Consider the following 45,819-nt stretch of genomic DNA (forward strand, 5'->3'; position numbering starts at 1 on the left):
GGTCGGGGGTGGGGATCGCGTCCGGGGTCGGCGCGGGCTGCGGCGTCGGGCTCGGGTCCGGGGTGCGCTGCCCGGTCGCGCCGTCCTCGGTGGTCCCCGCCTGCTCGGCGGGTTCCTCGATCCGCGGGACCGCGATCGGCTCCGGCGGGGTCAGGCCCATCCTCAGCAGCCCGGCGCGGTCGGTGTGCACGTAGACCCGGTCGCGGGCGTGCCGCGGCTCGCCCCAGCCCTCGGGCGCGCCCGCCCGGTACCGCGGCGTGAGGGTCCAATTCGCCATCGCGTTGACCAGGAAGGTCTCGCCCGCCGAGCGCTGCTCGGACTGGGCGTCCTTGAACTTGCCGTCGGCGGCCGAGGTGCGCTGCCACGAGTAGCTCGGGCCGGGCAGCGAGACCTGCGGCGACTGCCGGTAGTTCGCCCCGGACGCGTCCACGGCCTGCCGCGGGTCGGCCAGCGAGTCCAGCCCGACGCGGCCGGTGAAGCCGACGCCCGGGCCCTCCTTGTGCTGCTCCTTGATCGCGGTGGTCTGCGAGTCCTTCGTGGTGAGCCCGGCGTCGTCCCCGGTCGGCACCACGTGCGCGTCGTCCAGCTCCGCGGTGAGCAGCACCGATTCCAGCGGGTGCGGGGTGTTCTCGGCGGCGTGGCCGTCGTGGTCGAGACCGCCGATGCGGTAGCCGTCCGCGCGCATCGCCGCGGGCAGGTGCGCCGACAGCGCGCTGGTGGTGGTCCCGGTGAGCAGGCCGTGCCGGGTCCAGGTGGCGCGTTCCGGCACCGGCGGCGCCGCGTCCGGATCGGCGCCCGGGGTTCCGTCCAGCACGTCCCGCACGACCCGGTGCACGTCGTCGGAGTTCGCGACGACGTGGCTGACCTCGGGGAGCTCGTCGATCCGCCCCGGCTGGTGCTCGCCGAACCCGAGCTCGCCGACCGGGACGCGAGTGCGGACCGCGTCGCGCAGCGTCGGCAGCACCAGGGTCTCGCCGGTGCTCGCCGGGGCGCCCCGGTCCGCGAGGCCGCCGGTGAGGGTGTTCGGGGTGCGGTTGGCGTGCGCGGTCTTGCGCACCTCCAGCCGCAGGTCCAGGTCGTGCCCGAACGTCGCGAAGTCGCTCTTGGCCGAGTAGGTGCGGGTGTTGTCGCTGCTGTGCGTCTCGACGTGCTTGTCGCTGGACTTCGAGGTCAGCCCGACCTGGCCGAGCAGCGCGCCGCGGCGGTGCTGCTCCTCGCCGCCGCCGCGCAGCAGCACCATCGGCTGGGCCTTGCGCTGGTGCCCGGTCTTGCCGGTCTCGGTGGTCGAGGAGGTCGTCTTCGTCTCGTGCTTCTCGCTCCACCCGGATTCGACGCCGTCGAACCTCCCGAGGCCCTGCTCGCCCTTCAGCGTCAACGAGACGTCGACGGTGCCGAGCGGGCCGGGGACGGAGGCGGTCCAGTGCTTGCCGGGTCCGCGCAGGTCGGACAGCAGCGCCTGCAGGCCGCTCGGGGCGACGTCGCGGGCGCTCTGCCGGTACACGTCCTGCCCGGCGAGGCGTTCGGCGTCACCGAGGGCCAGCGAGGTGAGGTAGTCGCCGAACTGCCGCAGCGCGCTGCGCGGCACGTCCTGCTGCGGCACCGCGGCGAGCACGTCCTTGATCCCGCTGAGCAGGTGCGCGGTGACCTCGGGGCGGACCGTGGCGGTGGTGTGGCCGTCGGCGTCGATGCCGGGCGGGGCGTTTACGGCGCCGCCTGCCGGTTCCGGCTCGGGGCCGAGGCCGTACCTGGCGAGGTCCGCGACGGGCACCCAGAGCTGCGCCGAGCCCGTGCGGTGCGCTTCGAGGTGCACGGCCGCGTCCGGCCGGTCCGGATCGCCGCCGCTGAGCAGTGCGGTGGTGTCGTACTCGACCAGCTGGGCCGGGCCCTTGTAGGTGGTCGTGGTGGTGCGCTCGAACTCCTGGGCCTCGGACCGCCCGTGCGAACCGGATTCCGCCTCGCCCGCGCTGAGCACCGGCGTCGCGGACGAGGAGGCGCCGGAGCCGGGGTTGCCGATGCGGGCGCGGCCGGTCCAGCCGCCGCCGGTGAAGGTCTCGGTGCCGTGCCCGGTGCTACCGGTGACCTTGCGGGTGAAGGTCAGCTCGACCTGCTGCACCGGGCCGTTCGGCCGCGCGTTGCTGAGCGCGAGGTGCAGCTTGAGGTCGCCGATGCGCTGCTCGGTGGGCCGCAGCGCGCCCTGCTCGTAGCGGTGCACCGAACCCTCGTAGGCGCCGGTGACCACGGCGTCGAAGTTGACCGCGACCTCCTCCGGCGAGACGAAGGAGTGCGCCTGGTGCGCGGCGATGACCTTGTTGTCGCCGAAGCCGCCGAACACGTCCTCGGTGATCCGGTACCCGTCGATCTCGGGCAGCTGGAGGCCGTGCAGCACGAAGTTCTCGGGCAGCTCGGCGGGCTCCCAGCCCTCCGGCCTGCGCGGCGCGTCGTGCTCGACCCGCTGGTACCGGGCGGCGGGCTCGGGCTCGCCGGTGCGCGCGGCCGGGTCGAGCAGCCCGCCCGCGTAGGTGGTGGCCCGGCCGCCCTCGACGATCCGCTCGGCGAGCACGCCTTCCGCGCCGTGCACGGTGATCCGGTAGTCGATGAGCTCGGGGTGCGCGACGACGTCGCCGGACTTCCAGCCCCGCCCGCGACCCAGCCCGCTCGCGGTGGTGAGGGTGGCCCGCTCGGTGTCCGACTTGTCGTTGCGCTGCAGGTTGAGGTCGAGCCCGCCGAACCGGCCGAGCGACGGCGCCCGCCCGCGCAGGCCACCGCCGGCGCCGAGGGTGCGGCCGGACTTGGCGGCGGTCTCGTGCTGCACACCGGTGCTGCCGGTGAGCTCGCCACCGAGGCCGGCGCCGGGCACGGTCGTCGGCGAGCCCGGGGCGTCCGGCGTCGTCGGCGAGCTCAGCGACGACCGCTGGAAGGTGCCGTAGCCGGTGTCGGCGCGCGGCACCGTCTCCACCAGCACGCCCACCAGGTCGTCCGGGGCGCCGGAGACCGCGTGCCGGGCGCGGGTGAGCACGAAGGACGTGCCGGACCCGTTGAGCGCGGCGGACCGGCTGCTGAACCCGCTCTCCGACACGGCGTCGGCGAGCACGGCGGCGTTCTCGGTGGCGTGCGCTTCGGCGGTGCCCGCCGAGTCCTCGGGCGGCAGCACGCCCTCGGGCAGCATCTCGCGCAGCGCGGCGGCGACGCCTTCGACGTTCGGGTAGCGGGTCTCGGCGGCGCCGAGGACGTGCTGCGGCGGGAACGGGTCGCCGCCGATGAACTCGGGCGCGGTGCCGTCCGGGCTCTCCCCGCGCCAGGCGGTGGCACCGGCGGGCACGTCCACCGAACCGTCCTCGACGACGCCGTCGTCGAAGCGGATCCGCAGGTCGTAGGTGAGGTCGGCGGTCCCGACGTGCAGCGCGCCCTTGCGCTCCCAGGCCAGCTCGGTGCGCAGGTCGTCGTTGCGGGTGACGCCGTGCTCCTCGTGCGAGGTGAGCTTGCCCTGCACCGCGCCGCGCACGTCGATGCTGTTGCCCGCGTCGTCGCCCCAGACGTTCTGGGTGAGCCGGACGCGGCCGCCGAGGTCCACCGGCTGCTCGACGGTGCGCTCGGCGGCGTGGCCGTCCTTGCGCCCGGACTTGGTGGCGATCTTGCCGTCGAGGTCGCCGTCGGTGACGTGCTCGCGGTTCGCCCCGCGGCGGGCCTTGAGCTCCACGGTGGCGGTGCGGTCGCGGCCGGCGGCGCCGACGGTCCGCAGCTGCTCGACGAGGGTGCCGCCGGAGAGCAGGTCCACGCCGCGACGGCTCAGCGAGGTGCTGCTGACCAGCCCGCGCAGGGTGCCGCGCAGCGCGGAACCGATCTCGTCGGCCTTGCCCGCCCAGTCCGGGTGCCGGTGCACCAGCTCGCGGGCCTGCTCGAACAGCGCGCGGTCGCCGCGCAGGCGGGTGGAGTCGCCGGGGCGCGGGGCGCCGAAGTCGGCGGTGCCGTCGGCGTCCTCGGTGGGCCGCAGGCCGTGCAGCGAGTTCGGGGTGCTGACCGTGACCGCGCCCGGCGTCGAGCCGCTGACCCGCACCGCGGCGTGGCCGTTGCGCAGCACGGTGGCGGTGTGCGCCATGTCGTGCAGGCTGCGGATCCGCTTGCCGCCCGGTTCCACGTTGGAGCCGTGCTGGAACTCGGAGCTGTCAGTGCTGCTCCAGCTGCGCTGCGGGGTGAGGCCCTTCAGGCTCAGCGCCGTCTGCATCGACGTCCCGGGCAGCCACGGCAGCGGGATGCTGCCGCGGTGGGCGTAGCCGTCGTCGCGGATCGACGGCGAGTCCGAGGAGTTCTTGACCTTGCCGAAGCCGCCGGAGGCGTTGTCGAGCTTGTTCTCCTTGCCCTTCTTCGCGGGGGCGGTGGTCGGCGGGGCCGGCTCTCCCCCGGTGCTGTCGTCGTCGAGCCGGGCGCGCACGAGGACTTCGACGGCGTCCTCGCCGATGCCGGAGGAGACCACGAGGCCTTCGCCGTGCAGCGCGGTGAAGCCGTTCTTCAGCTCGGTGTCGGACAGGCCGTGCAGCACCTGGTCGGCGCGTTCCGGCGGCACCGCGGCCTGCAGCATGGCCGAGCGCACGTCGGCGCGGATCGCGGTGCCGTCGAGCTGCTCGGCGCGGACCGCGTTGCGCGGCAGCAGTTCCTGGACCTGGTGGGTCCGCTCCAGCAGCGGCTCGGTCTCCGGCGCGGCGGTCGCGTCGGGCAGCGGGTAGCCCGGCTCGTCGACGGGGCGCGGCCGGTCCGGGATGGGGATGGTGAGGTCGCCGGTGGCGCCGGACGGGCGGCTGCCGTTCCCCGACTCGTCCCCGGATTCGGGCTCGGTGTTGGGCTCGGTGAGCGAACCGGCGTCGGACATCGCGGTGTCGCCGGGGCCGTCGACGAGGGCCTGCACCTGGTCCAGCGCGCCCTGGCCGAGTTCGCGGCGGATCACCTGGTCCAGGTCCTCGCCGGTGGCGCGGTGGAACTCGGCGCGGACCGCGTCCAGCCCGTCCTGGTTGCGGGAGAGCTCGGCGAACTCCTCCAGCAGCGACATCTGCCTGGTCGGCCGGTAGCGCGGGGCGGGGGCCTCGTCGAGGCCCTTCGGCAGCGGCCGCGGGCGCTGGTGCTCGGCCTCGGTCCGCGACAGCAGCCGCTCGGCCTGCTGCGCCAGCCGCACCGGGCCGGGCTGCAGCATGTCGGGCCGCACGCCCAGGTCGAAGCCGACCTGCTCGACGCGCCAGGCGTTGCGCGGCAGGAACAGCCGCTGCCTGCCGGTCATCAGCCCGTCGTCGTCGACGTACGAGTTGAACCGCCGGTGCGGTTCGCCGGTCATCGGGTCGATCGGCAGCTTCTGGTCGTCGAGGCTGAAGATCCGCCGCTCGTCCTTCGGCAGCGCGCGCAGATCGCCGGTCTTGCCGTTCTTCAGCGCGTGCATGTAGTTCAGCGGGAGGCCCAAGTGCGCGCCGATCCGCGTGTTGATCAGGGACGGCCCGTCGGTGACCTCCCACAGCTCCGCGGTCGGCTCGGCGTCGCGCTCCGGGTGCAGTTCCCGGCTCAGGTGCGCCGATCGCCGATCGTCGACGAACTGCAGGTCCACGAAGTACCGGGCCTCGCGGTTCATCCGGCTCGGGTGGAACCCGTTCTCGACGCCCTTGACCGCCTTCTCCCGGAACTCGTCGAGCTCGGCGCGGACCTCGTCCAGCTTCTCCTGCGCCTCCTCGGCCTCCCGGCGGCGCACCTCGGCGATGTCGCGGGACTTCTCTGCCTGCTCGCGGGCCTCCACCACCTCCGGCGGCGGGGTGTCGGAGTCGTCGTCCATCAGGTGCGCTTCGAGCTCGTCGGCGTCGGCCCGGTCGAGCTCGGCGATGTCCCTGGCCTCGTCGGCCTCGCGGCGGAAGCTGTCCGCGCGGTCCTGGTGCTGCTCCAGCAGCGGGTCGGTGTCCAGGTGGACCTTGACGGTGTAGACCGGCAGCTCCTTGCCGCGGAAGTCGCGGGTGCCGCTCATCTCGAACTTCGGCCGCGCCCGGTACTCGTCGGGAAGTCCCCAGAAGTGCCCGACCTCGTGCGCGACGCCGCTGCCGTCGTCCTTGACGTCCCAGTTGAGCTGGTCCATCGCGGCCTTGTCGGACAGCACCACGGTGCGGTGGGCCTGCGCCGGGTCGTCGACGAACTCGAGCCTGCCGTGGAACTGGTCGCCGCCGGGTAGCCGGAAGCCGGTGTTGTGGATCTCGTCGACGGAGCGCAGCGCGCGCTCCTTGAGGTCCTCGATGCGCTGCTGCTGGGTGGCGAGCTCCCGGGCGGCGGCGTCGGCCTTGGCGCGCTGCCGCTCCGCCCGCTTCTGCGCGGCGTCGGCCTGCGCCCGCGCCGAGCGGACCTCGGGGTCGTGCGGGGAGCCGCTGAGCTCCAGCAGGGTGGCGGCGTTGTCCAGCGTGCTCGCGCGCTGCTCGGCGCGGTCGGCGAGCCGCGAGCGCCGTCCGGCGGCCTCCCGGTGCGGGGCGAGCAGGGCGTCCGCGTTCAGGTACGCCTTGAAGGTGCGGTGCTGCAGGGTCCGGCCGGGGCTGACCTCGATGCGCTGCACGTCGTAGACGATGTCGCCGGTCAGGTACTCGGCGTCGAGCGCCAGCGTCGGGCGGGCGTCGCTCGGCAGCGCCGTGCTCGCGGTGCTCGGGTCGGGCTTGGTGACCGTGCTGCTCAGCTGCAGGTCGAGCGACTCGGAGTCCACCGTCGCGTCCGGGATCGGCCGGAGCAGGTGCTGCCACTCGGCCGGTTCCAGCTTGTTCCACAGCGGGTCGAACCAGGAGGCGTGCTGCACCTCGGTGTGCCGCCACTCGGACGAGGTGGCGGGCGGTTCGACGCCGTCCTGCCAATGCTTCCCGTACAGCTCGGTCTCGATGCTGGTGACCAGCACCGTGTTCTCGTCGCGCAGCGCGCTCTTGGCACCGATCCGCACGCCCAGGCTGCTGAGGGTGTGCCGCTGGGCGCCGCGGACCTCGGCGTCGAGCACGTTCGCGGCGCGCCACAGCGCGGTGCGGAGGCGGTCCCGCGCTCCGTCGGCCTGCTGCGTGGTGTCGCGGACGGCGGCGCCGAGGGCGTCCAGCGCGGCGCGGGTCTCGCCCTGCGGCAGCTGGTCGCGCAGCGGGCCGACGGCGTCCGCGAGCTCGTGCAGCGGCAGCGACGATTCGCGGGCGACGCGGACCGCTTCCAGGGCAGCGGTCAGCTCCGCGACGGGCCGTTCCGGTTGCAGCGCTTCCAGCTGCGCTTCCAGCGACCGGTGCAGGCCGTCGAGCACCTCCTGGGTGCGCTGCGCGCTCACCTCGGGGCCGTGCGCCTCGGTGTGCCAGCCGTGCACCCGGATCTCGAAGGGCGCGCGCTCGCCGCGCGCGACCTCCAGCAGTTCGGTGGCCAGCGAGCGCGCGGTCTCGTCCCGCAGCTCCAGCGCGGCGTCCTGCGGCAGCCGGGCCGGGTCGGCGTCGTCGAAGTGGCCGACCCACTCGACCATCTCCTCCGGCGGCTCGGACTCGACGGAGGCCATCGGCTGGTCCGGGTCGAGGTCCATCGCCGCGGCCGGGGTCGGCGCGTCGCCGTAGCCGGGAGTGGGCGCGTAGCCCGGAGTCGGCGCGTGCTGCGGCGTGCCGCCCCACGGCTCGGTGTCCGGCACGGACGCGGTGTCCGGGAGCGAATCGGCGTCGTTCCAGCCCGGGGTGGGGGCGTCGCCGCTCCAGCCCGGAGTGGGCGCGTTCCCGGTCCAGCCCGGGGTGGGCGCCGACTCGTAGACCGGGGAGTCGACGTCCATGTCGTCGGGGCTCGCGGCCGGGCGCGTGCGCCGGGTGGTCTCCGCCAGCGGTTCGGTGATCCGCCCCGGCTCGGGGCGCGCCGGCAGGTCGCCGTCGTGGCCGAACCGGGCGAGCGCCTCCCCCAGATCGGCGAGTCCGCTGGGGTGCGCGCCCTCGTGATCGTGCTTGGTCCAGCCTGCCGGGTCGGGCTGGATGCGCACGGTTCCGTCGTCGCCGACCACCGGGTGTCCGGCGATGAGCCGACCGTCCGGCAGATGCAGTACCTGCGCGTCGGTCGTGATGATGCCGAAGTCGGTCGCTTCCACCAAGTCCGGCAACCAACCGAGCCTGCCGCCACCCGACACGGCCAGGACCCCGGGCACGTCCTGCCCGTAGTTGCGGTTGGTGGCCGATTCGATGAACGCCGCGGGCTCCAGCACCCCGCCGTCCCAGAGCGCGATCCGGTGGTCGTCCGGGCGCACCGAGGCGATCAGCACGTCCACGTCCCGGTACTCCGGCGAGAGGTTGCGGGCCTGGGCGACCGCGGAGCGCACCGAGCTGCCGGGAGCCGGGTAGAGCAACCCGCCCTGCGGGATTCCGACCGTCTGGAGCCGGTGCTCGGTGTCGTTGCTGCCGGTGTTCACCCATTCCCGGGTAGCGGCGAACAGCTGCACCACCTGCTCGCGGGCGTCCGGGCTCAGCGGCAGCACCGCCAGCAAGTCCGCGAGCTCGGGCAGCCCGGCAGGGGCGCGGCCCAGCAGGTTCGGCTCGGTCATGAGCGCGTCCAGCACCCGGTCGATGCTCGAGTCCTTAGCGGCCAGCAGCATGGCCGCGCTGAGCTCGGCGTGCACCTGGGTCTCCCCGGTGTCGAGGGTTCCCGCCCAGAACCGGAACTCGTGCCGGTCCGAGTCCGCACCGGTGATGTGCCGGAAGCTCAAGCCCTCGGCCTTGTCCCGGTTGAGCCCGCCTGCCTCGCTCGCGGTGGTGACCTGGGACGGGTCGGCGGGCAGCGGGCCGGGGCCGACCATGGTCAGCAGCCGCTGCTTGGCGCTGCCCGGGTGGTTGCCCAGGCGGTAGAGCACCGACTCGAAGCCCTTCTGGATCCGTGCCAGCCGGACGTGCTCGGACGGGGTCAACTGCTGCGGGAAGCTGACGTTGACGTGCCCGCCGGTGTTCGCGGCGGACGCCTCGTGCCGCTGCAGCAGTCCCGTCAGCTCGGCGATGTCTCGCCAGGTGTCCCGTTCGACGCCGGGGCGCAGGATCGGCGAGACCAGCTCGAAGCCCTGCACGTGCGCGGTCTCCTCGACCAGCGCCCACTTGCCGGCATCGCGCGCCTGCCCGACCCGCTCGTCCTCCGGATCGAGCAACGGGCGTTCGGTCTGCTCCGGAGGCAGGAAACCGGTTTGCCGGAGTTCGCTGGCGAGACCGGTCAGCTGGGCTTGGAATCCCGGGTCGGCGTTGCTCGCGCGCTTGCTGGACCACTGCGACAGGTAGGCGGACTCGCTGCCCGCCTCCTGCAGGCCCTCCACCGTGTTCTGGTACTGCATCTCCAGCTCGAAGCCGAACCGGACGTCGGGCCGGGAGCTGGCCCCGCCGGGAACGCCATCCACGTGGAAGGTGATCGGGTTGAGGCCGTTGGCGGCGTCGAGGCGCGCCCGCTCGTAGCCGCCGCGCAGCTCGTCGGCGACGACCCGGCGGATCTGCTGCACGGCCTGCTCGGCCCGGTCGGCGGCGGCGCGCAGCCCGTGCAGCGGGACCCCGCTCAGCGACGGCGCATCGGCGGCGCGCACGACCTGGGCGAACCGCTCCAGCTGGTCGCCGGTGAAGCGGTGCGCGCTGGTGCTCAGGTGCCTGCGCATCAGGTGGGCGGCGGCGCGCAGCCGCGCGGCCGGGCCCTGGCTCTCGGCGAGGCGCGGTTCCTGGAACTCCGGCGAGTGCGCGGGGACCTCGCCGATGTGCTGGCCGAGCACCTCGGCGTGCCGGGTGCGCAGGCCCGCGTTGCCGGCCTCGTCCGGGACGCCCATCAGGCTGCCCGCGGTGTCCGGTTCGACGGGCAGGCCCAGCATGGAGCCGATGGCGCGCAGCCGGTTCGGGTCGCCGAACGTCCACGAGGTCTGGTCGCCGCGGCCGGCGGCGTCCAGCGTCACCGAGTGGTGTGGTTCCTCGCCGGGGCCCGCTCGCAGCACCCGCACCCGGAGCACGTCGCCGTTGGGCAGCACCAGGTTCGGCCGGTTGAACCGCCGGTCCACGTCGTGCACCATCCGCGCCCAGTCCGCGTCGGCCGCGGTGCGCGGCAGCGAGCTCTGCTGCCGGATGCGCACGGTGGCCTCGCTGACCAGCACGCCGTCGGAGGACACCGCGCGGCGCACCTCGAACGCGGAGCGCTGCACCACGTCGGTGTCGGGCTGCTCGCGGATGCGGCCGCGCTGCTGCACCGGCGCGGAGTCGAGCCGGGCGCGCAGGTCCGGCGAGATGCCGGAGCGCTCGGTGCCGGATTCGAGCAGGCGCGGGTCGAACCGCGGGTCCGGCGGCGGGGCCGTGGCCGGGGCGGACGGCTGCCGGTCCTGCCCGGTGCCCTCGGCGGGCTCGCGCTGCGGCGCGTCGGTCCGGGCGTCGGCCATCTCCACGTCGCCGTGGTCGCCGAGCATCCGCAGCAGCTCGGGGTCCGCAGGCGGCAGGTCGCCGAGCGCGGCGAACGGGTCGCCCGCGGCGAAGGTGCCGTGCGAGGCGGCGGTGAAGTCCGGGCCCGGCATCTGGTCGCCCTGCGGCGGGTTCCCGGCGCCGTCGGTGGCCGGGTTCGCGAGTCCGATGCCGTCCAGGTTCCCGAGGTCGCCCCAGGTCGCGGGATCGCCCAGGGCGCCCCAGTCGACCGGGTTAGCCGGGTCGACCGGATTCGCCGGGTCACCCGGGTTAGCCGAGTCGACCGGGTTCGCCAGGTCGACCAGCGCGTTCACGTCGAAGTCGCCGAGGTTCCCGAAGTCGATCGCGTTCACGTCGAGCGCGGCGAACAGGTCCGGGTTCGCAGTGGTCCCGTCGCCGATGTTCCCGGTGGTGAACGGGTCGGTGCCCAGCGGGTCGGTGGTGAACGGGTCGAACACCCCGCCCGTGCCGGTGCCGGTCCCGTCCAGGTTCCCGAACAGGTCGAGATCGCCGAGCCCGTCGAGGTCCAGTTCCGGCAGCGGTTCCGCGGCGAGGAAGTCCTCGAAGTCGAGGACCTCCTGCGAGTAGCCGCTCAGGTAGCGCTCGGCGCGGTTCGCGTCGGCCTCGGGCAGCGCCGACTTGATCCGCTCGTCCAACGAGGTCTCGCCGTCCCGGCCGAACCGCTCCCGCACCGCGTCGATGCCCGCCTGGTTGCCGACCAGGTCGCGCAGCTCGCCCAGCACCAGGTCCGGCTGCACCTCGGGCCCGCCGAGCAGGAATTCGAGGCGCCGCGCGACGCGCTCCGGGCCGGGCTGCACCACGTCGGGGCGCATGCCGGACGCCCGCGCGATCTGCTCGATGCGCCACAGGTGGCGGGGCAGCAGCTCGCCGACCTGCTGGCCCATCAGGCCGCCGTCGTCGATGTAGGCGTTGCGGCGCGGGTGCCGTACCCCGGTGGCGGTGTCGATGGGCAGCGGCGGGTCGGCGCGGTTGACGACGCGCCGCTCGTCGCGCGGGAGCTGTCGCAGCTCGGCGGCGTCGCCGGAGCGCAGCGCGGACACGAAGTCCGGGGTGAGCCCGAGGTGCGCGGCGACGTGCTCGGCGGCGGCCGCGGCGTCGTCGGAGCTGCCCCAGTGCTCGGTGTCCGTGGTGGCGACGTCGGCGGCGTCGCTGACCTTCAGCTTCTTGTGCGCGTAGAACGGCTCGTCGACGAAGGAGACCTCGACGCCGTACCGCGCCTTCGGGTGCATCCGGCTCGGGTCGAACAGCTCGCGGACGCCCCGGGTGGCGCGTTCCTTGAGCTCGGCGAGATCCTGGGCGACCTCGTCCACCCGCTGCCGCGCGCGGTCGGCTTCGGCGCGCAGCCGCCGCGCGTTCTCCCGGGAGCTCTCGGCCTGGCGCTGCAGCGCGGCGGCGTCGTACATCGGAGCACCGTGCTCGTCGCGCGCCGCGGGCATCGTTCGCGCGTTGAACTCGTCGGCGGCGGCGGTGAACTCCGCGCCGTCGGCCTTCTTCTCCGCCTCTTCCGCGATCTTGGTGCGGTGTTCGGCGAGGTGCGCCTCGTCCAGGTGCAGCCGGATCTGGTAGTCCCGGATCTGCTCGCCGCCGAAGTCCCTGGTCCCCCGGTCGTAGCCGTTCAGGTCGGCGTACTCGTCGGGCAGGCCGTAGGAGTGGAACCACTCGTGCTCGCCGATCTTGCCCGTCATGTCGATGTCCCAGAGCAACTGGTTCGCCCGGACCTTCTCGCCGACCCGCACCACCTGGTGCGCGGCGGACGGATCGGTGGCGAACTCGATGCGAGCGTGGAACTGGTCGCCGGACACGGCCATCCGGCGGCCCTGCAACGGGTTCTCGGCGACCTGGGCGCGGACCCGGTCCTTCAGCGCTTCGACGCGCGCTTCCTGGCGGGCGAGCTCGGCGGTGGACGCGTCCGCCTTCCGCTGCAGCCCGTCGACCTCCAGCTGGGTGAAGTCCGCGGTGGCCCGGGCGGACACGGCCTCCTCCGGCTGGTTCGCCGCCTCGTGGATCTCGACCATCAGCCGGTCGCTCTTGAGGACCTCCTGCTTCGCCTCCAGCAGCTCCCGGTCGCGGTTCGCGGCTTCGCGGGCCGGAGCGAGGAACGAGTCGGTGTCCAGGTACGGGCGGTAGGTGAGCTCCTGCACGAACCGGCCGGGCCGGACCTCGATGCGCTGGAAGTCGTAGGTGATCTGCGTGGTCACCGTTTTCGGGCCGAACGCGAACGCGGCGCCGTCCAGGGACGCGGCCCGCGGCGCGACCGTCGCCGCCATGGTGCCGATGGCGTCCTCGGTGCGCACCGTGCCGTCCGGGATGGGCCGCCGCAGGTGCTCCCAGTCGGAGGGTTCGAACCTGCCCCAGTGCGGGTCGAACCAGCTGGCGCGGGTGACTTCGGCGCGCCGCCAGGCCGGGTCCTCGACGGACGGTTCGGAGTCGGCCTTCCACGGCTTCGCGTAGTCGGTGACCGGCGCGGTCGTCACCCCCGCCGAGTCCAGCAGCGAGTACTCGCGCTCGACCACGAGCGGGACGTTCAGGTCGTGCAGCGCGCGCCGCTGCTCGGCGGGCACGTCCGGCTGGGCGGCCGCCAGCTCCGCTTCCAGGGCGGCGGTGAGCCGGGAGACGACCTCGTCGCTGCGCCGCGCGTTGGTGGCCGGGTTCTCGTCGACGCTGTGCGAGACGACGTGGATCTCGAACGGTTCGCGCTTCCCGGCGGCCACTTCCAGGAGTTCGGCGGCCAGGGTGCGGGCGGTGTCGCCGTGCAGTTCGCGGACGGCCTCCGGCGGGAGCGCGCCGTCGCCGGAGGACTCCAGCAGCGTCGACCAGCGGCTGACGGGCTCGACGCGCGCGTCGTCGACCAGGGCGTCGAGGCCCGGAAGCCAGGCGTTGACGTCGTCCGTCGGCGGCAGCGTCCCGAAGTCGCCGAACTCGCCCCAGTTCGTCCCGAACGGGTCGTCCTGCGCGAACTGCTCCCAGAACTGCTCGCCGAACGAGTCGGGGAAACCACCGTCGAACAGGTCGCCCTGCGGGGCCGGGGCGGGACGCGCCGTGCTCTGGACCGGGTTGCCGGACGCGTGCTGCCGGTAGTAGTCCCAGTCGATCTCGCCTTCGGCGTCCTCGTCGGAGCGGGAACCGTCCGAGGCGTCGTCCATGTCGACGTCGGAGTCGGCGTTCCGGTCGGAAACGAAGTCGGGGTCGGTCTCGCCGTCGGCGTCCTCGTCGCCGCGCGAGCCCTCGGACGCGTCGTCGGACATGTCGATGTCGGAGTCCTCGTCGCGGTTCGAGGCGAACTCCGGGTCGAGCTCGCCCTCGGCGTCCCGCGCGGTCTCCAGCGCCGTCGCCAGGTCGGACTCGCCGGTGGCGTAGGAGTGGCCTTCCTCCAGCACGACCCAGCCGCGCGGATCCGGCTCGAACCGGATGGTGCCGTCCCGGTCGCGGACGACCTCGCGGACCGCGAGCAGCCTGCCGTCGGGGGTCAGCGCCACCTTCGAGGCCGCGTAGACGGTGTTGTCCACGACGAGGTCGCTGACCCAGTCGGATTCCACGTCCTCCGCGAACGGGTCCGGACCCTCGTGCGTCACGTCCGGGTCCGGCTGCAGCACCCCGGAGACGGCCAGCGCGATCGGGTTCTCGCCGCCGATGCCACGTTCCTTCAGCGAGGAGACGAACCCGGTGCCGTCCACCGGTTCGCCGTCCCACAGCTGCACCAGGTCCGGGTTGTCCGGGGCGAGGGTCGCCAGCACCAGGTCGGTGTCCGGCAGGTTCGGCAGCCGCCGCGCCACCTGCACGGCGGAAGCCACGGAGTTGCGCGGGTTCGGGAAGTACAGCCCGCCGCCGGGCAGCGTGATGCTCTGCGCGCGGTCGTAGCTGTCGTTCGTCCCGTCCAGGGTCCACGGTTCGGTGTGCGCGAACAGCTGGACGGCCTGCGCCTCGGATTCGGGGCTCAGCGGCAGCAGTTCCAGCAGTTCCTGCAGCTGCGCCAGGTCCGCCTTGCCGTGGTTGAGCAGCGCGGGCCTGGACATCAGCTCGTCGAGGCGCGCGTGGATCGTCGGGTCCTGCGCGGCGGCGACCATCGCGGCGGTGAGTTCCGCGCGCACCTGCCACTCGGCTTCGTCGAGGCTGCCCGCCCAGAACCGCATCTCCACGCGGTCGCTCGCCGAGCCCTCGATGTTGCGGAAGTTGACCGCGTCGTACTTCGCCTGCCGCTGCGCGCCCTGGTTGAGCACGTGCAGGTCGCCGACCGCGGAGACCGAGGCCGGGTCCACCGGCAGCGGGTTCGGGCCCACGTAGTCCAGGCTGCGGTCGCCGCTGCCGTCGGTGTGGTTGCCGAGGCGGAACAGCACCGATTCGAAGCCCTTGGTCAGCTGCGCCAGCCGCACGTACTGCTGCGGGGTGAGGTGCTCGGCGAAGCTCAGGTTGACGTGGCCGCCGGTGCCCCCGGCGTTGCCGCCGTGGTCCCTGACCAGCCCGAGCACGTCGGCGAGCCCGGGCCAGACGGCCGCGTCGTCGCCGGGCCGCAGGATCGGCGAGATCAGCTCGACGCCGGCGGGGAAGGACGCCTCGTCGGCCATCGCCCAGCCGTGGGCGTCGTTGGCCCGCTTGACGATGTCGCCGCCCTGCTTGGGCAGCGGGAACCCGGTGCCGTCCTGCTGGGTGTGGCCGCCGTCCTTGAGGTCGGTGAACAGCTCGCGCACGCCGTTCTCGAAACCGGCTTCGGGGAGGCTGAACTCGACCTCGAAGCCGAGCTTCACGCCGGGTCGCGAGGTCACGCCGCCGGGCACACCGCCCTCGTGGAAGACGATCGGCGATCCGCCCTCCTCGGCGCGGGCCTTCGCCTCCTCGTGCAGCCGTTCCAGGCGCGCGGCGCGGTCGGCGCGGACCTCGCCGAGCAGGACGCGGGCGTTCACGTCGAAGGCCCGCAGTTCGTCCGGGGTGGCGCGCGGCAGGTCGTCGCCGCGCAGCGCCTCCCGCCAGCTCGCGAGTCGTTCCCTGGCCTGGTCGAACCGCGGTTCGCCGACCGGGGCGGCGTCGAGGTTGCGCTGCAGCGAGCCGAGGGTGCGCTGCGCCTGGTCCACCAGCGGGGCGATCTCCGGCGGCAGGGCCGGTGCCGGGTCGTCGCCCATGACGAGGCCGCGGTCACCGCCGGCGTGCTGGTCGGCCGCGTGGCCCGGCCCGTCCTGCGGCTGGTCGAGCCCCAGCTTGCGCTGCATCACCTGGATGGCTTCGCCGAGGTCCGCGCGGCCCGTCTGGTCCGGCGGGGTCATCGAGTCGCCGATGTAGTCGCCGTGCATGACCCAGCCCCGGGGGTCCGGCGCCACCAGCACCCGGCCGTCCGGGCCCTGCGTGAACACGCCCGCGACGAGCCTGCCGTCGGGCAGCCACAGCACGTTCGAAGCGGTCAGCACGGCCTCGTTCTGGAAGTTCTCCGGCTCGAAGAGGTCCCGGAACCACGGCGCCTGGTCCACGCCCGAGATGGCCAGCACGATGCCGTGCCGGGCACCGAAGTGCCGCGAGGCGATCGTCTCGATCAGCTGCGGCCCGGAGAGGAACCGGCCGTTCCACAGCATCAGCCCCCGGCCGTGCGGATCGAGTTCGCCCAGCACGAGGTCGACGTCGGGGTAGGGCTGCTGGTCACGGGCCGCCCGGACCGCGGCCTCGATGGAGTGCCGCGGGGTCGGGAACATCAGCCCGCCGTCGGGCGTGCTGACGGTGACGATCCGCTGGTGGGAGTCGTTCTCGCCGGTGTGCCGCCAGGGGTCGTTGAGCGCGAACAGCTCGACGGCCTGCCGCTGCGACTCCGGGCTCATCGGCAGCAGTTCCAGGAACTCCACCAGGTCCGGCAGCGCGGCACCGGTGTTCCGGCCGACGAGCTTGGGCGCGTTCTGGAGCGCGTCGAGCCGCGGCTGGATCGACGGGTCCTTCGCCGCCGCCAGCATCGCGGCGCTGAGCTCCACGTGCGCCTGCCACACGCTCGCCTTCGTGCTGCCCGACCAGAACCGGAACTCCACCCGGTCCGCCGGACCGCCCTCGACGTGCTTGAAGTTGATCGCGTCGTAGCGGTCCCGGCTGAGCGACCTGACCTGCTCCGGCGTGGTGATCTTCGCCGGGTCGGCGGGAATCGGGTTCGGGCCGACCATGTGCAGCGCGCGCTGCCCACCGCCCGGGTAGTTGCCCAGCCGGTAGAGGACCGCCTCGAAGGCCTTGGTCAGCTGCGCCAGCCGCACGTGCTCGCGGGGGGTGAGCGGCTCGTCGAAGCTCAGGTTGACGTGGCCGCCGGTGCTGTCGGCGTTGCCGTCGACCGCTTCGACGTCGCGCAGGATCGAGTCGAGCTGGGCCCACATCTCCGGCTGCCGGTCCTGCCGCAGGATCGGCGAGACGAGCTCGGCGCCGTAGTCGTGGGCGGTCTCCTGCACCAGCGCCCACCTGCCCCGGTCGTGCAGCTCGCGGACGATCTTCGCGTTCGGGTCGGGCAGCACCTCCAGCACGTTCGACTCCAGCTCCTCGCTCTCGCTGGAGGACCAGCGCGACGAGTCGCTGTCGGAGTCCGGGCTCATCGGTTCCGGCCGCGCTTCGCTGACGGGCTCCGCGACGACCGGATGCCACTCGGAGTGCCCCGCCTCCTGCAACCGGGCGCCGAGTCCGGTGACCTTCGCGGTGGCGCCGTCGTTGTCGGTGCCGAGGAACTTGAACTCGACTTCCAGCCCGACCTTGACCCCGGGCCGGGAGCTCACGCCGCCCGGCACGCCGTCGCGGTGGAAGACCGGTTCGCGGGCGCCGTCGGCGCGGGCCTGCTCGGCGCCGCGGAAGATCTCGCCGATGTCCCGGACGCGCGCGTCGCGGACCTGCGCGGCCAGTTCGCGCGCGGAGCTCTCGAAAGCGCGCAGCGCGGTGTCGGACAGGGCGTTGAGCGATTCCAGCGAGTTCGTCCACCCGGTGACCTGCTGCCGCGCCTCGAGCATCGCCTCCGGCGACAGCGCGTTCAGGTTCCGCCGGACGTCGGCGACCAGACCCACCAGCGGGTCGAGCCTGCCTCGGGCGTCGTCGAGCATCCGGACGCTGCGCTCGCCGTCCGGGGCGGCGGTGCCGGTGGCGTCCTGGTCGCCGGAGGTGTGGACGCTCTCCGGGTCGCCGAGGCGGGAGACGTCCTGCGAGCCGAGCAGCCGCGTGCGGCCGCCCTCGAAGATCTCCGGCCTGCCGTGCGGGACGTACTGCTCGCCGACCTGGTCGGACAGCAGCGAGTGCAGCCCGGCGCCGACGGAGGGCTCGGCCTCGCCGAGGCGGCAGCTCAGCCACAGCAGGTTCGTGCCCTGCGTCCACTCCGGGCCGGGACGGCCCGCGCTGAGCAGCAGCCTGCTCATCTGGTCCTGGTCCAGGCGGTGCAGCTCGCCGCTCTTGTCCCGGACGGTGAAGCGGCCGTCGCTGAAGTGCGGGGCCACCACGTAGTTGTCGCCGTCGACGGGCGCGCCGTAGAGCCGTGCCGCGTTCTCCCCCGCGCCGGACTCGAAGGCGTGCCGCATGATCTCGGCTTCCGCGTCGCTGCGCGGGAACCCGACACCGATCGCCTCGCCGTCCTTGCCCGCGGGCAGCGGCACGAAGTCCACGTCGGCGAAGGTGAGGTCCTTGCCGCGACCGCCCGCGGGGCCCTCGGCGCGGTCGCCGCCGCCCATCTCCATGCCGGATCCGGCGTCGGAGTCCGCGTTCGGGTCGTAGCGGCCGTCGTTGTAGAGCACGTCGACGGCCGAGGTCATCTCGGACGCACCGGTGGACCAGGTCTCCCGGCCGCGGTGGTGCACCGTCCACCCGGCGGGGTCGGGCTGGAAGGTCAGCGTGCCGTCCGGGCCGGGCACCATCCGGCCGGCGTGCAGGCCGCCGTCCGGGGTGCGGACCACGCCGCTGTCGGTGGCCAGCACCGGGTGCGTGGACTCCTCGACCAGCGCGGCCAGCACCGGGGAGTGCCCGGCACCGGACGCGGCGAACACGACGGGCTGCTCCATGCCGATGCCGCGGCGGGTGGCGATGCCCTCGACGAAGGCTTCGGGGGTGGCGGTGCCGCCGCCCCACAGCGCGACGTGCGAGCCGTCCGGCGTCAGGTCGGCCACGACCAGGCCCGCCCCGTCCGGCAGCACGACGTCGCGGGCGGCGGAGACGGCGTCCGGCGTCGCGGTGCGCGGGCCGGGGAAGTACATCCCGCCGCCGCCGAGGCTGATCGACTCCGAGCGCAGGACCGGGTCGTTGGTGCCGGTGTTGCGCCACGGCTCGGTCGCGGCGAACAGCTGCACCGCCTGCCGCTGCGATTCCTCGCTCATCGGCAGCATTTCCAGCAGGTTCAGCAGGTCCGGCAGCTCCGCGGACCCGCGGCCCAGCAGCTGCGGGTCGGCCATCAGCCGGTCCAGCCGCGGCTGGATCGACGGGTCCTGGGCGGCGGCCAGCATCGCGGCGCTCAGCTCGGTGCGGACCTGCCAGTACGCCGGATCGGTGCTGCCGGACCAGAGGCGGAACTCGACGCGGTCCTGCGGCGTGTCCTCCACGTGCAGGAAGTTGATCGCATCCTCGCGGCCCCAGTTGAGCTCCTGGACGTCGGCGAAGGTGAGCTCCGCACTCGGGCGCGCCGGCAGCGGGTTCGGGCCGACCTCGTGGGTCTCGCGGTGCGCGCCGCCGCCCGGGTAGTTGCCGAGCCGGTACAGCACCGCCTCGTGCGCCTTCATCAGCTGTGCGAGCCGGTGGTACTCGGCGGGCGTCATCGGCCGGTCGAAGCTCAGGTTCACGTGCCCGCCGGTGCGGCCGGCGTCGCCCTGCGCCTGGTTGACGGTGTCGAGCAGCGCACCGAGCTCGGTCCAGGCGGTGCCGCCCGGTTCGCCGGTTCGCAGGATCGGCGACACCAGTTCGACGGCCTGCTCGTCCGACGGTTCTTCGGCCAGCGCCCACTTGCCCGCGTCGTTCGAGATTCCGGTTTCGCCCTTGTCCACCATGGACGGCGTGGCGAGCATTCCCTGCCGGTGCAGGGCGTCACCGAGGGCACCGACGCGGGCGTCGAAGTTCTCGCCGTGGAGCTGGAACTCGACCTCCAGCCCGACGCGCAGGTCCGGCCGCGCGGAGGCGCCGCCGCTGATGCCCTCCGGGTGGAACTGGACCGGCGAGGCCCCGGACTGCGCGATCGCCTGCGCCTGCTGGAGCTGCTGGGCGAGGCCGCGGGCCCGCACGCCGCGGATGTTCTGCAGCAGCTGCTCGGCCTGACCGACCCGCTCGCGCAACCGGTCCAGGTCGACCTGGGAGAACGTCTGGGCGTCCAGACCCTGCGCCCAGGCAGCGGCCCGCTGGCGCAGCTGCGGGAGCACCCCGTTCGGCAGCGCTTCCGGTGGCAGCACGGCGAGGTGGCGCTGCAGCTGCGGAACGGCGCCTTGCAGCCGGTCGACCAGCTGGGCGCGCTCGTCGACGTGCGGCGCGCCGAGGTCCGGCATCGCCACGTCCTCGTCACCCATGACGAGGGCGCGCTCCCCGTCGTGCGCGGGGGCACCGTCCTCCCGCGCGGTCGCACCGTCCGCCGAACCGTTCGGCCGCCGGGATCCCTCCGCGGAGACCGAAGCGACGGCGGCGTCGAGGTCGGCGTGCCCGGTGGGCCGGGTGGTCCCGCCCTTCTCGTGCAGCACCCAGCCGTCCGCGGCCGGGCGGTGGCGCACCACGCCGTCCTGGTCCACGACCTGGTCCACGGCCCGCAGCCCGCCGTCCGGCCCCTGCACCACGGTCGCGTCGGTGGTGAGCACCGGGACGTCGATCCGGTTCACCAGCTGCGGCAGCCAGCCGCCCTTGCCGCCGCCCGCGCCGAGCGCGAACACCGAGGGGCCGCCACCACCGAGCCGCCGGAGCCTGCTCTCGACGAGGTCGCCGAACTCCTTCGGCGGCAGGGCTCCGCCGTCCCACAGCTTCACCCCGGCGCCGCCCGGCGCCTGCTCGGCGACGACCAGGTCCGCGCCGTCGGGGACGGTGGTCCGCCGCGCGGTGGAGACGGCGTCGGCGATCGAGGTGCCGGGCGTCGGGAACCGGAGCCCGCCGTGGGGAGTGCCGATGGTCTGGGCACGCACCCGGACGTCGTTGGTGCCCGTGTCGTGCCACGGTTCGGTCGCGGCGAACAGCTGCACCGCCTGCTGCTGCGCGGCCTCGCTCATCGGCAGCAGTTCCAGCAGGTTCAGCAGGTCCGGCAGTTCCGCCGAGCCGCGGCCGAGCAGCTGCGGCTCCGCCATCAGCTCGTCCAGCCGGGCGTGGATCGAGGGGTCCTTCGCCGCGGCCAGCATCGACAGGCTCAGCTCGGTGCGCACCTGCCAGAGCGCCGGATCGGTGCTGCCCGCCCAGAACCGGAACTCGACCCGGTCGCCGGGGCCGCCGTCGACGTTGCGGTAGCTGACCGCTTCCTCGCGCTCCTGGTTGAGGCGGCGGACGTCGGCGTAGCCGAGGTCGGCGCGCGGATCGATCGGCAGCGGGTTCGGCCCGACCTGGAAGGTGTTGCGGTGCCCCACGTCGCCGGGGTGGTTCCCGAGCCGGTACAGCGTGGACTCGAAGGCCTTGGTGAGCTGCGCCAGCCGCACGTACTCGGACGGGGTGAGCACCTGGTCGCGGAAGCTGACGTTGATGTGCCCGCCGGTGCCCGCGCCCGCTTCGCCGTCGTGGTCCCGGACGGTCTCCAGCATGTCCTGCAGGTCCGCCCACGGCATGCCGTCCTCGCCGGTGCGGATGATCGGCGACACCAGTTCGACGCCGTGGTCCAGGTCGGGCTCCTCGACCATCGCCCACTTGTCCGCGGCGTGCGCTTCGAAGGTGTCGGTCTTGCCGCCCACGCGGGGGTCGTGCAGCACGCCCTGCTCGAGCAGCGAGGCGCCGAGCTCACCGGCCCTGCGGTCGGGGTCGGCGCCGGGCAACCGCACCTCGACCTCGAAACCGACCTGCGCGTCGGGCCGGGCGGACTGGCCGCCCTCGACGCCGAACAGGTGGAACTCGACGGGGGATCCGCCGTCGCGGGCGGTCTCGCGGGCCTGCTCGAACTGCTGGGTCAGGTGGGTGACGCGCTGGGTGCGGGCGTTGTGCAGCAGCGCGGACGCCTCGTTCAGCCGGGACCGCAGCTGGGCCGCGTCGGCGGCGGCGAAGGTGCCCCCGCGCGCGGCGTCGATCCACAGCTCGGCGCGCTCGCGCAGCCGCGGCGCCGCGTCGGCGGGCAGCGCGTCGACGTGCCGCCGGACCTGTTCGACGGTGTCGTTCAGCGCGGAGGCCAGCTCGGCGCGCTCGCGGCTCGGTGCGGCGACGTCGTCGCCGCCCATGATGACGCTGCGCTCCGGGCGTCGCTGGAACAGGCCGTCATCGGACTCGGAGTCGGAGTCGTCGTCCCGGCGGGACGGGCCATCCGCGCCCTCCCGGCGCGGCGGCCTCGCGAACAGACCGTCATCGGACTCGGAATCGGAATCCTCGTCCCGGCGGGACGGACCACCGGTATCCTCACCCGCCCGCGGACGCACCGCGAACATCCCGTCATCCGAGTCCGAATCCGAATCGCGACGATCTCGGCTCGGCTCGCCCCACTGTGGTTCGGCGAAGGACGGAGCCTGGTCGCGCGGAGCGTTCAGGAAATCCTGGCGGGTCAGCAGCGCGTCGGAGTTGCGCCGGGCGAAGTCGAGCAGTGACGCCAGCCGATCCGTGCGGGGGCCGGTGGGGATGTCCACCTCGTCCGCGAGCTGCAACAGCGCTTCCGCACCGGGCCGGGGCTGGAAGGGTTCGGGTTCGGCGAGCCGGTCCAGCTCCGTGACGAGGCGCAGGTCGCCCTGGTCCGGCCGGCTCAGTCCGTAGAGGTCGCTCGCCCGCGATGCCAGTTCGGCATCGGTGGCGTGCCAGCCCAGCTCAGCCCGGGCGACCAGGTCGGCAGGCGAACCGTCGCGGACCACTGCCGGGGTGAGGAACTCGGCGAGCCACTGCTGGTGCCCGGTCTCGGACAGCACGAACAGGTCGCGAGCCGCCTGCGGGATCGGCACTTCGGTGAACCCGTTTCGGTCCCAGCTGGTCGTGGTGATGGAGCGGACCTGCTCGGCCAGCTCTGGCCGCTCGGCGATGAACCGCAGCGCGCTGGTCAGCACCAGCTCCGGGTCCGCGTGCTTGGTCAGTGCGGATGCGAGGCGGGTGAGCCGCAGGTCCCCTTCCCGGTTGTTCAAGTCCCGCACCAGGGTCTGGACGACCTTGCGGGTCAAGTCGGCGGTGGCATCCGGACCGTCCAGCAGGACGGCGGGGCGCTCCGGACCGCGGAGCCAGCTCTCCGTGAGCATGACCTGGACCGCGCGAATCCGGGGCAGGCCGAGCCCGCTCTGGTAGCCGAGCCGGTGGCTGAACTCAGCCAGTACGTCGGGGCCGGTGCGCATCATCAGCGAATTCCGGCGCGGCCGCATTCGGTCGGTGTCGAAGAACTCCTTGGGAGTGTGGGTGTTGCGCTGACCGTAGAGCTCCTCCTGCGTACGGCCGAGCAGCTCACCGATGTGGTCGAGCAGCACAGCCGCGGCGGGGTGCCTTCGCGGCATCCCGTAGGCCGCGTTGTCCATCATGTTCGACGAGGCGGACAACCATGCCCATCCCTCGGAGGTGTTGATCAGCTCCTCCGCCTCGGCAAGATCCCGGACCTGGTTGTCGCCGTCGGTGTAGAAGCCGCCGAGCTCGTGCAGCAACGCGATCCGGGCGATGTCGCTCTTCGCTGCCCAGCCCGGTCCGGACATCCGGAGACCTTCGCCGTTGAAGTAGCTGTGCAGCGGCAGCGGATTGCCTTCGTGGAAGAACTCATCGAAGTTGATCAGCCGGATGTCGTTGTCCCGCGCCCATTCGAGCATCTCGCGAGTACCGGCGTGCGGATCCGGGGAGCCGTCGGTGGGCGGCTCCGCGTTGCGGGCCGCGTCGAATTGGGCTCGCGGAATGTCGGTCCACAGCACCGAAGTCCCGTCATAGCGGGATGCGGCCGAACCGAAGTTCTCGTGCACCTCAGCCGACCGGGTACCGGCCTGAACCGGGCTGCCCATCCAGATCGTGTGCAGGATCTTCGGCAGTTCCAGGGTCTCCGGCAGCAGTGGCAGGTCGGAACCGGGTGCCCAGTCTCCGCGCTGCTGCGCGGTGCGGTGGTCCACGAGCACCTGATCCGCTCGGCCGGTCAGGCCGTCGGCCGTGATCCGGGACGGAGCATCGTGGGCGAGGTCCATCGCGTCCAGCAGCGACGGGAGCTTCGCCGAGTCCAGTGCCGGGATGTCCAGGCCCAGCAGGAAATCAGGTGTTGCGGCCGGGCTCAACAGCCCGAACAGGTCCGCACCGAGCAGCGGTGCCGGCTCGGCAGGGGCGTCGACCACCGAGTCGTTCAGGTCGGCCACGATTCGCGCTACCGCGGCCGGATCGTCCGCGGCGCTCCGCCGCCCGGAGCCCGGCGTCGCGCCCGCGTCGTGTGGTGCGCCCGCGCCGTCCTGGTCCGGCACGGCGAAGTGGTCGTCGACGCCGGTGTGCGGCGAGCCCTCCTCGCCCATGATGAGGCCCGTGCGCGCGTGCTCGGGCTGCGCGGGCCGGGTGACCTGGGCGATCGCGTGCCCGAGGTCGAACTGCCCGGTAGGCCGGGAGCCCTGCGGCCGGTGCTCCACCCAGCCGACCGGGTCCGGGCCCGGCCGCATCCTGCCGTCCGCGCCGACCTGCATGGACGCCGCGACCAGGTGGCCCTCCGGGCCGAGCAGCGGGTTGCCCGCGGTCAGCACCGGCTTGCCGAGCTGACCGAAGTGGTGCACCAGCTCGGGGAACCACGGCGCGTCGGCGACACCGGAGATCGCCATCGCGACCGCGTTCCGGTCCCCCATCCGCCGGTGGCTCATCGTGTCGATGAGGTCCCTGCCGGCGAGGGTCTCCCCGTTCCACAGCTTCAGGTCGCCGGTGTCCGGGTCCAGGGTGCCCATCACCAGGTCGGTGTCCGGGTGCGGCTGCACGGTCCGCGCCACCTTGACGGCGGAGTCGATGGTGTTGCCGTCGTGCGGGAAGAACAGCCCGCCGTCGGGCAGGCCCACCGTCTGCGAGCGCCAGTGGATGTCGTTGCCGCCGGTGTCCTCCCACGCGTCGGTGAGCGCGAACAGGTGCACCGCCTGTTCCTGCGCGGCCGGGCTCAGCGGCAGCACTTCCAGCAGGTTCATCAGGTCCGGCAGCGCGGAACCACCGCCGACGCCGAGCAGCTCCGGTTCCCGCATCATCTCGTCGAGCCGGGTCTGGATCGACGGGTCCTTCGCGGCCGCCAGCATCGCGGCGCTGAGCTCCACGTGCGCCTGCCACACGCTCGCCTTCGTGCTGCCCGACCAGAACCGGAACTCCACCCGGTCCGCCGGACCGCCGGTGACGTGCCGGAAGCTGACCGCGTCGTACTTGTCCCGGCTCAGCGAGCGGACGTCCGACGGGCTGGTGACCTTGGAGGCGTCCGGCGGGATCGGGTTCGGGCCGACCATGTGCAGCGCGCGCTGGTTCGGGCCCATCGGGTAGTTGCCGAGCCGGTACATCACGGACTCGAACGACTTGGTCAGCTGCGCCAGCCGGTGGTACTCGCGGGCGGTGAGCGGCTGGTCGAAGCTGATGTTGACGTGGCCGCCGGTGCTGTCGGCGGTGCCGCCGTGCTCCCGCACCGAGTCGAGCACCGCGTCGACGTCCCACCACATGTCCGGCTGCTGGTCCAGCCGCAGGATCGGCGAGATGACCTCGACGCCGTTCTCGTGGGCGACCTCGTCGACCATCGCCCACTTGCCACGGGAGTGCAGCTCCGCCGACGGCACCCGGTCGGGGGTGAGCAGCGGGGTATCCGGGCTCCACTCCAAGAAGCCGCCCGCGTTGAGGTCCATGCCGAGGTCGGTGACCTTGGCGCCGAACAGCGCGCGGTCCGCCTCGGGGATCTGGAACTCCAGCTCCAGCCCCACCTTCACGCCGGGACGCGAGCTGATGCCGCCGGGCACGCCGTTCTCGTGGAACGGGGGTTCCTCGACACCGTCGGCGATCCGGTCCGAGGCGATGTCGTGCTGCTCCAGCAGCTGCTGGTAGCGGGTCTCGCGGATCTCGCCCGCGAGGTCCCGCGCGGTCTCGTCGAAGGAGCGCAGCGCGTCCGGGCCCAGCGAGGTGACCTGGCCGTCCGACCACGCCTGGCGCCAGGCGGCGACCTGGGCGCGGGCCTCCGGCAGCGCGTCCGGCGGCAGCGCCGCCAGGTGGCGCTGCGCGGCGGCCACCGAGTCCCGCGCGGAGCCGAGCAGCCTGCGCTGCTCCAGGTCGGCGGGCGGCACGTTGTCGCCCATCTCCAGGCCGCGGCCCGGGGTGGTGCCCGCGTCGTCGTAGTTCGGCAGGTGCGCCTCGTCCGCGTCCCCGAGACGGGTGATCTCCGCGGTGCCGCGCAGGTTGATGCCGCCGGTCTCCAGCAGCTCCGGTTTGCCGCTGGGCGCGTACTGCTCCCCGACCTGGCCGGACAGCAGCGAGTGCAGCCCCTGGCCGACGCCGGAGTGCTCCGGCGAACCGAGGTTGCAGCTCAGCCACAGCAGGTTCGTACTCTGCGTCCATTGTGGACCGGGCCGACCGGCGCTGAGCAGCAGCTTGCTCATCTGCTCGTGGTCGAGGCGGTGCAGCACGCCGTCGCGGTCCCGGACGGTGAAGCGGCCGTCCTTGAAGTGCGGCGCCACGAAGTAGTTCTTGCCGTCGGCGGGCGCGCCGTACAGCTGCGCGGCCCGGGGCCCGGCACCCCCTTCGAAGGCACCGCGCATGGTCTCGGCTTCGACGTCGGAGCGGGGGAAGCCGACGCCGATCGCTTCGCCGTCCTTGCCCGCGGGTAGCGGCACGAAGTCCACGTCGGCGAAGGTGAGGTCCTTGCCGGTCCCCCGCGGCAGCGCCTCGTCCAGCGGGTGCCCGCCCATCTCCACCGCGTCCGGGCTCGGGTGGCCCGGGTTCTCGATGCGGGTGGGCAGCCCGACTTCGCCGTAGCGGACGTACGGGTCGTCGTGGTCGACGTTGAGCAGCTCGTGGACGTGGTCGGGCAGCTCGTGGTTGTTGGGCCGCCCGTAGTCGTGGCGGGCGAAGGTGACGCCCTCGATCATCGGCCCGAAGGTCGGGTGCTCGGCCAGGAAGGTGATCGCCGAGTTCCAGATCAGGTCCGGGTCGGGGTGGGTCTCGACCACGTCGCCGACCTCGGTGATCAGCAGCTCGCCGGGCCGGTTGTGCAGGCCGCGCACCAGGGTCTGGACGACGTTCTCGGTGAACCGCTGGGTCGACGCCGCGTCCCACACCCGCGGGAGCGGCGGGGGCGCCGGGTACATCCAGGTGCCGGTGCTCTGCACCATGACGTTCTTGAGCCCGGGCAGGTCCAGCACGTCCTGATGCCCGAGGGACGCGGCGAATTCCTCCAGGTTGCCGGGGCCGGTGCGCTCCCAGATCGAGTTGCGCCGCATCGCGACCCGCGAGTCGTCGAAGGCCTCCGGGGCGGCGTTGCGCAGCCTGCCGTCCACCACGTCGGCGTACGGCTTCTCGTACTTGCCGATCATGGTGTCGAGGTAGGCGCGCATCGCCGGGTGGTGGCGCGCGGCCGCGACCGCCGAGTTGCTGAAGATCTCGCGCTCGGTGTCGACGTGGAGCGCGTAGCCTTCCCGGCCGTCGAGGACCACGTCGAACAGGCTGCTCACGTCGGCCAGCGCGTTGTCGCCGTCCAGATAGGCGCCGCCGAACTCGTGCACCAGCGCCGGGCGCAGGATGTCGCTCGCGCCCGCGCTGCCTGCCGGGGTCATCTTGGCCCGCTCGTTCGCGGTGAACTCGTGGCCGAGCAACGGGTTCTCCGCGTTGGACACCTCGTCCAGGTTGAGCAACCGGACGTTGTGCTGCCGCGCCCAGCCGAGCATGTCGCGGACCGGCGCCAGCGGATGGTCCCGGCGCATCGGGCCGGTGTGCGCGGCGGCCTGCTCGAACTGGGAGCGCGGCACGTCCGTCCACAGCACCGTCTCCAGCTGACCGGTGTGCTCCCGGGCGAAGTTCCCGATGTTCTCCCGGTGGAAGCCGTGCCGCCCCTCACCGGAGAGCGGGCCGCCCAGCCAGACGTGGTGCATCAGCCGCGGCATCTCCAGCGTCTCCGGCAGCGGCACCGGAGGTCGCGGCGCCCACCGGGCCCGCTGCACCGGCGACCGGTGCGAGCTGACCACCGAGCGCGGGTCGGCGACCAGCGCGTCGGGCGCCATCTCGGCGTGCGTCGGCCTGCCCTGCGGGCGCGCCATGTCGAGCGACCGGAACATGCTGATGAGGCGGTCCGCGGGCAGGTTGGAGTAGTCGTGCCCGGCGAGGAAGTCGGGGGCCGGTTCGGGGGCGCGCCGCCCGAACACGTCCGGACCGAGCAGTTCGGTGCGCGGTTCCGGCTCGCGGCCGCTGCGGGAGTGCTCGGCGGCGGCGTCGTTGAGCGCGTCGACCATCGCGCGGTGCGGGGCGACCGGCTCGCCGCCCATCTGCACCGAGCGCTCGGGGGCCGGGCGCGACGAGCCGTCCTGGTCGGTGGGGGGCGCCCCGTCCGAGTCGGTGGAGCGGCTGGGCAGCGAGTCCAGTTCGACCTCGCCGAGCGGGCCGACCTCGTCCAGGGTGCCGAGGTTGTGCGCGGCGTCCTGCTGCGCGATGTCCCGCTCGGAGAAGCCCAGCATCCGGCGCCACTGCTGGGCTTCCGGGTCGTGGGCGAAGTCGAAGCTGTCCTGGGTGCCGCTGCGGTCGCGACCGCGGCGGGGCGGGGCCTCGCCGTCGCGGGTCGTGCCGTCGGTGCGGCGGTTCGAGTCCTCGGTGCGGTTCGAGTCCTCGCCGCGGTTCGACTCCTCGCCCGGGTTCGCATCGTCCCCGCGGTTCGCGCCGTCCCCGCGCCGGCCGGAGTTCTCCCCCGGCGGCGTCGTGGTGTCCGCGGGCGGTCCGGACAGGTCGTCACCGCCGCGCGTGCGGTTCGGCGCCAGGTCGCTGAGCTCGATCTCCTCCGGGATGCGCGGCAGCGCGGGCCCGTGCGGGCGCGAGGAGCTCGGCAGCCCGTAGTTGATGACCTCTTCCCAGCCGCTGAGCAGGTCGTCCGCGACCGAGGCGCGGCGGATCGGGGGCAGCCGGTACTTCGCCGCGGAGTCGGCGGCCAGCTCGGCGCGGTCCTGCACGGCCTGCCGCGCGCTGCGGCGGGCGTCCTCGCGGGTGCGCGCGTCGCGCTCGTGCTCGGCCTGGGTCAGCTGGTCCCAGGTGCGCTTGGCCTTCGAGTACTCGGACCGGGCGTGGGACTCGGCCTCCTGCGCCTTGGCCAGCTCGTCGGACCCCTCGGACCGGCTCGGGCCCGCGACGCCGTCGGCTTCTTCCCGCGCGCCCTTGAGCGCCTTGTCCGCCTTCGACCACTCCTCGCCCTTGGTGGCGAGGTCCTTGGTGGCCTGGATCAGGTCCGGGGAGATCGCGTGCCCGGTGCGCGCGGTCGCGTCGTCGTCCCACAGCCGGGAGACGAAGGCGTCGCGGAAGCCGACGGTGCGGCCGCCGACCTTCGGTTCGCCGAACGTGAGCGGCCCGGGGTTCTCGCGGGCGACGACGTGGAACTCCAGGCCGCTCAGCAGCGCCCTGGTGACGGTCTCCTCGTTGTGGATGATCTTGTCGGAGGTCGGCATCCGCGCCGCGTCCTCCGAGTGCAGCTCCCCGCTCTGCAGCAGCTTGGCGGGGTCGCGGGAGGACAGCGCCACCAGGTCGCGCGCCGCGTAGCCGGAGTTCTGGCCGAACGCGTAGGGGCTCTTGTCCGCGGGCTGCGTGTTGCCGCCCCAGCCCCACGGCTCGGTGGTGCGCAGTTCCGTGGTGTGCCCGGACTCGACCTCGGAGGTCCGCTCGTCCTTGGGCTTGGTCTTGCCCTCGAACTTCACCGAGCCGCTGGTGCTGGCGAACTTCGGGGTCTCCGGGACGCGGGCGTGGAACTCCAGCGTCCGGTTCAGGTCCGGCATGGGCACCGTGAAGGTGCCGTCGAGCTGGTCGGGCAGCCTCGACCGCAGCTGCGCCACGGTGATCGCGGTGGCCAGCGCGGTGTCGACGTCGCGCGGCACCTCGGCCTTCGAGTCCAGCAGCGCGCCGCGACCGGCCTCGACGAGCTCGTCGATGTCGCCGAAGAAGTGCTCTCCCCAGTGCGCGTCGGCGCTGGGGAGGGTGAACTTGCCCTCGCCGCGCCAGGAGTTCAACGCGTCCGGGGTCATCTGGTCGGCGGTGAGCTTGCCGCGATGGGTGGTCTGCCCGTAGCGGCTGCCGTCCGGCGGCGGCAGCGCCTCCTCGGCCAGCTTGGTCACCGTCACCGGGCGGTCCACGGTGATCGCGTGCGTGGCCGGGCCGTCGCCGTGCGCGACCTGGAGGTTCAGCCGCAGCCGGCCGCCGTGCTCGGCGACGGGGCCGCTGGTCTCCGCCGACCGCTCGTGCCCGACCTCGTCCTTGTTCGTCAGCTGCTGGGTCCGGTTGCCCCAGCGCGCCTGCGGGGTGACGCCGACGCCCGCCGCGCCGAGCCCGGTGTGCTCGGTCTGCCTGGCCTGCTGGTCGGTCGGCGGGATCTCGGTGCCGCGCACGCCGAGCCGGCCGGCGAACATCGTGGTCAGCAGCGTCCGGCCGCTGGTGCGGACCTTCTCCAGCGCGGTGCTGGCGAGGTTGGTGACCTTGAGCTTCTCGACGTGCCGGATCGAACCGGGGCCGTGGTCGGGCTGGAAGTCCGCTTCCAGGTTGAACCGGTAGGTGTTGCCCTTGAAGCGGCGCTCGTAGCGCAGCGCGGTCCGCTCCCCACCGTTGAGCGCCTGCTCCACCGAGTTGTTGATGTCGGTGAGCATCGCCTGCAGCGAAGCGTGGTTGTTGCGCGGGTTGCCCGCGGAGGTGCTCGGCAGCAGTGCCTCGGCGACGTCCTCGCCGAGCTTGCTGCTCAAGCTCTCCCGGATCTCGCCGATCTGGTTCGCCAGGTCGACCGGGTCGATGATGCCGCCGAGGCCGAAGGACGGCCGCACGGTGCGGGTCGGGTCCAGGGTCGGCGGCAGCGGCAGCGAGGCGTCCGGGCGGGACGCGGTGCTGCGATCACCGGTCGAGGTCGTGGTCGCCTCGGAGGTCGTGGCGTCGATGGGCGGCTCGCCGGTCGCCGGGTCGGAGTCCGGCGTCGTCGACGACGACTGCTCGGTGCCGCCGCGTTCCCCGCCGAGACCGGGGCTGAGCTCGTCCAGCTGTTCCTTCGTCAGCCACACCAGCTGCGACTCCGGCAGTTCCACGTACTGCCCGCGGCGCCGCGGATCCGGCCGGGAGAACAGCTCCAGCTGGTCGAAGTTCCCCTTGTAGGTGGCTTCGGCGACCATCCCGGCGTGCACCTTGACCCGCGCCAGGTACACCTTCTCCGGCGCGGTCTCGACGGTGAGCGTCTGCCCGCTCTCCAGCGAGCGCGAGTTCTCCGCCCCGCGCAAGTGGCTGTAGGGCTGCAGGTTGATGACGCCGACGCCGAGCCCGTCCACGTCGTGCGTGCCCGTCTTGACGCCCTGCCCGAACGGCCCGGTGAACACCGCGCCCACGTAGCCGCCGTGGTTGACGTTCCACCCCGTGGTGCGCCCGGCGCCCGCCTTGCCGGTGAGCTCCCGGGTGGCCTGCTCGTACTCGCTGCGGGTGACCGGGCTGCTGCTGTCGAGCACCGGCTTGAACGAGGTGCCCATCTCGATGGACAGGTCGCGGCGCGCCCGCGAATACGAGATCGACGTGGTGCGCGGCCTGCTGAACAGCCGCGGGTCGCCCTCGATGCGGTCCGCCCCGAGCATGTGCGAGATCGGGCTGGTGATCTCCGGGACCGGGAACCGGACGATCGGGTCGTTGCGGGTGACCTGGTTGAGCAGGTCGGCCGCCATCTGGCGCAGGATCTTCCCGCCGGTGAACCCGACCAGCTGGGCGCCGTCGAGCTTGCGGCTGCCGCCCGGGGGCAGCTGGTGCGGCGCGGGCGGGTCGGCGATCTGCTCGACGCGGGCGTCCGGGGTGCCCTCCTCGAAGTGCGTCATCGCCAGCGGGTCCTCTTCGCTGACGAGGCTCTCCGGCACCACGAAGCGGGCGTCGACGCGCTTCGTGATCGGCTCGGCGACGTGCGGGTTGGGCTTCTGCCGCGAGCGCTCCTGCGAGGTCAGGTCGACCGGGAAGTCGCTGGTGAGCTCCTGGAACACCGGTACGTGCCTGCCGGGGCGCTGCGGGCGGATGCGGCGCATCCCCTCGCTGGGGCGCTTGTAGGAGATGACCTCGGCCTTGAAGTCGAGGTCCGCGCGGAACGAGCGCAGCGCGTGGTCGGTGAGCTTGCCGTCCGGGGCGATGCTGCCGCCGCGCTTGCGCTCGACCGCGGTCTCGCGGGTGAACTCGAAGCCCCGCTTGCGGGTGCGGTTGCCCTCGGCGCGGTAGCCGCCGTTGAGGACGTAGGAACCGATGCCCAAAGAGGAGTACAACCGGGCCTGGACGCCGCCGATGAGGCCGCGCTTGCGGAACCGGCTGCTCTTCACCGTGGTCTCGTCGGCGACCTTCCGGCTGGTGTTGAGCGCGCCGTCGCTCTTGGACTCCCCGTCCTTGGCCCCGTCCTTCGCACCGTCCTTCGCACCGCTGCCGGACTCCTCGCCGGACCGGCCGCCGCTGCCCTCCGGGGTGGCGTCACCGTCCAGCCGCGCTGAACCGTCCCCGAAGGACTCGCCCCCGGAGCGGACCGGTTCGCCGTCGCGGATGTTGCTGGTCTCCATCGACAGCCGCACGACGGACACGTAGTCGGTCAGCAGCGATTCCCGCTTCAGCGGCAGGTGCAGCGCCCCGTCGACCATGTGCGGGACGAGCTGCTTGACGACCTCCTCGTCGGCGAGGAGGTCGGCGAGGCTGCGCCCCCGCTTGAGCACGTCGGCGATCTTCGCGGACAGGCCCTTCGCGAACGCCTGGTCGTCGAACTGCCGGATGAACATGTTCCGGTCCAGCCGGACCTTCCCGCGCAGCGGGATGTCCCGCAGCAGGTCCGCCAGCCCGTTGTACAGGTCCCGCCCGACGGGCAGGTCGGTGAGCCTGCCGATGAAGGCGTGGCCGTTCTCGACCGACTCCGGCAGGAAGTGGGTGCGCTCGGTGCCGGAGCGGAAGTTCTCCGGGCGGTGCGCGTCGGCCAGCGGGGTGCCCTCGAACAGCCCGGCCTCCGCCGCCTTGCCGCGGTCCCCGAGCATGTCGGCGGCGACGATGCCGTCCAGCGTGACCGGGTCCCCGCCGAGCTTGCGGACCTGGATCTTGTAGCCGAGCTGGTACCGCGCGGTCTCACCGGTCGTGTCGACGGTGTGGGTGACCTCGGTGGAGCGTTCGATGCTCTGCTCGTTGGCCCGGCCGATGTTGAACCCGACGTTCGGGCCCGCCACGACCCGGAACGGGCCGACGACGACACCGGGGCCACCGATGGCGTTCAGCCCGCCGGAGCGATCCGTCTTGCGGACGTCCTTGCTGCCGAACTTGGCGGTCTGCGAGTCGGAGTGCTTCACGTCCGCGTGCTCGTGGCCGACCTTGATCCAGGTCGCCACCGCCCGCATCTCGATCTTCGTGCCGGGGTGCGAGCGGAACAGCGAGAGCTTCCGGCCCTTGTAGATCTCACCGGACTGCACCCAGCCCGCCTCGGGGTGCGCGCCCTCGAAGACCGTCATCTCCGGCAGCCGCTCGGCGATGCTGTCCTTGTGCAAGAACTCCTGCAGGGCGGGACGGCCGTGCGCGTCGACGGCGCTCTCCTGCCGGAACCGCTTGCCGAGGAGGTGCTGCACCTGGTTGAAGAACGAGCCGCCGAGCGACCCGGTGTGCAGGGTGACACCGATCGGCGCCGAGTCCCGGACGGCGCGGCTGCCCGCCTCGCCGAGCGGCCCGATCTCGTGCACGCCCTGCTCCGCGAGCTTCAGCTGGCGGCGCTGGTTCAACGGCTGGTGGTAGCTGTCCAGGTGCGCGTGGGCGTCGGCGAGCACGTTGCCGATGGACCGGCCGTTGGAGAGCCCGATCGGCACCCGCAGTGCCACGTCCGCCGTCTCCGAGACGGTGTGCTGCTCGAGCTTGCGGTTCGCGACAGGACCGGTGACGTCGCGCCCCATGCCGGACGGGGTGACGACGCGGTCCTTGCTGTCGCGCAGCGAGAACTCGAACTTCATCGGCACGTCGACGTCGTGCAGTTCCTTGATCGCGTACTTGTGGCCGCTGCCGTGCTTCTGGCTCTGCTCCGACAGGTGCGTCTCGGAGAAGCCGCCGGGCAGCGTCGGGTTCACGTACACGTAGAGGCCGGGCACCGAGGTCGTCGCCAGCTGCGGGGAGAACGACTTGTCCCGCGCCTCGGCGCTGGTGTGCGAGGTCGACTTCTCGGTCTTGGTGCTCGCCTTGATGGACTCCTCGGAGGGCTTCACCGACTTCATCTCGTCGAACTGCGGGACGGCCCGGACCAGCAGCTCGTAGAACTTGCCGCCCTTGCGGACGGTGAAGGTGTCGCCGGTGCCGACCAGGCTGTGCACCGCGTTGTCGATGCGGCGCTGGACGACGCCGGTGTCCTCCCACTTGCCCTTCCCGCCGGGGACCAGGCTGTTGAGGTGGGCGACGACGTCCGGGCCGGTGAATTCCAGCGTGCGGGTGTCCTCCGGCAGGTTCGCGCGGCGGGTGGCGCCGATCTGCTCGATCGGGCCGAGCGACTGGCCGCTGCGCACGTAGTCCGGCAGGGCCTCCCGGATCTCCCGGACCGGCTTCGGGGTCTTCTTCGCCTCGTCCTCGGCGTCCTTCGCCGCCTCGTCGGAGTCCTTCTTCTTCCCGCCGTCCTCGGAATTCTCGGCACCGTCCTCGCCGCGGTCGGACTCGCGGGCGTCGTCGGGGTCCTCCGAGCGCTTGCCGTCGGAGTTCGCGTCGTCGGTGCCGCGCGCGCCGTCCTCGGCGTCCTTCGCGACCTCCGGGGTGGAGGTGCCGGTGCCCTCGGCCCCGTCACCGCGCCGAGGACCGTCCACAGGGGACACCGGCGGGGTGTCGGATTCGGGGCGGCCGACCCGCGTGGCCAGCTCGGACCCCGCCAGCGAGTCCTTGTCGTGCACGTAGCGCTGGACGAACTCCTCCGCGCGGCCGTGCTCCCCCTTCGCGATGCGCGCCGCGATCGCTTCCCACAGGACCGTCGGCACCTTGCCGGGGATCTCGCCGGCGCGGCTGAGCAGCACGGCCGCGGTGTCCAGCAGTTCGCGGGTCCGGCCCGCGGCGAGCTTGCTGTAGGAGCGGGCGGCGGAATCGAGGTCCTCGGCCAGCGGGACGTCCCGGGCGAACGAGGTGCCCGCCGCGGTGTCCTGCTGGGTCGTCGTGTTGCGCTGCGCGGCGGACTCGCCGCCCATCACCAGCGACCGGCCGCCCTGCGGGCCCAGTCCGGCCACGACCTCGTCCGGGTCCGGGATGCGCAGCGGGGTCTCGCCCTGCTGGGCGGGGCCGTTCAGCCTGCCGCCCTGCGGGGCGCGCGGCGCGTCCGGCGTCGGCGCGGGCGCCAGGTCTGGATCGGTGAGCAGCGCGGCGAACACCGGGGGCAGCGGCGGGTCCTGCCTGCCGCCCTCGCGGGCGGGCGCGGAGGTGGTGGAGCCGCCGCGCGACGTGCTGGGAGCGGTGCGCGGGTCGGGCGCGGTGACGTTGAGGCCGCGTTCCCCGTCCGGGGTCCGGGTGCCGTCCTGGGACCGGTTCGGGCTGCTGCTCTCGGTGGCCGGGCCGCGGGAGTCGGTGCCGCGGTTGCCGGTCTGGTCGCCGCCGCGCGCCTGGCCCGGGTCGGGCTGCGAGGTGACGTTCGGGCGCCCGGCGGGCTGCTGCCCGGGCTGGTTCGGAGTGGTCTGGCCGGGGTTCGCCTGGTTCGGGCTGGTCTGGTTCGGGTTCGCCTGGTTCTGCGTGCCCTGGTTCGGGGTCGACTGGTTGGGCGTCGACTGGTTCGGGCTGGTCTGGGTCGGCGTCGATGGCGTCGTCTGGTGCGGTGCCGTGTACGCGGCCGGGTCGGTGCGCTCCGCGTCGGGCGTGGACTGCTCGTCCTCCGCGCGGCTCGGCTGTTCGTCCGCGTCGCGGGTCGGCTGCTCGTCCGCGTCGCGGCTCGGCTGCTCGGCGTCCTCGGCGCGGGTGGACTGCTCAGTGCGGGCGGACTGCTCGGTGGAGCCGTCGGAGCGGGTGGCGCCGGCTTCCGGCTCGGCGGTGGTGTCCGGGCGGCCCTCGGATTCGGTGCGGGGCGCGGACTCGGACCGCGACTCGGTGGCGGGGTCCGCTTCCGGGGTGGCGGTGGTATCGGGCCGCTGCTCGGCCGCCGGGTTCGCGGTGGCCGAGTCCGGTTCGCCGCTGGTGCGCGCGGGGGGCGCGGCGCCGTCCTGCCTGCCTCCGGTGGACGCGCCGGGCTGCGGAGCCCGCGCCTCGCCGCCCGCCTGCGGGGTGGCGGCCGCACCGCGCCCGGGCTGGTTGCTCGCCTGGTTCCCGGGCTGGGTCGTCTGGTTCCCGGGCTGGCCGCCCGCCTGGTGCTGGCCCTGCACCGGCGCTAGCGCGGCGGAGTCCTCGCTCCGGTCGCGGCCCGATTCCGCTTCGTCCGCGCGGGAATCGGGGGCGCGCTCGGATTCCGCCGGGCGGTCCGATTCGGTGAGCTCGGCCGAGTCGTCGCGGGACTGCCCGGGTTCGGTGGTCGACTCGTCGTCCCGAGAATTCTGCTCCTCCCGGGAGTTCGACTCGTCCCGGGAAGCCTGCGATTCCTCGCCCGAGGACCGGGATTCGTCCCGCGAAAGCTGCGACTCGTCCCGCGAGACCTGGGAATCATCCCGCGAGGCCCGCGACTCGTCCCGTGAACTCTGTGCATCGTCACGCAACGACTGCGACTCGTCGCGCGAGTTCTGCACGTCGTCGCGGAACCCGGCGTCGATCCGGTCCCCGCCCGCAGCGTCCTGCCGGGTGCTGGAACCGTCGATCTCGTTCGACGGGCCGTCGGTGCTGTTCGACGGGGTCGTGCCGTCCGGTCCGGTGCCCGTCGAGCCGCTCTGGTTCGTGGTCGAGGTCTGGTTCGGACCGCCCTGCGTCCCGGTGCGGTCGCCGCCCTGGGTGCTCTGCGCCTGCCCGGGTCCGGTCGCCGCGGTCGACGAGGTCTGCCCGCCCGTGCTGCTCTGCGCGCCCGTGGTGGTGCTCGACCCGCCGGTGCTGGTCGTGCTCGGGCCGGTGGCCGTCGTGCTCGGACCCGTGGATGTCGAGTTCGGTCCGGCCGCCGTCGTGTTCGGTCCGGCCGCCGTCGTGTTCGGGCCGGTCGCGGTCGTACTCGGCCCCGTCGCCGTCGTACTCGGCCCCGTCGCGGCCGTGCCCGGCCCCGTCGTGGTCGTACTCGGCCCCGTCGCGGCCGTGCCCGGCCCCGTCGTGGTCGTACTCGGTCCCGTCGCGGCCGTGCCCGGCCCCGTCGTGGTCGTACTCGGTCCCGTCGCGGCCGTGCCGGGACCGGTGGCGGTGGTTCCCGGACCGGTAGCCGTCGTGTTCGGGCCGCCGGTGGAGACCGTGTTCGGGCCGCTCGTGGCCGCGGACGTCGTGCTGGAGCTCGGCGCGGACGCAGCGGTGGGACCCGAGGTGCTCGTGCCCGCCGTCGAGTTCGCCGCGCCGCCGACCTGACCGCCGGAGGTGCTCTGCGACTGCCCGAACCCGCCGTGCGCGACGGCCTGGCCCTGGTTGGACGACGAGGAGTCGTTGGAGTGCGAGGTCGACTGCGTCCCCGTCGAATCGGAGCCGCCGGTCGAGGAGGACTGGCCGGACCCGCTGCTGTGCGAGGTCGAGGTCCCGGAGCTCTCCGATGTCGTGCCGCCGTCGGCCGAGCCGATCCCGTTCGACTCGGTGGCGACCGGCGCGGAGTTCGAGAACACCGAGCCGAGGTTCGTGCCGCCGTGGCTCACGTCCCGCGAGGAGGAGTCCTGCTGCCCCGCGCCGTCCCGGTTCGAGTCCACCAAGCTGTCGCGCGAGCCCGCGGAATCCGACTGCCCGGCCCCGGCGTGCGTCGAGTTCGACTGCTCACCGGAGTTCGACTGACCGCTCGAATCCGACCGGCCCGCCGAATCCGACTGGCCACTCGAATCCGACCGACCACTGGAGTCGGACCGGCCGCTGGATTCCGTCTGGCCGCTCGAATCCGACCGGCCCGCCGAATCGGACTGGCCACTGGAGTCGGACTGGCCACTGGAGTCCGACCGGCCGCTGGAATCGGACCGGCCACTGGAATCCGACTGCCCGCTCGAACTCGACTGACCACTGGAGTCCGACCGGCCGCTCGAATCCGTCTGGCCGCTCGAATCGTGGCCGCCCTGCCCGGCGCCCGTGGTCCCCCCGCCGTTGGCCTCCGCGTACGACGGCGGGCCCTGGGTGGCCTGCTCGTAGCTCGGCGGCCCGTCGCTGGAGGTGTTCGTCGAGGACTCGCCGTCCCGCGCCCCGCCGGTGCCCTTCTTGTCGCCCGTGGCGTCGCCGCCGCCGGACTTCTCGCCCGGGCTCGGGATCTTCAGGTCGCCGGGGCCCTTGACCTCGCTGATCGTCGGCGTGCCCGCCCCGGCCTTGCCGCCACCGGACTTGCCGCCCAGACCGCCCTTGGCGAAGGCGCCGAACATGCCGTCCGAGGCCACGCCGTGCTTGTCGTCGGTGGCCAGGTAGACCAGCGGGTTGCTCGCCGCGACCGAGACGACCTGCAAACCACCATCGATGGCACGTCCCGCCGCCACCTGGCCCCGGGTGAACTTCTTCTCCGGGATCTGATCATCGGGTGCACGCAGCTTGTTCGCGTTCCCGATGTTCTTGTTGATGTTGACCATCACGTCGTCGAGGCTCTTCGCCACGCCGCGGACCGCACCGGCGGCGAAACCGGAGGCGGCGCCACCGATCGCACCACCGATGACCATGCCCTTGATGGACTCGGTGTTGATGTTGTCGCGGTAACCGGCCGCCTTCTGGATGCCCTGGATGCCCGCGTCCAGACCGCCCATCACCCCGGCGCCGAACGCCGCACCACCGGCCGGGTACTTGCCCAGCTGCCAGGCCTGCGAACCGGCCGCCTTCGCCCCGGCCTTCCAGCCGCCCGCCTTGACGGCCTGCGGGATGCGGCCGAGCTGCTTGACGATGTTCTGCGCGATCTGCTTGATCAGTTCGCGCAGCAGGGCGGTGATGCCCACGCGCGCGGCGGCGAGCACCGCGGGGACCATGAACGCGCCGAACAGCGAGGCGATCAGCGAGATCACCGTCGCCAGCGTCATCGCGGTCATCGCGATGAACATGATCTTGTTCTTCTGGATGTCCGCTGCGGCGTCCTTGGCCTTGCTCGCCAGGTCGCGCGCGACGGCGGACTGCTCCCGCAGGTACCCGGGCAGATCGCCCTTCACGTACCGGACGGTCTCGTCGGAGGTGTCGCCGTTCAGGGACTCGTCGATGTCGCCGCCGGCCGACTCCATCTTGGCGGCCGTCTCGTCGGTGCGGTCGGCGTAGCGCTCCAACGCGTCGTGCAGCGCGTTGAGGCCGCCTTCGCTGCCCTCCGGCCACTCCATGCCGAGAGTGATCTTGAAGAACTTCTGGAGTTTGTCGGGCAGCTCGGTGGTTTCGTACTTGCTCACCGGCTCCCCCTCTCCAGATTCGAGCCCGGGCGCCCTGTCGCGCCCGGGTGCTCAACTCACGTCTTCGCGGCCCTCGTCTCCCAGCAGAGAGGTCGCACGGTTCCCGGCGCCGAGATCAGGACTCGTAACCGGTGTTCTCGACGTTCCGGCGGTTCTGCTCGTCCACCTCGACGAACTCGTCCACCGCTTCGTCCAGCGAGCCGGTCAGCTCGTCGACGCCGTCGAGGATCCCCTTGGAACCTTCCTTGATGTTCTTCTCGGGCTCCTTGTAGTTCTCCTCGAACGCCTTGCCGACGTCGTCGTTGCCCCAGCAGCCGTAGAGCTCCGCCAGCTCGGCGCTGAGCTCCTCGAAGGCGGCTTCCATCTCGCTGTGCGCCGTCTTGATCCGCTGGTTGGCGGCCCGCATCCCGTCCGGGTCGAGGTAGAAGTCGTCAGCCATCCTGGCCACCCTTCTCCGCACGGGAATCCTTGCCGGGGCGGTCGTCGTCATCGACGATGCCGTCGAGCATCGGGGACAGCAGCGCGTCGATCACGCTGCTCGGGTCTACCTTACCCGCGGCGATGCCCGCTAGATCAATTCCCGGCAGCGCATCGGACCCCATGAGGTCCGTCATCTTCGCCATCGCCTGCGCGCGGCCCTGCTGGAGCGTCTCCACGATCACGTGGGCCAGCTGCGCCGGGGCCATGCTCCTGTACTTCGTGCCGTTGAACTTCAGCTCGGACAGCTCACCGCTGCCGTCGAAGGTCATCTCCAGCGAACGGTCCTTGGCCTGGACCGTCGTCGTCTCGTTCTCGCGGACCTCGCTGATCTCGGCGAGCTTGCGCTGTTCCTGCTCCAGTGCGGCCATCGCCGCTTCGAGGTCCTGGAAGGCGCCGCCACCGCGGTTCATCTCGGTCATCGAATCTTCCGCTCCTCCCGGAGACCATTGATGATCTCGTCGATCTGGGCGTTCGCGTCGCCCACCGGCTTCTCCTTCGGCTCCGGACCGTCCTCTTCGGACCGCGACCGGCGACCGACCGCGCCGAGCACGCCGTTGCCGTCGTCCCAGGAATCCCGGTCCGCCGGAACGGGAACGTTCGGCTGCCGCTCCTCGTCGCGCTGGCCACCCGCGCCCGCACCGGCACCCATCATGCCCATCGGGCCGTGCATCGGACCGCCCGGCTGCCCGGTGCCGCCGGGCACACCGCCGCCGGTGCCGGGCATCGCGGCGGAGAACTCCCCGCCGGGGCGCGGCAGCGTCGGCGTACCGCCCGGGGTGCGCACCTGGCCGAGGTCCAGCGCGGAGGTCGGCGCGCTGCGCGGCCCGCCGCTGGTGGTGCTGTGCGCGCCGGCGGAACCGGCGTCCAGCGGCGCTCCGGCGGTCGTCGACTTCGCCACCGGCGCGTGCTGGCCGGGCTGGTTCCCGCCACCGGGCGGATTCCCGCCGCCGGGCGGATTCGCGGAGGGGTCCGGCGCCGGGGTCTGCGCGTGCAGCGGTGCGTGCGAACCGGGCGTGTTCGACGACAGGGTGCCCGCCGCCGTCGCGCCCGCCGCCGCGCCGGCCGTGGCCGTCGCGGTGAGGTGGCCCGGGGAGTGGGACTGCAGGAACGGCGCGTCCGCGGTGGATTCCTTGTGCTCCTCCACCGGCGAGCTCATCGTGCTGATCTCCTCCTGCCCCGAGGAGACGTTCTCCTGGCTGGAGGTCTGCGGCCGCTTCTCCTTCTTCCCGGTGGACGCGTCGGTCCCGCCGGTGGCCGAACTCGCCACCATCCGCTTGCCGAGGACCTGCGGCGAACCCTCCTGCACGCTGCCGGAGCGGGCGGCCGAAGCCGTCCGCCACCCGCCGCCGGCGGTCGTGGAACCACCACCACCGCCGCCGCCGATGCCCGCGGACGACTGCCCGAGCACCGCGGGCGACCCGGTCGCGGAGGCCGCCAGCCACGGGGCCGCGTTGCCGCCGGAGCGTTCCCCCGCACCGCCGCCGACACCGCCGGTCCCGCCGCCGGAGGCCGAACCGTCGCCGGAGCCGTTGCCGCCGATGCCCGCCGGGCTGCCGAAGGTGCGCGCCATCGTGCCGACGGCGCCACCGCCCGCACCCGGCGCGTAGCCGGCGTCCGACACCTGCGGCGTGCCGTCCGGTCCGTAGTAGACGGCGGTGGAGAACCCCCCGCCGCTACCGGACTGGCCGCCCTCAGCGCCGCCGTTCGCGGTGATCTGGTCCACCGGGGTGCTGCCCGGGCCGGTGCCGGGCAGCGGGGTGAACCCGCCCGCCGCGTCGCCGTAGGAGGTCGCCAGGTCGCGCAGGATCTGGCGGGCCTGCTCGGTGCGGTCCTCGTCGGCCTTCCCGGCCTCCTCCGGCGGGGCGTCGCTCTGCTCGGCCCGCTGCTGCTGCAGGTCGCGCAGCCGCTGCTGCGCGGACGCCAGCGATTCGGCGGCGCGGCGCAGCATCGCGGCGTAGCCCGGCTGCTGCATCGCGTGCAGCACGGCCTCGTTCTTCGCCGCCAGGTGCTCGGCCGCCTGCGCGGCCTGGTCCATCGACAGCCCCGACAGGCCGACCTCCAGCCTGCGCATGGTGGCGCGCAGGCCGTCGATCAGCTGCTGGAGCCCCGCCGTGGCGCGATCGAACTCGTCGGCGCGCTGGTGGTACAGCTCCGGGTCGCGTTCGTTGATCAGCTGGGCCAGCTGGTCGAAGTTCAGCTGGTCCAGGTTCGACGGGATGGGTGTGCTGGTGGGCACGAGATCAGCTCCGTCCGAGCACCGATGGCGGGTTGTCCTTGTCCTCGTCCCAGACGCCGTCGTCCGCCTTCATCCAGATCTGCGGCTCGCGCTCCTGGTTCTGCTGCCCGGCGGCACCGGCGCCCGCGCCCATGCCACCGCCCATCGGCATGCCGCCCATGGGCATCCCACCGCCGGCTGCACCGCCCGCGGCACCACCGGCCGCACCGCCCGCGGCACCACCCGTGGCCGCGGCCGCGGCACCGCCCGGCGCGGCCAGGCCCTGCTTGGCCGCCACGTCGAACTGGGCGCTCGGGCTGTCGCCGCCGCCGTAGCCACCACCACCGTAGCCGCCGCCACCGCCGCCGGAGCCGGAGCCGAGGCTGGAGATCGCGTCGTCCGCGGCGGCCTTCGCTGCACCGCCACCGCCACCGCCACCGCCACCGAGGAAGTCGTCCAGTTCGGACCCGCCGCCACCGCCGCCGGTACCGCCGGAGGCGAGGCCGTCGATCGCGTCGTTCGCGGCCTTCTTGGCGTCCTCCATGGCCTGCTGCTGCGCCGGGGAATCGCCGTCCTGGCCGAGCTGGTCGATCGCGTCGGAGGCGGCCTGCTTGGCCTCCTCACCGCTCGGCGGGGTGCCGTCCTGGCTGAGCCCGCCGATGGCGTCGTTGGCCGCCTGCTGCGCTTCCTGCAGCCGCTGCTGCGCGGCCGGGTCGGCGCTCTTGGTGGTCAGGTCGCCGATGGCGTCCGAGGTCGCCTTGCGGGCCTGGGCGTCGTCGATCGGGCCGCCGGAGTCGGACGGGCTGGCCAGCTCGTTGATCGCGTCGTCCGCGGCCTTCTTGGCGTCCTCCATGGCCTGCTGCTGCTCGGGGGAGTCGCCGTCCTGGCCGAGCGCGTCGATGGCCTCGTCCGCGGCCTTCTTCGCCTCTTCCGCGGTCGGCTCGCCGCCGTCCTTGGTGAGGTCCTCGATCGCGTCGTTCGCGGCCTGCTGCGCGTCCTGCATGCGCTGCTGGGCGGCCGGGTCCTGGGTGCCCTTGGCCAGGTCGCCGATGGCGTCGGAGGCGGCCTTCTTCGCCTCGCCGCCGTCCACCGGAGTGTCCTTCACGGCGAGGTCGTCGATGGCGTCGTCGGCCGCCTTCTTGGCGTCCTCCATGGCCTGCTGCTGCTCGGGGGAGTCGCCGTCCTGGCCGAGCGCGTCGATGGCCTCGTCCGCGGCCTTCTTCGCCTCTTCCGCGGTCGGCTCGCCGCCGTCCTTGGTGAGGTCCTCGATCGCGTCGTTGGCCGCTTGCTTGGCGTCGTCCAGGCGTTCCTGGGCCTCGGGGCTCTGCGTCTCGCCCTTGAGGTCGTCGATCGCGTCGCCCGCGGCCTTCTTAGCCTCTCCGCCGTCGAGCTTCTCGTCGGCACCGCCGGGGCCGGCGGACTCGGTGTTCGGGCCACCGCTGCCACCGCCGGCGAGCGAGTCGATGGCGTCGTCGGCCGCCTTCTTGGCGTCCTCCATCGCCTGCTGCTGCTCGGGGCTGTCGCTTTCCTGGCCGAGCGAGTCGATGGCGTCGGACGCGGCTTTCTTGGCCTCTTCGGCGCTGGGCTGGCCACCGTCCTTGCTCAGGTCGCCGATCGCGTCGTCGGCGGCCTTCTTCGCGTCGTCCAGGCGCTGCTGCGCCTCCGGGCTGTCGGTCTGGCCCTTGAGGTCGCCGATCGCGTCGCCCGCGGCCTTCTTAGCCTCCCCAGTGTCGACGCCCTCGCCGGCACCGCCGCCGGAGCCCTCGCTTCCGGGACCGCCCGACTCGGTTTCAGGACCGCCTTCACCGCCGCCCGCGAGCGAGTCGATGGCGTCGTTCGCGGCCTTCTTCGCGTCCTCGAGGCCCTTGTCGCGCTGGCTGTCACTGCCGCTCTTGCTACCGCCGGAACCGGTGCTGCCGCCTCCGGAGCCCATGCCGCCCGGCATGCCGCCGACGCCGCCACCAGCACCTTCGCCCTCGCCCGCACCTTCGCCGCCACCAGCGCCGGCACCTTCGCCCAAGCCGTCGATCGCGTCGTTCGCGGCCTTCTTCGCGTCCTCGGTGGCCTGCTGGTAGTCGTCGCCCTGGCTTTCACCGGCACCACCCGTGTCCCCAGCACCACCCGTGTCCCCAGCACCACCCGTGTCCCCAGCACCACCCGTGTCCCCAGCACCACCGGTGTCCCCAGCACCACCGGTGTCCCCAGCACCTTCGGCGCCGCCAGCACCTTCGCCACCACCAGCGCCTTCACCGCCGCCGACACCCGGGCCGTCGGAGGTGAGGCCGTCGATGGCATCGTTCGCGGCGCTCTTCGCGTCTTGCAGGCCCTTGTCGTAGTCCTCGGAGCCCTCGCCGGACCCTTCGCCCGAACCTTCTCCGGAGCCGGATCCGGAACCGGAGCCCGATCCGGAACCCTCGCCCGAGCCCTCGCCGGAACCCTCGCCCGAGCCCTCGCCCGAGCCCTCGCCCTCGCCGGTCAGGTCGTCGATGGCGTCGTCGGCGTCGTCCTTGGCGTCCTTCTCGTCCTGCGACGTGTCGTCCTCGTCGTCGCCGGAACCCGAAGAGTCGTCGTCGCCGGAGCCCGAGGAGTCGTCGCCCGAGCCCGAGGAGTCCTCGTCGTCGCCCGAACCGTTGGAGTCGTCGTCCTTGCCGTCCTTGCCGTCCTTGTCATCGCCGTTGCCGTCCTCGCCGCCGCCGGTGTTCTCGGCGGCGGGGCTGAGGGCGATGTGCAGCGGACTCAGGTCGGAACCACGCGTGCTGTACTGGTTCGTGAGGTTCGTCAGCAGGACCTTGAGCTCCTTGAGGAGGTTCTCCTCGCTGACGTCGACCGCTTCCTGGACCTTGCTGTCGAACTCGGACTGGCTGAGCTCGGTGGAGACCGCCTCGATCTTCTCGATCGCGGTCTTGCGGCGCTCGTGCTCGTTGTCGAGCGCCTCCCACCAGCGCTGCGCGTAGTCCTGGATGGCGTGACCGATGTTGCCGACGGTGGTGGCGTAGGCCTGGTTCGTCAGCGTGTTGTAGAGGTCTTCGCTCTCCTTGAACAGATCCGTCGCGTACTTGTTGAACTCGTCGCCCGCGACGCCCTGCATGTGGTCCTGCAGGGCCTTGATCTGCTTGTTGAAGCCCTCGTTGATCTCACCGAGCCGTTCGGTCGCCTTCTTGAAAGCGGCTTCCAGCTCGTACCAGGCTTCCGCGGTCTTGTTGCTGCTCAGACTCGCGTGATCGCCGGTGGCCCCTCCGTTGTGCGTGAGGTCCCAGGTGGCGGCGTCGATCTCTTCCCAGCTGGAGTAGTTGTCCACAGCCATGGGAGGGGCGGAGGCGCTGTAGACGCCCACCACGTTTTCGGCTTTGTCCGCCATCGGAAATGGTCCTCACAAAGAAGCGGCCCACCGGCCGATCGAATGACTAACGGGATCTGGGTCTGCTGCCCTGCACCACGATCAGGCGGGCAGGGTGTCGTTGTAGCCGTCGCCGTCCTTGGCGTTGTCCTCCGGCTTGATGTCCGGGTCGTCCGAGAAGTTGTGCTGCTCGGCCTCGGTGCCCTTGTCCAGGGAGGAGATCGCCGTGTCGATGTGGCCGCGCATGTCGGCGACCTCGGCCTTGATCTTGTCGGCGTTCTCGCCGTCGGCGTTCTCGAAGTCGTTCGCGATCGCGGTGAGGTCGGTCTTCATGTTGTCGAAGATGTTCTTCAACCGCTCGGCGTGCGCGACCAGGCCGTTGCGGCGGTCGTCGACGATCCGCTCCAGCCACTGCGCGGTCTCGAAGTGACCTGCGTTGGGCCAGTGCGCCTTCAGCTCTTGGAAGGCCGCCATGTCCTCGGTCAGCTTGCCGATCTCGTTGGCAGCGTTCTTGATGTCATCCGGGGAGAAAGCGGTTTTGTCCGCCATGACCATCCCTACTTACGTGGTGTCGTCAGCATCGAACGTGGCCGCGGAGAGCGGCGGGTGGAGAAGAGCGATGCCGGGCCGAGTCGCGGGGCCCCCCCCCCCCCCCCCCCCGGGGCCGGCGCCCGGGCGGGGTTGGGGCGGCTGGGCGTTCCACCGCCCCGGGGGGGGGGGGGGGGGGGGGGGGGGGGGGGGGGGGCGGGGGGGGGGTGGGGG

At 72.9% G+C, this 45,819-nt stretch carries 6 protein-coding genes; all 6 read right to left on the reverse strand.

Annotated elements, in window-relative coordinates:
• The coding region (locus tag LCD33_RS17275; RefSeq protein WP_224978035.1) for a hypothetical protein at positions 1 to 39,025 on the reverse strand (39,025 nt) is incomplete at its 3' end.
• 115 nt (positions 39,026 to 39,140) lie between these two features.
• Positions 39,141 to 39,464: a WXG100 family type VII secretion target gene (locus LCD33_RS17280; RefSeq protein ID WP_224955966.1), complete on the reverse strand. Its 324-nt coding sequence runs from the start codon at positions 39,462 to 39,464 to the stop codon at positions 39,141 to 39,143.
• Positions 39,457 to 39,924, reverse strand: coding sequence for a YbaB/EbfC family nucleoid-associated protein (locus LCD33_RS17285; RefSeq protein WP_224955967.1), 468 nt, complete (start codon positions 39,922 to 39,924; stop codon positions 39,457 to 39,459). The genes LCD33_RS17280 and LCD33_RS17285 overlap by 8 nt, the downstream gene beginning before the upstream one ends.
• Entirely contained in the window at positions 39,921 to 41,741 is a 1,821-nt protein-coding gene (locus LCD33_RS17290) for a hypothetical protein (protein ID WP_224965998.1), read from the reverse strand. The genes LCD33_RS17285 and LCD33_RS17290 overlap by 4 nt, the downstream gene beginning before the upstream one ends.
• 4 nt (positions 41,742 to 41,745) lie before the next feature.
• Positions 41,746 to 45,078: a hypothetical protein gene (locus LCD33_RS17295; protein WP_224978036.1), complete on the reverse strand. Its 3,333-nt coding sequence runs from the start codon at positions 45,076 to 45,078 to the stop codon at positions 41,746 to 41,748.
• Positions 45,079 to 45,159: 81 nt separating this feature from the next.
• On the reverse strand, positions 45,160 to 45,606 hold the full coding sequence (locus tag LCD33_RS17300) for a hypothetical protein (RefSeq protein WP_224958425.1): 447 nt from the start codon (positions 45,604 to 45,606) through the stop codon (positions 45,160 to 45,162).
• Positions 45,607 to 45,819: the final 213 nt, after the last annotated feature.

The organism is Saccharopolyspora sp. 7B, from assembly GCF_020177435.1.
Taxonomy (GTDB): Bacteria; Actinomycetota; Actinomycetes; order Mycobacteriales; family Pseudonocardiaceae; genus Saccharopolyspora_C; species Saccharopolyspora_C gregorii.

What these genes read in the sequence shown, in the direction of transcription:
- LCD33_RS17280 (WP_224955966.1), bottom strand. Translation starts at nt 39,464, where the DNA reads ATGGCTGACGACTTCTACCTCGACCCGGACGGGATGCGGGCCGCCAAC.
- LCD33_RS17285 (WP_224955967.1), bottom strand. Translation starts at nt 39,924, where the DNA reads ATGACCGAGATGAACCGCGGTGGCGGCGCCTTCCAGGACCTCGAAGCG.
- LCD33_RS17295 (WP_224978036.1), bottom strand. Translation starts at nt 45,078, where the DNA reads ATGGCGGACAAAGCCGAAAACGTGGTGGGCGTCTACAGCGCCTCCGCC.
- LCD33_RS17300 (WP_224958425.1), bottom strand. Translation starts at nt 45,606, where the DNA reads ATGGCGGACAAAACCGCTTTCTCCCCGGATGACATCAAGAACGCTGCC.